This is a genomic window from Microvirga sp., assembly GCF_014699075.1.
In the GTDB taxonomy this organism is placed as follows: domain Bacteria; phylum Pseudomonadota; class Alphaproteobacteria; order Rhizobiales; family Beijerinckiaceae; genus Microvirga.
This window is the reverse complement of the sequence record NZ_JACXAB010000001.1, coordinates 560,179-615,383: the sequence shown is the minus strand read 5'-3', so window position 1 is coordinate 615,383 and position 55,205 is coordinate 560,179. Positions and strand designations below refer to the sequence as shown.

Below are 55,205 nucleotides of genomic sequence, written 5' to 3'. Positions count from 1 at the left end.
GCGAGTGCCGCCGGTGACCAATGCAACGCGCGCCATGCTGTTTCCTTCCCAGGATCGTTCTGCGGATCTCTCAAGGATCCATTCATTGTGGGGCGGCCGATTCAGGCCGCCCCACAACATAGCTTACGATATGTGGCAGAACGTGGAAGGGTGAAGCTCCGTAATTTCCCTAACGGAGCTTCAAAGAGGTTCTCAGCGCTCAAGGCACATGGCAACGCCCATGCCGCCGCCGATGCACAGGGTGGCAAGGCCCTTCTTCGCGTTGCGACGGCCCATCTCGTGCAGCAGGGTCACGAGCACGCGGGCGCCCGACGCGCCGATGGGATGGCCGATGGCGATGGCGCCGCCGTTCACGTTCACGATGGACGGATCCCAGCCCATGTCCTTGTTGACCGCGAGCGCCTGCGCGGCGAAGGCCTCGTTGGCCTCGACGAGATCGAGGTCCTGCACCTTCCAGCCGGCCTTCTCCAGCGCCTTGCGCGAGGACGGAATCGGGCCCGTGCCCATGATGGCCGGATCGACGCCGGCAGTGGCCCAGGAGGCGATGCGGGCGAGCGGAGTCAGACCGCGCTTCTGGGCTTCGGCTTCCGTCATCAGCACCAGGGCGGCGGCGCCGTCATTGATGCCCGAGGCGTTGCCGGCCGTGACCGTGCCGTCCTTCGAGAAAGCGGGCCTCAGCTTGCCGAGGGCATCGACCGTGGTGCCGGCGCGGATGTACTCGTCCTGGTCCACCACGGTGTCGCCCTTGCGGGATGCAATCGTGACGGGCGTGATCTCGTCCTTGAAGCGGCCTTCCTTCTGGGCCGCCTCGGCCTTGTTCTGGGAGGCGGTCGCGAACTGGTCCTGCTCCTCGCGGGTGAGCTGCCAGCGCTGGGCCACGTTCTCGGCCGTGTTGCCCATGTGGTAGCCGTTGAAGGCATCCATCAGGCCATCCTTGAGCATGGTGTCCACGAGCTTGAAGTCGCCCATTTTGGTGCCGGAGCGCATATAGGCCGCGTGGGGGGCGAGCGACATGGATTCCTGGCCGCCGGCCACGATGATGCTCGCGTCGCCGTTGGCGATCTGCTGCATGCCGATGGCAACCGTACGAAGGCCCGAGCCGCAGAGCTGGTTCAGCGCCCAGGCAGTCTTCTCCTGCGGCACGCCGGCGGCCATGGCGGCCTGACGGGCCGGGTTCTGGCCCTGAGCCGCGGTGAGGATCTGGCCGAGGATCACCTCGTCCACGTCCGAGCCGTCGACCTTGGCGCGCTCCAGGGCCGCCTTGATGGCGATGGCGCCGAGATCATGGGCCGGGGTGTTGGCGAAGGCCCCGTTGAACGAGCCGACGGGGGTGCGCGCCGCTCCGACGATGACGATGCTCTCTTGGGCCATGCCTCTCTCCTGTGCTGATCCGTGTGGTGCTGGACTGTATGTAGTGCTTGCTCGATGAAAGCCCCAGAGGGTGGGATGTCAAGGATAGGATCGTTCGGCCCAGTCTCAAGAAGCCTTAGACTTTTGGCGCTTTGCACCTCTGTTATAAGGCCTATAATCAGGTTAGGCCGACATCCCAAAGGGTGCCGGGCCCGGTGGATTTCCCAGGAGCGTATCGGGACAACATGGCGACGGACAAACAACCGACGGTCATCAAGAAATATGCCAACCGCCGCCTCTATCACACGGGCACCTCAACCTACGTGACGCTGGAAGACCTGGCCGGCATGGTGCGCAAGGGCGAGGACTTCGTGGTCTATGACGCGAAGTCCGGCGAGGAGATCACCCGCTCGGTCCTGGCCCAGATCATCTTCGAGCAGGAGAACAAGGAAGGGCCGAACCTTCTGCCCGTCACCGTGCTGCGCCAGCTGATCCGCTTCTACGGCGACAGCATGCAGGCCCTGGTGCCGAGCTATCTCGAATTCTCCATGAACAACCTGTCCCAGGAGCAGCAGAAGCTTCGGGAGCAGATGGCCCAGGCCTTCGGTCCTTCGGCCTTCCAGGCCATGGAAGAGCAGGTGCGCAAGAACATGGGCTTCTTTACCGAGGCCATGCGCATGTTCTCGCCTTTCCCGAACGGGGCCCCGGGTGTGCCGGAGACAAAGCCCGCTCCCAAGGGAGAGGGGCCCGACGACCTCAACACCTTGAAGCAGCAGATGGCCGACATGCAGGCCAAGCTCGACAAGCTGGCGAGCAAGTAATCCAAGGCTCTTATCCAAGAGGGACGCATCGGATTGATCCCAAAAGTGCAGATCCACTTTTGGGTCCGATGCTCTAGCCCCGCGCATTCTTCAGCATCTGCTGCAACGGGGACGGCTGCACGACGGCCTCGGGCTCACCGAACAACCCGCCCTGCAGGTAATCCACGCCCCAGGCGGCGAGGAGCCGGGCGGTTGCCTCGTCGTCGACCCATTCGGCCGCGGTGGCGATGCCCATATGCTGGGCCCGGTCGACGAGGGTGCGGACATGGAGCCGGTCGTCCGTCGAGCGCTTGAGCGGCTGGATGAACACCCCGTCGATCTTGAGCAGATCGATCGGCAGCACCCGCAGATGGGCCGGCGGCACATGGCCGGCCCCATAGCTCGTGAGCGCGATGCCGACGCCGAGCGCCTTCATGGCATGGAGCCGGCCAAGATTGCGCCGGCACTCCACGAGGGCGATCTCGGGAATTTCGAGAACAAGCCGCGCCTCGATGCCGGGACGGGCGCCGAGATGGGCCGCGAGCATCGGCAGCCATTCGGCATCCTGGAGGGTCCTGGATGAAACCGGCAGCGCCAGGCGCTGATCCGGATTCCGGGCCAGGTGATCGGCAGCCAATTCCAGCATGCGCCCGTCGACGAGCAGGGGAACGTTCGCCTCCTGCAATGCAGGTGCAGGGCCAAGGGGAGTGATGCGGCCATCGGCGCCGGCCACGGAGGCGAAGGCGTGAGCCAGCGTCAGTGCACGGCTCTGCGCATCCACCATGGGCTGGCAGGCCAGGGTCAGACTGCGGTCGTTGAGAGCAGCAACCCAGTCGAACGGCGCCTGCTCGGCGACCCGTGTGGGCTTGGCGGAGCGGGACCTGTAAAGAGCCGAGACTTCGTTCCGCTCCGTGGCGGTCCCCAGGGCCTGCTCGGCGAATCGCAGCAGCTTGGTGGCCTTGAAGGTGTGGTCCGGTGCGCAGGCCGCGCCCAGTCGCAGCGAGGATTCGGCCGGGTGCTCCTGCAGGAGCCCGTGCAGGCGCCGCATGGCGCCTGCGGCGTCCGCGGCCGGGCAGCAGGTGAGAGCCACCACGAACCGGTTCGGTCCGAGCGGCGCGAAGAGGTCGTGGCGGCGCATCATCGGACGAAGCCGGCGCGCGACCTCCGCCAACTCGTCCGCTTCATCTCCGTCGAACGCGCCGACGATGAGGGTGCAGGTCTGGGAGACGCGGACGGCCTCGTTGATGGCGTCCTGGATGCCGCAGAGAAGCGCCGAGCGCTCCTTCAGCACGGCCGGCAGGAGGTCCCTAGCGCCGGAGGCGGGATCGACGCGCAGCTGACCCCGCGCAAAAGCGGGACGGCCTTGCAAATCCGGCTGCCATCGGCCGGCATCCTCGATCATCACGACCCGGTCGGCCTCAAGCCTTAGGGCATAGCGGGTCTCGTAGGCAGGGCAGGCGGGCTCCGACGCGGCGACGGCATCCTGGCGGGAGAGGCCGCAGCCCGGCTCGATCAGCTGGGCAAAGGCGTGGCCGGTCTTCGGCAGGTCCCTGGCTGAGAGCCCGAGGGCTTCGGCAGCGCCGGGTCCCCAGGTCAGGGCATCCGTGATCATGTCCCAGGCATAGAGAATGCCGGCGCCGGACGGGCGGGAGGCCGCAGCCTGGTTCTTGCGCGGCAGCCGGGAAGCTCCCTTGAACAATCCCATCGGGCCTTGCCGCTTCGCCGCCATCACTCTCACCCTTAGGAATACGCAACAGATCCAGGATGGCGACGCATGGGTCGCAGGCTGGGCCGGTCCTGGAGAACAAGGGTGCAGGATCGGCCTTCAGGCTTAATGAAGGGTAAAAAGCGTTGGAAAATCAGGAAGCTTGGGGATTGCGGGCATAAAAAAACCGGCGCTCATAGCGCCGGTTTTTGATACTCGCATGCCGCGTGAAGATTACGCGTCAGCCTTCACCTTCAGGACCTGACGGCCACGGTACATGCCGGTCTTCAGGTCAACGTGGTGAGGACGGCGCAGCTCGCCGGAATCCTTGTCCTCGATGTAGGTCGGGGCCTTCAAGGCATCGGCGGAGCGACGCATGCCACGCCGCGAGGGCGACGTTTTTCTCTTAGGAACGGCCATTTCTCGTCTCCGGTAAAAAAGCGGAGCGCCCGCTCAACCGGGGAACGCTCACATCTCAAACTTGATGAGGTTGCGCCTCATACAAGGTCTCGGGGCAAATATCTAGCCCCCCGGCGCATTCGGGGTGTTTTTCCATTGCCGCAGGGGCTTCACGGCTTCAGGCAGTCGCTGAAGGGGGCGGCCCTCACCATCCGCACCTGGAGCTGCCCGGCGAGCGCCCGATGCCCCGGCCTCGGGTTGGCCGGGTTTCGAACCAGGGGATTGGGCAGGGCCCTGGCCAGCAGGGCCGCCTCACGGGCGTTCAGGTTCCTGGCCGACTTGCGAAAGTATTTTTGCGCGGCGGCTTCGGCCCCGAACACCCCGTCCCCCCATTCGGCGATGTTGAGATAGACCTCCATCATCCGGCGCTTGGACCAGATCAGGTTGAGATAGAGTGCGACTGGGATTTCGAGGCCTTTACGGATGTAGGAGCGGCTCGGCCACAGGAAGAGGTTCTTGGCCACCTGCATGGGAATGGTGGAGGCGCCGCGGGCCGGCCCTTCGCCGTCAGCCGCCTCCACCACGTCCCGGAGGGCATCCCAGTCAACGCCGTTATGCTCGCAGAAGCGGCTGTCCTCGGCGGTCAGGACCGCCAGCGGAAGGCTCGGCGCGATCTCGTCGAGGCTGACGAAGGTCCGCTCCACGGGCTGCAGGGTGAGCCAGCGGCCGAGCATGAGGGTCGAGACCGGTGGCGCGGCCCAGTACAAAAGGCCTAGCCAAAAGACCGCGCCGACCCATAAGAGAACGAGACCGAAGCCGATCGTGACGAAGCGGCGGAGGACGCGCCCGGCCGTCATCGGTTTCCTGGGCCGTCCCGACCGCAGAATCCACCTCGGCGTCGATTGTTCACCCACGTTCCCCTCGGGCGGAGCGGCGGCCCCACCCGAATCCAGGCTCATCATGATGCCATTCACCCCTGCTTTTACGACGCGGCTCTCTGAGGCCGCCAGAACCGTCGAAGCCTGTCTTGAAGACTTGCTATCAGACAAAGCCGCTCCCGGCGAGATTGCACGGCCGCCCCGGCTGATGGCCGCCATGCGTCATGCCGCCCTAGGCGGCGGCAAGCGCCTGCGCCCCTTCCTCACCATCGAGGCGGCTCGCCTCCTTGGGGTGGAAGGGCAAGGACCGCTACGGGCCGGCTGCGCGGTCGAGCTCCTGCACTGCTACTCGCTGGTGCATGACGACCTGCCGTCCATGGACGACGACGACCTGCGCCGGGGCCGCCCCACGGTGCACAAGGCCTATGACGAGGCCACCGCCGTCCTCGTGGGTGACGCCCTCCAGACTCTGGCCTTCGAGGTTCTGGCCGATCCGGCAACCGCCTCCGATTCAGCGATCCGCTCCGACCTCGTGCTCGGCCTTGCCCGTGCCTCGGGTCTCGGCGGCATGGTGGGCGGCCAGCTCCTCGACCTCTCGGCCGAGGGCCGCTATGGGCCGGCGGAACTCGCCGAAGACGACGTGCGCCTGCTCCAGATGATGAAGACCGGCGCCATCCTCACCTTCGCGGTGGAGGCGGGGGCGATCCTCGGCAAGGCCGATGGTTCGGCGCGCCAGAGCCTCGTGGATTATGGCCGGGCGCTGGGTGCCGCCTTCCAGGTTGCCGACGACATCCTCGACCGGGAGGCTTCCGCCGAAGCGCTCGGCAAGCGCACCGGCAAGGACCAGGAGAAGGGCAAGGCAACCCTCGTCGATCTGCTCGGGATGGACGGCGCCCGCCGCGAGTGCCGCCAACTCGTAGTGAAGGCGCATGCCTGTCTCGAAAGTTTTGGAGCGAGAGCGGACACGCTGCGCGAGGCGGTGCGGTTCGTGGTCGAGCGGCAGGTCTGACCTGCCTCAGATCCAAGATGCAATCGTCTCCAGCGGCTTCTTGATGCCGCCGTAAACCGGAACCCGGCAATCCTCTGCCGGGTAGCCCACCACCAGAAGAATGTACGGCTTCTCGGTTTCCGGCCTGCCGCAGATCTCGTTGAGAAATCCCATGGGGCTCGGCGTGTGCGTCAGGGTCACGAGACCCGCCTCATGCAGGGCTGCGATCAGGAAGCCCGTTGCGATGCCCACCGATTCCGGCACGTAGTAGTTCTTGACCCGGCGCCTATCGGGTCCCTCGCTCGACCGCTGCCCGAAGATGGTGATCAGCACGGGGGCCGTTTCCAGAAACCCCTTGTGCGCGTCCGTTCCCAGGGGCGCAAGCGCATCGAGCCATTCCTGCGGGGCGCGGCCGCTGTAGAAGTCGCGTTCCTCAACCTCCGCTTCCTCCCGGATGCGCCGCTTCGATTCCGGGCTGGTGATCACGGTGAAGTGCCAGGGCTGGAGATTGGCGCCGGATGGCGCCGTGCCGGCTGCCAAGAGCGCATACTCGATCACCTCCCGCGGCACGGGCTTGCTGGAGAAATCCCGCACGGTGCGACGCCGGCGAATGGTTTCATAAAAGGCGCGGGCGCGATCGACCATCGCCTCGGGTGGGTATGAGCGGTAGGTGCTCAGAGGTTCGAGAACCAGCTTCGTCATGCGATGCTCCGATGGATCGACAGGATTGTGTTAGATCGCCGGCAGACATCATCCTGCGAGGGACGCAGTTGCATCAACACCCGCATTCGTCGGCACCCAGAACTGGAGCTTCACGTGTCCAGGCCGCCCATTGTGCGGGATTGTTCCGGAAGGCACCCCGCCATTGGCGAGGATCACCTTGCGCGATGCCTCGTTGTCCTCGTCGCAGGTGATCAGGACCCGCGAAAACCCTTCCTCACGGCAGACCGGCAGGATCATGCGCAGGGCCTGGGTGGCGTAGCCGCGCCGCTGCTTCCACGGCACGATGGTGTAGCCGATATGGCCATAGGCGGTGGGCGGCAGCTCCTCCGTGCCGCGCTGGAAGCGAAAGCCGATGCGGCCGCAGAATGCGCCGTCGCTGATCCAGAAATCGTGCGCGGGCAGGCGGGCAACCTCCCGCCCGTCGGCCAGCCGGATCATCGGGCTGTTGTAGAGGTCGTGCAGGAAACGTTCGGGGTCGCGACGCAACTGCCGGAGCTGCTCGCGGCTCACATCCTGGTCGGTGTTGGGCGACCAGCCGCGGGCGAGGGCGTCTTCGTAAGCGGGCAGCCAGGCGAGGCTCGGGCGCAGGAGAGTGATGTCGGTCATGGCGGCCCGAAGGTGACATTGCGCCGCCAAGAGGGCAACAGGCTTACGTATCGTGCGAAAAAGTGGCCCGGTTTTTGGCCCACACGATGCGCAAGTTTTGGATCCATCCGATGCCTATACCGTCACCTGCGTGCCGACCTCCACCACGCGGCCCGTGGGGATCTGGAAGAAGTCCGTGGCGTCGCTTGCCGATTTCGCGAGGCTGATGAACAGCTTGTCCTGCCAGAGCGGCATGCCCGACTGGCTCGCGGGCCGGATCGAGCGCCGCGACAGGAAGAACGACGTCGCCATGATGTCGAACTTGAAGCCCTGCTTGCGCAGGATCGCCAACCCGCGCGGGATGTTGGGCGTCTCCATGTAGCCGTAGCTCAGGCGGATGCGCCAGAACGAATCGCCCACATGCTCGATGGAGACACGGTCCTCGTCCTCGACGCGCGGGATATCCGCGCTGTTGACCGTGAGAATCACGTTCTTCTCGTGCAGCACCTTGTTGTGCTTGAGGTTGTGCAGCAGGGCTGCCGGTGCGGTGTCCGGGTCGCTCGTCAGGAATACGGCGGTGCCCTTCACCCGGTGCGGCGGGCTCTTCTCCAGCATCTGAACCAGCTCGACGAAAGGCACGTCGATCTTGCGGGTCTTCTCGAACAGGATGCGGGTTCCCTTCACCCAGGTGAACATGACCACGAAGAAGGTGCCGGCGATCAGCAGAGGCACGTAACCGCCGTCCAGAAGCTTCACGAGGTTCGAGGATAGGAAGGTGAGGTCGATGAGCAGAAGGGGAATCATCACCAGCCCGGTCTTCACCGGACCCCAGCCCCAGCTGCGGCTCATCACGATGCAGGCGAGCAGGGTGGTCACCACCATGGTGCCGAACACCGCGATGCCGTAGGCGCTGGCGAGGCTGCTCGACGTTCCGAACAGGATCACGAGCGTCACGACGGCAGCGAGCAGCAACCAGTTCACCCGCGGCAGATAGATCTGTCCCTGATGGGTCTCCGACGTGAACCGCACTTCGAGGCGCGGCAGGATGCCGAGCTGAATGGCCTGCCGGGTCAGCGAGAAGGCGCCGGTGATCACGGCTTGGCTCGCCACGATGGTGGCGAGCGTTGCCAGGATGACGACCGGCAGAAGCAGCCAGGAGGGCGCCAGCAGGAAGAACGGATTTGCGATCGTCTCCGGGTTCGACAGGACGAGGGCGCCCTGGCCGAGATAGTTCAGGGCGAGGGCCGGAAAGACCACCGTCCCCCAGGCCATGCGAATGGGCTTGCGGCCAAAATGGCCCAGATCCGCATAGAGCGCCTCCGCTCCGGTCACCGCAAGACAGACGCTTCCGAGAATGGCAAAGGCGGTTCCCGGGTGGGTGACCAGGAAGGACACGCCGTAATACGGGTTGAAGGCGAGCAGGACCTCCCAATCGTCCGCGATGTGGAGAAGGCCAAGACCGGCCATGGTCACGAACCACAGAAGCGTCAGGGGCCCGAAGAAGGCCGCCACCTTCCCGGTGCCGCGGCTCTGGACGGCAAACAGGCCGATGAGAATCACCAGCGCGCCGGGCAGAACATAGCTCTCGAAGGAAGGAGCGACGAGCTTCAGGCCTTCTAGGGCGGAGAGCACGGAGATCGCCGGCGTGATGGCGGCGTCGCCGTAGAACAGGGCCGCTCCGGCCATGCCCATCACGAGCACGGGCAGGCTTCGGCGCCCAAGCGCCAGCTGCGTCAGGGCCACCAGGGTCAGGGAGCCGCCTTCGCCTTTGTTGTCGGCCCGCAGCAGCAGAATGACGTATTTGACCGTGACCGTGAGGATCAGAGCCCAGAGCAGCAGGGACAGGATGCTGATCACCAGTTCACGGGTCAGGTCCACCGGGACGCCATGGTGCCCTCCGGTGGCTGCTGCCACCGTCTCGCGCATGGCATAGAGAGGGCTGGTGCCGATATCCCCATAGACGACGCCGATGGCGCCAAGGGTCAGGGTCCAGAAGCTCGCCTTGTGGTGGCTTTCCGGAAGGGTCGCCTCAGGAACTGCGGAATCCGCGTGTCCGGGGGCGACAGCGTGCTGTTCTGCCATGGGTGTTTTTCTTTGCGGATGTGCCCGCGGACGGCCCTTGTTCAAGTCACTTTGCAATCGACGAAGGGCGCCCCTTCTCCAGCATCGGCCCCAAAAGTGGAAGGCACTTTTGGGACTCACCCGATGCTTTTTCCGGTAAGCGCATCGTTCGGAGCGGACCCGGAGGGCCACGTAAGTGAAAACCGGATCCACTTTTCCGCACGATGCGCTCATGAGCGCGGCGGCCGTCATTGCCGGCGCGGCAGGCTTCTAGCACATCGCGCCTGAGCTTAAAACGGAATTTCTCTCAAGGTTCCATGGTCCAGCTTAGTGCCTCATTCGGCGGCATCGCGCCCGGGCTGACCATAGTTCCTGTCGATGTAGTCGATGACGATCTTCTGGAAGTCCTGGGCGAGGGTCGGCCCGCGCAGGGTCATGGCCTTCTTCCCGTCGATGAAGACCGGGGCTGCCGGCTGCTCGCCGGTGCCGGGAAGCGAGATGCCGATATTGGCGTGCTTCGATTCGCCCGGCCCGTTCACGATGCAGCCCATCACGGCCACGTTCAGGTTCTCGACGCCCGGATGGGTGCGGCGCCATTCCGGCATGGAGGTGGAGATCCAGGTCTGGATATCGCGCGCCAGCTCCTGGAACACCGACGAGGTGGTGCGCCCGCAGCCGGGGCAGGCCGCCACCAGGGGCACGAAGGTGCGGAACCCCATGGTCTGGAGCAGCTCCTGGGCGGTCTTGACCTCGAGCGTCCGGTCGCCGCCGGGCTCCGGGGTCAGGGAAAAGCGGATCGTGTCGCCGATGCCCTGCTGGAGCAGGATGCCGATGGCGGCCGACGAGGCCACGATGCCCTTCGACCCCATGCCGGCCTCGGTGAGGCCGAGATGGATGGCGTAGTCGGAGCGGCGGGCAAGGTCCTGGTAGACCGCAATCAGGTCCTGCACGGCCGAAACCTTGGCCGACAGGATGATCCGGTTGCGCCCAAGGCCGATCTCCTCCGCGCGGGCGGCCGAAAGCAGGGCCGACTGGATCATGGCCTCGCGGGTGACCCAGCGCATGTCGCGCGGGTGGGCCGAGGCCGCGTTCTCGTTCATCAGATGGGTGAGCAGCTCCTGATCGAGGGAGCCCCAGTTCGCGCCGATGCGCACGGCCTTGTCGTGCCGGATCGCCTGCTCGACGATGGCGCCGAACTGCCGGTCCTTCTTTTCCTTGAAGCCCACATTGCCGGGGTTGATCCGGTACTTGGCGAGCGCCTCGGCGCAGGCCGGGTGATCGGCGAGCAGCTGGTGGCCGATATAGTGGAAGTCGCCCACGAGGGGCACGTCCACGCCGAGGCGGTCGAGCCTCTCGCGGATTTTCGGCACGGCGGCCGCGGCTTCGTCGCGGTCCACCGTGATGCGCACGATCTCCGAGCCGGCCCGGGCCAGCGCCGCCACCTGGGCGACGGTGGCATCCACATCCGCCGTGTCCGTGTTGGTCATCGATTGGACCACGATCGGAGCGCCGCCGCCGACCATGACGGAGCCCACGCGCACCCCCACCGTGCGGTGGCGCGGGGCAGGGCCTGCCGGGCTCACGGATGCGGGATCGGTCTCAGGAGACGAGATGAAGGACATGCTGCAACCCACGACGGCAGCTCCGGGCTGCCGCCGTTTAGCTGATGCCAAAAGCCTTCTGCGTCAAGCGCGGCTTAGAGCATCGGACCCAAAAGTGGATTTGCACTTTTGGGACTAAGCTGATGCTCCTGAAGGGAGAATGCTCTCGTAGAGCGAAAGCTCACGGGTCAGTGAACATCCTGGCAATGGGGGCACCGGCCGGTGATCTCCAGGGCGCGGGCCAGGGGCTGGTAGCCCTGCGCTGTCAGCACTCTGTGGACGGTCTCCGCCACGTTGGGGCAGGTGATCTCGGTGGCTTCGCCGCAGGCCTCGCAGATCAGGAATGCTGCGGTTCCATGGCTGCCCGTGCTGGCGATGTAGGCGTTCCGGCTCGCGAGGCGGTGGGCCAGACCCTGCTCGATCAGAAAGTCGAGGGCGCGATAGACCGTGATCGGGGCCATCCGCCGCCCTTGGGACACGAGGGCATCCGCCAGATCGTAGGCGCCAAGCGGTTTGGCCGCATTGAGGAGCACCTCGAGCACGCGCCGGCGGATCGGCGTCAGCCGGACACCCTTGGCCCGGCACAGAGCCTCAGACTCCGCCAAGGCCTTCGCCGTGCTGGAGGCCGGAGAGGCCGGGAAGCGAGCGTTGTCGCCTGGAAGGCGGTGCTGCAGGGAAGGGGCGTGGACCATCGGGATCCCTCTTCGAGAAAGGCTGAAGGTTGAAAGCGATACGGCGCCACACCTGCAAATCAGGCGCATCCACCTCGTTCATATATGTTATAACACTAACTATTCTGAGAGGTAAACAGCAAAGTTGGTTGTTCGCCCGCTAAAATATAGGGACGAACCATGCGCCGGATCAGGGCTGCCGGAAACGCCAGACGCTCGACTTCTTGATGTCGGAATCCTCGAGCGTGCGTGTCACCGGCACCTCGTAGACGGCCAGGCTCTCAAGCCGGTCCTTCGGCAGGTAGCTGCGCCCCGGATCGCCGATCAGCACCGTCGCTCCCCGGTTGCTCAAGGCGAGCAGCCAGTCGATCACACGAGCGGCGAGATCATGCTCGTAGCAGATATCCCCGGCGAGCACCGTGTCCCATCCCCCGTCCTGCCCGACGATGTCGGCGGCCAACGGGGTGACGGCAATGCCGTTGGCCGCCGCATTCACCCCGATGGCCGCGATGGCGAAGGGGTCGATGTCGCAGGCGGTCACCTCGGCGGCGCCTGCCTTCATGGCCGCGATGGCGACAAGGCCCGACCCGGAGGCGAAATCGAGCACGCGCCGGCCGCGCACCGTCTCGGGGTGATCGAGGATGTAACGCGCCAGCGCCTGACCGCCGGCCCAGGCGAAGGCCCAGAAAGGCGGGGGCAGGCCGATCTCGCCCAGCTCCTCCTCGGTCTTCTGCCACAGCTCCGTCGCTTCATCCGCTACGTGCAGCATGATCTCCGGCGCATGGGGCACCGGGCGGAGCCGGGTTTCGGCGAGGATGAAAGCAGCCGGGTCGGTGATCATGAGGCCAGCATGGAGCGATACAGCTCCTTGACGCTGTCCATCACATCCCGTTCCGTGAAGCCGCCGAGAACCCGGGCGCGGGCAGCCTCGCCCATGCGGGCGACGCGATGCGGCTCCTGGGAGAGGGCCACCAGGGCCTCGGACAAGGAAGCGGCATCGCCGGGCGGCACCAGCAGGCCCTCGATGCCATCGCGCACAAGGGTCCGGCAGCCGGGCACAGCCGTGGTCACGATGGCGCGGCCGCAGGCGGCTGCCTCCAGAAGCGTGCGCGGCAGGCCCTCGCCGCCCCGGGAGGGCAGGCAGGCCGCATGATGCTCCCGCCAGACGCCGGCGATGTCCCGCGTCGCGCCATGCCAGGCGATGCCGGGCTCTGCGCTCCAGGCCTTCAGGGTCGATTCGGGAATCGCCTTCGGGTTCGACGGGTCGGGGGCGCCGTAGAGGGAGAGCTCGATGGGCATGCCCTTTGCCCGCGCCATGCGCACAGCCTCCACGGCCACGTCAATGCCCTTGGACCAGAGCATGCGGGCGACCACTGCGACCTTGAGCGGCGGCTGGGCCGGCAGAGGCTCGGGCTTGAGAGCTTCGGGATCGACGCCGGCGCCTCCGAGGATCGTGACGCGGGCGTCCATTGGGTCGAGGCCAAGGAGCTTCGGATCGTCGGTGTTCTCGAAGACGTACCGGGTCCGGCCTGTCTGGAGGCCGCGCATCAGCAGGCGGATCGCCCGCTGCGACAGGCGCCCGACCGTGTCGGTCCTAGCGCCGATGAACCCAAGACCCGTGAGCGCATAGACCCGTCGCCCGACACCGGCGAGCGTAGCGGCAAAACCGCCGAGCAGGATGCCCTTGAGGGCGATGCAGTGGACGAGATCGGCCTTCTCGGCCTTGAGAATGGCCGCCAGCTGGCCGGAGGCATCGCCCATGGTGATGGGGTTCAGGCTGCGGCGCTCGATGTCGAGCGGCACGACCTTGGCGCCCAGGGTCTCGATCACCTCCCGGTGCGCCCGCACTCGCGTGACCACCGTCACCGCAAGCCCCAGCTCGCGGGCGGCCCTCACCATCGGCAGGAAATGGGAGGCGAAGAACCAGTCCTCGGTCACGACGAAGACGAGCTTGCGGCCTTGGGTTTCAAGGGAGGGGATGGAGGGCAAAGGACGATCCGGGTGAAGCAAGGCGCCCTTGTAACCTCACCATGCGGGAAAAGGGAACTCCCCCCGGCTGCACCCGTTGCCGTCAACTTGCGCAACGGGAGGAACCCTCATGGCCGATTGGCTGCCAACCGTGCTGGCGACCATCGCCGGCATTCTCTCCACATCGAGCTTCGTGCCCCAGGTGCTGAAGGCTTGGCGCGAGCGCGACACGGCCGCCATTTCGAAAACCATGTATCTCGTGACCGTGACGGCCTTCGTCCTGTGGTCTGCCTACGGCTTCATGATCGGTGCTTGGCCGCTGATCGTCTTCAACCTGCTGAGCCTTGTCTTGAGCGGCACCATCCTGTTCCTGAAAATCCGCAACGATCGCAGCGAGACCCGCGCTCCGGCCGCTGCGTCGACCGCGCGCAGGGAACCCGAAGTGGCGCGCCCCGGTTGACGTTCTGCACTTCAGACAAGGCACCCCATGCTGCTGGAACCCAACGCCACCTCCGAGAACATCGTCGACCCGCGGGATGCGGCTGAGACGGCAGGCCTTCTTTATGTCTCGGACGAGGAGCCCGGCATCCGGCGCAAGAAATCCGGCAAGGGCTTCACCTACCAGAAGCCCGATGGATCGAAGGTCGCCGACAAGGCAACGCTCGACCGCATCAAGTCGCTCGCCATTCCACCCGCCTACACCGATGTGTGGATCTGCGCGAAGGCCAATGGACACATCCAGGCGACCGGGCGCGATGCCAAGGGCCGCAAGCAGTACCGCTACCACCCGGCGTTCCGCGAAGTTCGCGAGAGCACGAAATACGAGCACATGCTCGAATTCGCCCGAGGCCTGCCGGCGATCCGCAAGTCCATCGACGAGCACATGAGCCTGCGCGGGCTTCCGCGCGAAAAGGTGCTGGCAACCGTGGTGCACCTGCTCGAAAACACCCTGATCCGCGTCGGCAATGCCGATTACGTGAAGCAGAACAAGAGCTATGGCCTCACGACCCTGCGCGACCCGCATGTGAAGGTCGAAGGCGGCGAACTGCGCTTTCAGTTCAAGGGCAAGAGCGGCAAGACCTGGAAGCTGCAGGTGAAGGACCGGCGCATCGCCAGGATCGTGAAGGCCTGTCAGGACCTGCCGGGGCAGGACCTCTTCCAGTATCTCGACGAGAACGGCGCGCAGCAATCGGTCACCTCCGCCGACGTGAACGCCTATCTCAAGGAGATCACGGGCCGCGAGATCACGGCCAAGGACTTCCGCACCTGGGCCGGAACGGTGCTTGCCGCGCTCGCCCTCAAGGAATTCGAAGAGTTCGACAGCGAGGCCAAGGCCAAGAAGAACATCCGGGCGGCGATCGAGAAGGTTTCGGGGCGGCTCGGCAACACCCCGAGCATCTGCCGCAAATGCTACGTGCACCCGGAAGTCTTCTCCTCCTACATGGACGGCGAGCTTCTTCTCGAGGTCAAGGAGGAGATCGAAACGGAGCTGCGCGAGGACCTGCCGTCCCTCAAGCCCGAGGAGGCCGCCGTTCTCAGCCTGCTGCAGGAACGCCTGTCCCGCGAGGTGAAGAAGCAGGAAGAGGAAAAGTCTGCCAAGAAGCGACGCTCCCCGTCGCGCAAGACGCAGGCAAAAAGCCAGCCTGAAATCCGGCCTTGAAATTCATCGTCATCCCGGACGGCGAAGTCGATCCGGGATCGTCAGACGAGTGTGGCTTCTCTTCACCTCTCCCAGTGGGAGAGGTCGCGCCTTCAGGCGCGGGTGAGGGGTTACAGCCTCATCCGGAGAGGACACTAACCCCTCACCCCAACCCTCTCCCTCAGGGCGAGGGAGACCAGCGCCATATCCTATACGCGATCCCGGATCGGCTTTGCCGTCCGGGATGACCACCTGCGTACCCGCCATCTTCATAGACAATGGCTTGACCCTTGGCATCTCGCATGATCCATCACGCTCCTTCGATTGGCTTGGAGGGATCGCGGGATGAGAGTGTTGGCGGTTGTTGTGTTTGCTTGCGCGATGGCAGGCGGATTGTCCTTCGCCGCAGCTCAGAACACACCGCCGAAGTCCTGGCCCGAGGTGAAGTGCGAGCGCTATGGCAAGGCCTGGACAGAAGCGCTCGTGCGGCGGGGCAGGCAGGGCTTGAGCCCGGAATTCGTCGAGCGTCACGAGGCTTTCCTCGCATCCGGCTGCACCACACGGGCCGATGTCTGTCCCCGGTCCGAGGAGGAACTCAGCATGGCCAACATCATGGTGGTTGCGGCCATGAATGCCGGCACGGCCAGCACCTTCCCGCCGTTTGCCTGCCGCAAGTGACCGGCGGCTGGGGCTCTCAGTCTCTCGAACATTTTCCTCCCTCGTCGCGTTAGGCTTTCGCTCCTTTCGTTCAGCGAGGCCCTCCATGCGCATTCATCACCTCAATTGCGGCTGCATGTGTCCGGTGGGCGGACGGCTCTGGGATGGGGTGAGCCGCGGGCTGACCGCCAATCTGGTCTGCCACTGCCAGCTGATCGAGACGGACCGCAACGGGCTCGTGCTCGTCGACACGGGCATCGGGGCTCGTGACGTGGAGGATCCCTACGAGCGCCTGAGCCCGCTCTTCGTGCACGTCAACCGCATTCAGCTGGAGCACCGCTATACGGCGCTCGAACAGGTGAAGAGCCTCGGCTTCTCCCCGCGGGACGTGCGCCACATCGTGCTGACCCATCTCGACTTCGATCACGCGGGCGGCCTCGAGGACTTCCCGGATGCAACGGTCCATGTGCTGCGCGCAGAGTTGGAGGAGGCCGAGGTGCGGCAGGGCTTCATTCATCGCCGCCGCTACCGTCCCGAGCAATGGGACGGCGTACGCGACTGGCGCTTCTACAACCCGGCCGGCGAAAAATGGTTCGGCTTCGGCTCCGTGCGCGACCTCGACGGCCTGCCGCCTGAAATCCTGATGATTCCCCTACCGGGCCATACGATGGGGCATGCGGGCATCGCCATCGATACGCCCGAGGGATGGCTGCTCAACGCGGGCGATGCTTATTTCCACCGACACGAGATGGACGAGGATCCGTCCTGCACGCCAGGGCTCGCCGCCTATCAGAAGCTCATGGAAGAAAACCGCCCGCTGCGCCTCTACAACCAGGAACGCTTGCGGGACCTTGCAAACGATCCCCGCAGCCAGGTCAGAATCTTCTGCAGCCACGATCCCGTGGAACTCGAGGCTCTGCAACGCCTGAGCACCGGATGGCGTCCGCTCCGCTCGGGCCAAGCGTCGGGCATGCAGGCGCACTAGCTCTCCGGACCCCTGGTCCCGGCCTGCCGCCGCCCTAAAAGCAGGCAGGTACGATGATAAGGGGAAGGCGGATATGGAATTCGATGCCCTGCTGCTCTCGCGCATCCAGTTTGCATTCACGATTGCCTTTCATATCATCTTTCCGGCGTTCACCATCGGCCTTGCCAGCTGGCTCGCGGCGTTGGAGTTCAACTGGCTGCGCACGGGCAACCCGCTCTACCGCAATCTTTTCCGTTTCTGGGTAAAGGTTTTCGCCGTTTCCTTCGGCCTCGGCGTCGTGTCCGGCATCGTCATGAGCTACCAGTTCGGCACGAACTGGTCGCGGTTCTCCGAGTTCACCGGCAACGTGCTCGGGCCCGTCATCGCCTATGAGGTCATCACGGCGTTCTTCCTGGAGGCGGCGTTTCTCGGCATCATGCTCTTCGGCTGGGAGCGCGTCGGCGACCGCCTGCATTTCTTTGCCACCTGCATGGTGGCCTTGGGCACGCTCATTTCCGCGTTCTGGATTCTCTCGGCCAATTCCTGGATGCAGACGCCGGATGGTTTTGCCATCGAGAACGGCAAGGCGGTTCCAGTCGACTGGTTCAAGGTCGTGTTCAATCCGTCGTTCCCCTTGCGCTATGCGCATATGGTGATGGGCTGCTACCTCACGACGGCCTTCGCGGTTGCCGGCATGTCCGCCTGGATGCTGCTGCGCCATCCGCACGACGCGCCGGAGGCGAAGCTCGCCGCCTCGCGGCGCTCGATGTCCATGGCTTTGTGGTTCGCCACCATCTTCGTGCCGGTCCAGATCATCATCGGCGATCTCCACGGCCTCGGCGTACTGAAATATCAGCCGACGAAGTTGGCTGCCATCGAGGGCAACTGGGACCGCATGTCCAACATGCCGCTGCGCCTCTTCGCCATTCCCGATGAGGTGGCGGAGACGAATCATTACGAGATCGCCATTCCGAAGATCGGCAGCTGGGTTCTCACTCATGCATTCGACGGCGAGGTGCCTGGGCTCAAGGAAGTGCCGCCTGAGGACCGCCCGCCGGTCTGGCCCGTGTTCTTCTCGTTCCGCATCATGGTGGCCATCGGCTTTGCGATGTTAGGGATAGGCCTGTGGAGCCTTTACCTGCGCTGGAAAGGCACGCTGTTCACCAACAGAACTTTCCTGACGGCTGCCATGATCATGACACCCTCGGGCTTCGGCGCGGTGCTCTTCGGCTGGTTCACCGCCGAGATCGGCCGTCAGCCCTGGGTGGTCTACGGGCACATGCGCACGGCGGATGCGGTGTCGCCGGTCTCGGCTGGCGCGGTGACCGCATCGCTCCTGACCTTCGTCGTCGTCTATGCCTTCGTGTTCGGCTTCGGCTCCTATTACCTCGCCAAGCTCCTGCGGCGCGGCCCCGATCCGATCGAGGACATCCGCGGCGACGATCTCGGCAAGAAGCCGAAACGTCCGTTCTCCGTGCCGGACGAGGGCATCGAGGGACGGCCCGGCCACAAAGCCCTGCCTGCGCGATAGGAGACGGCACCATGTTCGGTTTTGGCACGGAATACGAAGGGCTGGCCTTCTGGCTGCCGCTGATCTGGTCGGGCCTCATCGCGGTGGCGGTGGCCATGTACGTGATCGTGGACGGCTTCGATCTCGGCGTCGGCATCCTGTTCAAGGCTGCGCACAACGAGAACTGGCGCGACCGTATGATGTTCTCGGTCGCTCCCATCTGGGACGGCAACGAGACCTGGCTCATCCTCGGCGGCGGCGGGCTCTTCGCCGTGTTTCATGTGGCCTATGCGGTTCTGATGCCGGCGCTCTACGTGCCGATCATCCTCATGCTGATCGCGTTGATCTTCCGTGGAGTGGCGTTCGAGTTCCGCTTCAAGGCGGAGCGTTCCAAATTCCTGTGGGACAATGCCTTCTTCTTCGGCTCCCTACTCGCGACCTTCTTCCAGGGCATGGTGCTGGGCTCCTTCGTGCAGGGCTTCGCCAATGACGGGCGCCAGTTCACCGGCGGCACCTTGGATTTCCTCACTCCGTTCAGCGTGCTCACCGGCATCAGCCTGATCTTCGGCTACGCGCTTCTGGGTGCGACCTGGTGCGTGATGAAGACCACGGGCGAACTGGAAATCTGGGCGCGGCGCATGGCGGTGCGCTTCCTGTTGCTCACCATCGTGGCCATGGCGGCGGTGTCCCTGTGGGTGCCGTTCCTCGGGCGCGAGATCGAGACGCGCTGGTTCACCTGGCCCAACATCGCCTTCCTTGCGCCGATTCCGCTGGTCACAGCCTATGTGGCCTACCGGCTCTTCCGCGATCTGGAGGAGGGGCGCCATTACCGGCCGTTCTTCCTCACGATCACCCTTTTCCTGCTCGGTTACCTGGGTTTGGGCGTCAGCCTCTTTCCCTACAACGTGCCGCCGAACCTCACGATCTGGGATACGGCCAACACGGTCAATTCCCAGCTCTTCGCCCTGGTGGGCTTTGCCATCGTGCTGCCGATCACCTTCGCCTACACGGCTTATGCCTATTGGGTTTTCCGCGGCAAGGTGGCGGAGGAGATCTCGGGCGGCGGCTACGGGTATCACTGATGCGGGGCGAAGCGCACCGGCCTGGAGAGCGGCGCGGGAAGCGCCTGCTCTGGTTCGTCTTTCTCTACGTGGCGAGCCTCGCGATCTTCGCGGGGCTCGTCTACGGTCTGCGGGGCCTGGTGGCTGATGTTTACCGGTAGGTGCTGATGAAGCCCTTGTCGGTGAGCACGACCCAGCGGGCGCCGCGGCGTTCGATGGCCTCGACCTTGCCGACGCCGGGAAGGATCCCGCCGGGCATGACCTCGTACAGGCGACGGTTGCGGCTCTCGACGAGCGCAGCGCCGTTGTAGACCTCGCGCAGCACCCAGCCGTCCACCGGCTCGCTCTTCGCCGGTTTCGGCGCAGGCGCCTCCTCGCGGGCTGCGGCCTCGGTGACCGGTGCGGCCGCAGGGGCGGCCGGTGCAGGAGCGGCAGCCGGCGCAGCGGGCTTGGTGTTCAGGGACGCCAGAGTGGTCGTGATCTGGTTTTCCATCTTGTCGAGCCGGCCCTCGATCGAGGAGAGCTTCTTGGCGGGCTCCTGGAGGCTGATCGCAAGCCGCTCGACCTTGTCGCTGAGCTTCGCCTGCTCCGACTTCGCGGCGGTGGACGCGGTGTGCTCGATTTCCTTGAAGGCCGCAGCCGTGTTCTTGAGAGACTCGAGGTCGCTGCTCAGGCGCGCAAGAATCTCCTGGCTGCGGGCGGTCTCGGCTTCCAGCTTCTCGATCGCGCCGCGGTTGGCGAGCGTTCCCAGGTATGAGGCCGACCAGCCGGCGCCGACCAGCAGGAGGGCGATAGCCGCCTGGGCGGCGAAGCGGGAAGGAGCAGCCCAGCGCCCGGTGGTCTCTGCGGCCTTCGCTCCAGAAACCGGGAGCGCAGGCTTGGCGCTTTCGCGGGCGCTCTTGACGGCTTCGGCCAGGGCGGCGCTTGCCGGCGAGCCGGTCCGGACGGCGCCGTCGGACGACGCGCCAGTCTCTGCCTTGGCAGGGCTACGATCCTTCAGACGTTTCTTGGTGTCCATAATGCGACCTCATTTTCAGGTCACAGACGATTAACCACGAATGTTTACCAAAGCGTTATGGTTGAGGTTCCTGGTTGCATTGCAACCCCCTCTAAACAAAGAGGGAAAGTAACTTTGCGCACATTGATGAATATCTACTAAGAACTTTTTATTGACATAGTTACATATAATAGGGTTACAACAGGTGGCGTAACGGAAAGCGACACCTTAGGGGCATTTCAATACCCATAAGAGTACTGCCAACACAGGTCGCCAGACCTAACTATGAAGAGATACTCTTGTGGGGCCAAAACCCCGATATGGCAGCCATCGCCAAATGGCCACCGCTGTGCTAGGTAATAACCTTGCGGAGCGGCACTGCAATCAAGCTAGCGCCGGTCACGCGTGCGCTGATGGAAAGAAGACATGAAGCAGGCATCGAGAAATCGGGAAGAAAGCACAGAGGTCCAAGACGCTCTGAAGTCGTGCCTTCCTTCGTTCACGGGGGTTGCCGTCTTTTCGGCGGTGGTCAACCTCCTGGCCCTGACAGGCTCCATTTACATGCTCCAGGTCTATGACCGGGTGCTGTCGAGTCAGAGCATCCCGACCCTGATCGGTCTATCCCTGATTACGCTCGCGGCCTTTGCGCTCTCGGGCGGCCTCGACATGATCCGTAGCCGGATGCTGGCGCGCATCGGCGCCCGCTTCGACGAGCTCCTGTCGCACCGGGTCTTCGACCTCGTGGCCACGATGCCGCTGAAGGGCGCCAAGCAGGCGGAGAGCATGCAGCCGATCCGCGACGTGGACACGATCCGCGGCTTCCTCTCCAGCCTCGGTCCCACGGCCCTGTTCGACATGCCCTTCATGCCGATCTTCCTCATCGGCTGCTTCATGATCCATCCGGGCATCGGCGTCATGTCGGTGGTGGGCGGCGTGATCATCATCGGCCTGACCATCTACACGGACGCCAAGAGCAAGGGTCCCTCCTACGAGGTGACCAAGAGCGGCGCCGAGCGCCACGCGATCGCCGAGACCAGCCGCCGGAACGCCGAGTCCATTCGTGCCAACGGCATGCTGGGCTTCCTGGCCAAGCGCTACGACGAAGTGCATGTGCGCCACGTCAACGATGGCCTGATGGCGAGCGAATCGTCGGCCGGCATCAGCGCCTTCGCCAAGGTGTTCCGTATGGTCCTGCAGTCGGCGGTCCTGGGTCTGGGTGCCTATTACGTCATCAAGGGCGAGATGTCGGGCGGTCTCATGATCGCCGGCTCGATCCTGATGTCCCGCGCTCTGGCGCCCATCGAAATCGCCGTGGCGCACTGGAAGGGCTTCACCGCCTCCCGCCAGGCCTATCGCCGCCTCGCGCACATCATGTCGATTGTGCCAGCCCAGGGCCAGCGCATGCCGCTGCCCGCACCCAAGTCGACCCTGTCGGTGGAGGAAGTCTACGTGGGTGCCCCCGGCGCCTCGCTCCCCATCGTGCAGGCCGCCACCCTCCAGCTCCAGGCCGGCCAGGGTCTCGGCCTCATCGGCCCCAGCGCTTCCGGCAAGTCGACGCTTGCCCGCGCCCTCGTCGGCGTGTGGCCGACCCTGCGCGGCGAGATCCGCCTGGACGGCGCGGCTCTCGACCAGTGGGAGGTCGATCCCCTCGGCCGCAACATCGGCTACCTGCCGCAGGACGTGGAATTGTTCGAAGGCACCATTGCCGAGAACATTGCCCGCTTCCAGCCCGACGCCAAGCCGGACGACGTCATCGCGGCGGCGCAGACGGCGGGCGCCCATGAGCTCATCCTCAACCTGCCCGACGGCTACGATACCCGCATCGGCGAAAGCGGCGCCTCCCTCTCGGGCGGCCAGCGCCAGCGCGTGGCCCTCGCCCGCGCCCTTTACGGCAACCCGTTCCTGGTCGTGCTCGACGAGCCGAACGCCAGTCTCGACGGCGCCGGCGACGAGGCCCTGAACCAGGCCATCCTGGCGGTGAGGAAGCGCGGCGGCATCGTGGTCGTCATCACGCACCGTCCGGCCGCTTTGGGTCAGGTCGATCAGGTCGCCATCATGGAAGAAGGCCGGATCAAGGCCGTGGGCCCGCGCGACGAGGTCCTGCAGTCCGTCATGAAACGCAATGCGGCGCCGGCACCTGCCGTGCGCCCGCAGCAGGCGCCAGCCGCCCAGGCTGCTAACCTGCGAGAGGTTGGTTAAATGTTGGTCATTCAAGCTCCCCAGAAAAAGCCTTCCACCCACCAGCGGATCCTGCGCCAGTCGACCATCGGCGGCATCGCCATGATCGCCCTGTTCGGCGGCACGATCGGCCTGTGGGCGGCGACCTCGACCCTGTCCGGCGCCGTCGTGGCCGGCGGCCAGTTCGTGGTCGATACCAGCGTCAAGAAGATCCAGCATTCCACCGGCGGCATCGTCGGCGAGCTGAAGGTCAAGGAGGGCGACCGTGTCTCCCAGGGCGATCTTCTGGTCCGCCTCGACGAGACGGTGACCCGCGCCAACATGCAGGTCGTGTCGAAGCAGCTCGACGAGTATCTCGGCCGCCAGGCCCGCCTGGAGGCGGAGCGCGACGGCGCGTCCGCAATCGTGATGCCGGTCGAGTTCGCCAACCGGCTCAACGACCCGGCCGTTCGGAAGATCATGTCGTCCGAGCAGACGCTCTTCACGGCACGCCGGGCCTCTCGGGAGGCGCAGAAGGATCAGCTCAAGAAGCGGATCACCCAGTCCCGGGACGAAATCGTGGGCTTGAAGGCCCAGCAGAACGCCAAGTCCCGCGAGGCCGAACTGATCGTCGACGAGCTGAAGGGCGTCCGCGACCTCTACCAGAAGAACCTGGTTCCGATCACGCGCCTCAACGCGCTCGAGCGTGACGCCGCCAGCATCGAAGGCCAGCGCGGCCAGTTGATCGCTGCCGTGGCCCAGGCTGAGAGCCGCATCGCCGAAACCGAGTTCCAGATCATCCAGATCGACGAGCAGATGCTCGCCGAAGCTGTGCAAGAACTGCGCGAGATCCAGGGCAAGGTCGCGGAATACACCGAGCGCCGCGTGGCCGCCGAGGACCAGCTCAAGCGCATCGACATCCGCGCGCCGAGCGACGGTTACGTCCACCAGCTCAATGTTCACACCATCGGGGGCGTGATCTCGCCCGCCGAGCCGGTGATGAACATCGTTCCGGTGAACGACAAGATCGAACTCGAGGCCCGGGTGCTGCCGAACGAGATCGACCAAGTGAAGATCGGCCAGAAGGCCAATGTGCGCGTCCATGCCTCTAATGCCCGCAACACGCCGGAGCTGCACGGCAAGGTCAGCCGGATCTCGGCGGACGTGACCAAGGACCAGCAGACCGGCATGACCTTCTATACGATCCGGGTCGACCTGCCCCAGGACGAGATCAAGAAGCTCGAGAAGGTGCAGCTCATCGCCGGCATGCAGGCGGAAGTCTTCGTCGAGGTGAACGAGCGCACCCCGCTGCAGTACTTCTTCAAGCCCATGCAGGAGCAGATCGCCCGCGCGTTCCGCGAGCACTGATCCCAACGTTTAGAGACGGCTACGATCCGCGATCGGTGCACTCAGCACCGGTCGCGGTTTTCGTTTGAAGACCCTCCGGACGGCTCCTTAGGGCCCGGTCAAGCCTGGAAAGTTCCGCTCAAGAACCCATAACAGGGGCAACGACCGCGTTCCCTGCGGTCGCCCATCGAAGCAATCTCCTGACGGCTTGCCGCGGAGCCTCGCCAAGCCGCTTCGATGAAGGTATTGGTTTCTTGAGGAAAAAGCATCTTGAGGATCATACTGCGCTTTGGCGGCATAGCGATGCTGGTGGCGGCCATCGTCATCCTGGCCGTGCTGCCCTTTGCGACATCCTTTGTTGAGCAATGGTCGCGCCGCGACGTCGAGCTGCGATCCCGCCTTGTGTTCAATTCCGTCCGTGACCAGGTCAGCGGCCTGCTGGCCCGCAGCGATGCCCAGCAGATCGGCAATCTGTTCGAGCGCATTGCCTCCGACGAGCGCGTCCTGGCCATCGGCTATTGCGACGGGCAGGAGCTCCGCTTCCCGACCGCCAACATGCCCAAGTCCTTCTCCTGTGCGGAGGCCTCCCGCTCCGATTCGGAGAGCTTCTCCACCGTCAGGAACCAGGATCACAACGTCCTGGTCAGCTCCTTTCCCCTGAACGCAGGCGGGCGTTCGGGCCACCTCGTGGTGCTGCACGATCTGAGCTATGCCGATCAACGCGGCGGGGAGGCCAGGAACTATCTCTTCCTGGCCCTCGCCGGCGTCGCCTTCGGAGCCGCCGCGCTTGCCGCCATGATCGCCGCCCTCATCATGCGGCGATGGCTCGCCTCCATCCGGCAGGCGCTGGAGAGCGCCCGCGCGGGCAATGCGCAGCCGGCCGCGGAGGAGAACATCATCCCGCTGGGCAGGGAAATCCGCGACGTGCTCCAGGAGCTGGAGGCCTCCCGGCGGACCATCGACGCCGCCCACACGGATTGGAGCCCGGATACCCTGCGGGCGGCGCTCGCCAACGAACTGTCCGGCTCCGAGGTCATCGTGGTGTCGAACCGCGAGCCCTACATCCACAACCGCACCGAGGCAGGCGAGATCTCCCTTCAGATCCCTGCAAGCGGCCTCGTATCCGCCCTGGAGCCGGTGGTGCGCGCCTGCGGGGGCACCTGGGTGGCCCATGGCAGCGGCACCGCGGACCGCGATGTGGTAGACGCCAACGATCGGGTGCCCGTCCCGCCGAATCACCCCTCCTACACCCTGCGCCGGGTCTGGCTGTCGGAGGAGGAGCAGGACGGATATTATTATGGGGCCGCCAACGAGGGCCTCTGGCCGCTCTGCCACATCGCCTTCGTGCGGCCGATCTTCCGTGAAGCCGACTGGCAGCTCTACCGCTCGGTGAACGAAAAGTTCGCCGAGGCCATCGTGGCCGAGGCCAAGCGCGAGGACCCCATCATCCTGGTGCAGGACTACCATTTCGCCCTGCTGCCGCGCATGATCCGGGACCGGCTGCCCCAGGCCACCATCGTGACCTTCTGGCACATCCCCTGGCCCAACGCCGAAACCTTCGGCATCTGCCCATGGCGCGAGGAGATCATCGACGGGCTTCTCGGCTCGTCGATCCTCGGCTTCCACACCCAGGCGCATTGCAACAACTTCCTGGACGCGGTGGATTCCTTCGTGGAAAGCCGCATCGACCGGGAGAAGGACTCGGTGTTCTTCGGCGGCGAGGAAACCCTGATCCGCCCGTATCCGATCTCCATCGAGTGGCCCCCGACCGCCATGGAAGGCCAGAAGCCGGTGGAGGAATGCCGCCGCATCGTGCGCGAGCGCTTAGGGTTGACGCCGGACATGCGCATCGGCGTCGGCATCGAGCGGTTCGATTACACCAAGGGCATCATCGATCGCATGCAGGCCATCGACGCGTTGTTGACCGAGAATCCCGAATGGCACGGCAACTTCGCCTTCGTTCAGGTCGCGGCGCCGACCCGCAGCAAGCTGTCGAACTACCGCCTGCTGCAGGAGGAGGCGGAGGCTCTCGCCCGCGACATCAACGAGCGTCATGGCGGCAACGGATACGAGCCGATCAAGCTCCTGGTCCGCCACCACGAGCCCGACCAAGTGTTCGAGCTCTTCCGCGCGGCGGATCTGTGCATCGTGTCGAGCCTGCACGACGGCATGAATCTGGTCGCCAAGGAGTTCGTCGCCGCCCGCGACGACGAGCAGGGCGTGCTCATCCTCTCGGCTTTCGCCGGAGCCTCGCGCGAGCTGTCGGAGGCGCTGATCGTCAACCCCTACAACGCCCATGCCATGGGGCAGGCCATCAACCGCGCGCTCACCATGCCGCAGCCCGAGCAGCGCGAGCGCATGCGGCTGATGCGCGATCAGGTCAAGGAGCGCAACGTCTATCGCTGGGCCGGGCAGATGCTGCTCGCGGCATCGCGTCTGCGCAAGCAGCAACGGATCAGACGGCTGATCGCCAGGGGGCGCAGGCAGGCGGCCGCCAATGCGTGACCCTTCTGCAGGATTCAAGGCCATGACCAAGACAAACGAGGACTACGCCCTCTTTCTCGATTTCGACGGGACCCTCGTCGACATCGTCGAGCGTCCCGATGCGGTCGCGGTGGATCCGGCCTTGCCGAAGGTGCTCACGGATCTGCAGGACCGGCTCGGCGGCGCGCTCGCCATCATCAGCGGGCGTCCCGTCGCGTTTCTCGATGAGCGCTTCGTGCCCCATGAATTCGACATGGCGGGATTGCATGGGCTCGAGCATCGCATCGCCGGGCGGCTCTCCATGTGCGATCCGGACGAGCATCCCGCCCTGCGGGACATGGCGGCGCGCCTGAAGACGATCGTGGCGGATAAGGAGGGCGTCCTGATCGAGGACAAGGGCTGCTCGGTGGCGATCCATTGGCGGCTGGCCCCGCACGAGAAGGATTTCGCGCTCGCCACCGCGCACGCCGCTGTCGAAGCCTTGGGTGCGGATTATCGTGTTCAACACGGGAAAGCTGTGGCAGAAATCCTGCCCTCGGCGGCAGGGAAGGGCAAGGTGATCGAGCGGTTTCTTCACGAAACTCCCTATAAGGGGCGGCGCCCGATCTTCATCGGCGACGACCTGACCGACGAGAACGGCTTTAAAGCCGTGAACGCCCATGGCGGCCTGTCCGTGCGCATCGGTGGCGGCGAGACCATCGCCAAGGTGCGGCTTGCAACGCCCGCGGACCTGCGCCGTCGCCTGTCCGCATGGGCGTCAGAAGGTTCTCTTCCTTTCAACGAGGATGATAGTTGATATGAGTTCGTTGGATCTTGCCGTCATCGGCAACTGCATGATCTCGGCCCTGGTCGATCGCCGCGCGCAGATCGTCTGGAGCTGCTTTCCCCGTTTCGATGGCGACCCCGTCTTTTCGGCCCTGCTCGATTGCCCGGAAGGACAGGGCGACGCGGACCAGAAGGGCGTCTTCGCCATCGACATGGCCGGCATGGTTGCTTGCGAGCAGAGCTATCTCCAGAACACCGCAGTGCTCGTGTCGCGTATGACGGATTCCTATGGCAACGTCGTCGAGGTCACGGACTTCGCACCGCGCTTCAAGCATTTCGACCGCACCTTCCGCCCTCCCATGCTGATCCGCCGGGTCACGCCCGTCAAAGGGCGCCCGCGCATCCGCGTCCGCCTGCGTCCGCATTTCGAATGGGGCGAGCATCCGCCCGGCCTGACCCGCGGCAGCAATCACCTGCGCTTCGTCGGCCCCGATACATCCCTTCGCCTGACCACCGATGCGTCGATCTCCTATGTTCAGGACGAGCGCTTCTTCGTGGTGGACCGGCCCATGTCGTTCTTCTTCGGCGAGGACGAGCCCCTGCGCTCGGAGGCCGACACCACGGCCCGCGCCTTCCTCGACAGCACGGTCGATTTCTGGCGCGACTGGGTGCGCTCGCTCTCCATCCCGTTCGACTGGCAGGAGGCGGTGATCCGCGCTGCCATCACGCTCAAGCTGTGCAACTTCGAGGAGACGGGCGCCATCGTGGCGGCGCTCACCACCTCGGTGCCGGAGGCGCCCCACACGCAGCGCAACTGGGATTACCGTTACTGCTGGCTGCGCGACGCCTATTTTGTGATCCAGGCCCTCAACCGGCTCGGCACCACGAAGACGATGGAGGAATACCTCACCTACATCACCAACATCGTCGACGACATGGATGCCGATCCGAACCAGAAGGACATGCCGCCGCTCTTCAGCATCACCCGTTCGCCCGATCTCGAGGAGCGGGAAGCGACGGCACTCGCAGGCTATCGCGGCATGGGCCCGGTGCGCGTCGGCAACGCGGCCTACACGCAGATCCAGAACGATGCCTATGGCAGCGTCGTGCTCGCCTCCGTCCACGCCTTCCTCGACAAGCGCCTGATCCGCAGCGGCAACAACGCCCTCTTCGCACATCTGGAAAAGCTGGGTCACAGGGCCATCGAGGTGTTCGATAAACCCGATGCCGGTCCCTGGGAGCTGCGCACCAAGGCCGCCGTTCATACCTTTCCGAGCGTGATGTGCTGGGCGGCCTGCGACCGGCTCATCAAGATCGCCGAGGCCATGGGACGCGAGGACCGGGCCGCCTTCTGGCGCGAAAACGCCGAGCATATGCACTGGGTCATCGATGAGCGTGCCTACAACGCCGATACGGGCACGTTCGTGTCGTCCTTCGGCGGCGCCGACCTCGACGCCACGCTCCTGCTCCTGGCGGAACTCGATTTCGTGAAGGCGGACGATCCGCGCTTCATCGCCACCGTGGAGGCCGTCGGGACGAAGTTGCGACGGGGCGACCTTCTTCTGCGTTATGATGTGGAAGACGATTTCGGGCTCATGCACACGGCTTTCATGATCTGCGGCTTCTGGTACGTGGATGCTCTGAACGCCATCGGGCGCAAGGAGGAGGCGAAGGAATTGTTCGAGCACATCCTGAGCCTGCGCAATTCCTTCGGGCTCTTCTCCGAGGATGCGGATTTCACCACCGGGGAGCTGTGGGGCAACTTCCCGCAGACCTATTCCATGGTCGGTCTCATCAACTCGGCCGTGCGGTTGAGCCGGAGCTGGGAGGAGGCGTTCTGATCGTGAGGATCGGACGTCAAAGGCGAAAAGGACGATAGGATTCGATGTTCGCATTTCCCGTTCTGCTCGGCGATATCGGCGGCACCAATGCCCGCTTCGCCGTTCTGCCTGCCCCCGGCGAGCCCGTTAAACTCCTGCCGCGCGCCCTGACCGCGCAGACCCCTGATCCGGTCGGGGCGATCAGGATCGCGCTTGAGGCTTACGAGGGTGCAGCCCCCCGCTCCGCCATCATCGCAGTGGCGACCAGGGTGGACGCGCCCGCGATCCGGCTGACCAATGCCCATTGGCTCATCGATGCCGAGGCGATCGGCCGGACGCTCAATCTCGAACGGGTGACCCTCGTCAACGACTATACGCCGGTGGCGGCCTCGGTGACGGTGCTCGACGAGGCGAGGGGCGATCTTGCGCCCATCGGCACGTTCCCGAAGGCCAAGTCCGGCGCCCGCGTGGTGCTGGGGCCGGGCACGGGCCTGGGCGCCGGTGCCCTGGTGCCGGTGGAGGACCGCTTCGCCATTCTCGCAACGGAAGCGGGCCACATGGAATTCGGGCCGATCACCGACGAGGAAACCGCCCTCTGGCCGCATCTGGAGCGGGTGGGCGGGCGCGTCTCCGGAGAGGTCGTGCTGTCGGGTCCGGGGCTCTTCCGCATCGCCAGGGCGCTCGCCGCCCATCGCTGCGTGGACTGCCCCTTCACCATGCCCAACGACGTCCTGGCCGCGGCCCGCGAGGGCGACCCTTTGGCCAAGGATGCGCTCGACCTGTTCGCGCGCTTCCTCGGGCGCTTCGCCGGCGATCTTGCGCTCACTTTTGAGTCCTCCGGCGGCGTGTTTATCGCCGGCGGCATCGCGCCCCGGATGATCGACATCCTCCAGGCCGGCAGCTTCCGCGAAGCTTTCGACCGCAAGGCGCCTCATGACGAATGGGCCCGGAAGGTACCCGTCTATGCAATCACCAACCCGGAGCCGGCCCTGCAGGGCTTGGCCGCCATCGTGACGAATCCCGAGCGCTTCGTCTTCCCATCGCAGGGGTGGCAGGCTACCTGAGGGACCGCCTGCTCTCCAATCTGCTGATGGATGATGAAAACAGAACAGATCGCCCTTGCTCCGCTGGCTCCCGGAGCCGACCTCTCCCTGACCGTCCAGCGCTTCGGCCCGGAAGGCGCCCGTCCGCGCATCTATGTCCAGGCCTCGCTCCATGCGGACGAGATACCGGGCATGATCGCCGCGCATCACCTGCGCGAGCGCCTCGTCGCCCTTGAGAACGAGGGCCGGATCAAGGGCGAGATCGTGCTCGTGCCCTCGGCCAATCCCATCGGCTTGGCGCAAAGGGTGCTGGGCGACCATATCGGCCGCTTCAATCTTTCCGACGGCATCAACTTCAACCGCGGCTATCCCGACTTCGTGCCGAAGGTGGCCGAGCGCATCGACGGCAAGCTCACGCAGGATGGCGAAGCCAATCTGCGGCTGATCCGCGAGGCTCTTCGCGCGGAGTGTGAGGCTTGGCAGCCCGCCAACCCGGCCGAGGCGATGAAGAAGGCCCTGCTGGGTCTCGCCCAAGAGGCAGACATCGTGCTCGACATGCACTGCGACTCGGAAGCCGTCGTGCATCTCTACACCCATACCCGCTCGGAAGAGGCGTTCGCACCGCTCTCCGCGCTGATCGGGGCGCACGCCTATCTGCTGGCGGATGTCTCGGGCGACGAGCCCTTCGACGAGGCCTGCAGCCGCCCCTGGGCGGAACTGGCCGACCGCTTCCCGGACCGTCCGATCTCCTTCGGCTGCCATTCGACGACCCTGGAGTTCCGGGGCGAGCGGGACGTGAGCCACGAGACGGGGCAGGCCGATGCGGCGGCGGTTGTCGATTACCTGATCCTGCGTGGCGCCATCGCCGGCGAGACCCCGCAGGTGCCGAAGCCCCTGTGCCAGGCCACGCCGCTGGCCGCCTCCGAGCCGGTGAAGGCGCCGGCCTATGGCATCCTGGTTTTCAAAACGGAGATCGGGGCTCGGGTGAAAGCCGGCGATGTGATTGCCGACGTTGTCGATCCGATAACCGGCGCTGTGGCCCAGGCTAAGACGCCCTGCGACGGCGTCATGTTCGCCCGGATCGCCCAGCGCTTCGTCACCAAAGGCATGCGGCTGGCCAAGGTGGCCGGCACTGAAGCCAGACGCACCGGCAAGCTGCTCAGCGCCTGAAAACAAGAAAGGCCGTCCCGAGGGACGGCCTTTCCATTGTCGGTTCCACGGCCCCGAAGAGCCGCCCTTAAAGGTGCGTTACGCACAAATCTCGGCAGAGGCCAAGATCCAGGTCGCGGCAACCGGGGAACGTAGGGTATGACAATGAGACACTGGATCACCTCCTTTCGTTGTTGACGGGAAAGCCCCATATGGGGTGAGAAGAGCCCAGCGAAAGGGCAGGGCGCTGCGGCGTTCTGTCCCCCACCTTCGTTTCCAGAGAATTTTTGAAAACCATGACCGATCTCCCGGCCCCGGTGGGCCGCCGCCGAACCTTTGCGATCATCTCCCACCCGGACGCGGGCAAGACCACGCTCACCGAGAAGCTGCTGCTGTTCGGAGGCGCGATCCAGCTCGCCGGCGAGGTGAAGGCGAAGAAGAACCGCGTCTCGACCCGGTCCGACTGGATGGGCATCGAGAAGGAGCGCGGCATCTCGGTGGTGACCTCGGTCATGACCTTCGAGTACGGCGACTGCGTCTTCAACCTGCTCGACACGCCGGGCCACGAGGACTTCTCGGAGGACACCTATCGCACGCTCACGGCGGTGGATTCCGCCATCATGGTGATAGACGCGGCCAAGGGCATCGAGGCGCGCACCCGCAAGCTGTTCGAGGTGTGCCGCATGCGCGACATCCCGATCGTCACCTTCATCAACAAGATGGACCGCGAGGCGCGCAGTCCCTTCGACCTCCTTGACGAGATCGAGAAGACGCTGGCGCTTGATACGGCACCTGTCACCTGGCCGATCAGCCAGGGCCGGAGCTTTGCCGGCACCTTCGATCTTCGACGCAACGTCGTGCGCCGCATCGACACCGACGAGGAGCCAACGCCCGTCTCCGGTCCTGACGATCCGAAGCTGATGAGCCTGCTGCCGCCGGAAGAGGCGGATGCCTGGCAGGAGGAGGTGATGCTGGCCCAGGAGGCCTGCAAGCCCTTCGACCTGCAGGCCTTCCGGGAGGGCCATCTCACGCCGGTGTTCTTCGGCTCGGCTCTGCGCAATTTCGGCGTGCGCGACCTCATCGACGCGCTGGCCGCCTACGCACCGCCGCCGCGCGGCCAGGAGGCGGACAAGCGCCTTGTCGAGGCGGGCGAGCCCAAGATGTCGGGGTTCGTGTTCAAGATCCAGGCCAACATGGATCCGAACCACCGCGACCGCATCGCCTTCATGCGCATCTGCTCCGGCAAGCTCCAGCGCGGCATGAAGGCGAAGCTCGTGCGCACGGGCAAGCCCATGAGCTTGAACTCGCCGCAATTCTTCTTCGCGCAGGATCGCGCCATCGCGGACGAGGCCTGGGCCGGCGACGTGGTGGGCATTCCGAACCACGGCACCTTGCGCATCGGCGATACGCTCACCGAGGGCGAGGACCTCGTCTTCCGCGGCGTGCCGAGCTTCGCGCCGGAAATCCTGCGCCGCATCAAGCTGCAGGATGCCATGAAGGCGAAGAAGCTGCGCGAGGCCCTGCAGCAGATGGCCGAGGAAGGCGTCGTGCAGCTCTTCGTGCCGCAGGACGGTTCCGGCGCCATCGTGGGCGTCGTGGGCGCCCTGCAGCTCGACGTGCTGAAGGAGCGCTTGGCCGCCGAGTATGGCCTGCCGATCGACTACGAGCCGACGCGCTTCTCCATCTGCCGTTGGATCACGGCGGACGACCCGCGGGAGCTCGACAAGTTCATCGAGAGCCACCTGTCGTCCATGGCGCGGGATCTCGACGAGGCGCCCGTGTTCATGGCGGCGAACCAGTTCAACCTTCAATACGAGGTCGACCGCTACAAGGCGATCCAGTTCTCGGACGTGAAGGATTATCAGAAGAAGGCGGCTTAAGGCTCAAAGCACCCCGTCATTCCCGGACTGGTTCCGGGGATCCACATCTTGAGGGTTTCCAACTCACAAACCTCATCCTGAGGAGGATTGCGTGAGCAATCCGTCTCGAAGGAGGATCCGGTGTCCCCTGGAAGCTCCTTCGAGACGCCGCTTGCAGCGGCTCCTCAGGATGAGGTGAGTGTTTCCTAAAACGTGGATCGCCGGGACAAGCCCGGTCATGACGTGGAGTGTGTCATCTTCAGGCTAAGCCGCAGGCGAGGGAAGGGGATCCGCGATCAAGCACGGAGCGATGGTTTCCCTTCCCCTGCGATGGCTTCGCCATCTCCAGCCGGGAATCACACCGCCGGATCAGACTTCGAGCTGGTTCAGCGGCAGGTCGATGCGCACCTGCAAGCCCTCAGGGCGCCAGTCATAGGCGATGGCGCCGCCGAGCTGGTCCGTCACGCTCCGGCGCACGAGCTTCGAGCCGAACCCTTCCGTGCTCGGCACGCCCTGGGTCGCCGGTCCGTTTTCCTCCTGCCATGTGAGCGTGAGCGTCACGCCCCGCACCCAGGTGATCCTCAGGCGGCCTTCGGGAGTCGAGAGGGCGCCGTATTTCAACGCGTTGGTGGCAAGCTCGTGCAGCACCAGGGTCAGGATCGTTGCGGCCTTCGGGCCGATCCTCACTGCCGGCCCTTCGAGCGTCATAGGTGAAGGCGCGTCCTGGTTGATATGCGGCGCCAAAATGGCCTCCACGATCTTCTCGACCGTGGTCTCTTCGTCGGTCGGGTCACTGCCCGTAATGGCCGGGCGGATCAACTCATGGGCGCGGGCCAAGGCGTCGATGCGTCCGCGCAAGGCGGCGGCCATCTGCTTCGGCGTCTGTGCGGTTCGCGCCGTCATGGCAATCATGCTGCTGGTCATGGCGAAGAGGTTTTTGACCCGATGATTGAGCTCCTGCACCAGAAGCTGCCGAACCTCTTCGTTTCTGCGGCGCTCCGTGATGTCGATGATCGTTCCGAGAACGCGGGCGGGTTTCAGCTCGCCATTGACGATCTCGTAGAGCATGCGGCCGCGGCTGAGGATCCAGCGGACCTCTCCGTCAGGGCGGACGATTCTGTGCTCGATCTGGATCTGCCCGCCCGACCGGGGGTCGCTTAAGGACCCGACGCTGCTCACCACGTGTTCGCGATCGTCCGGGTGAATGGCCGAGTGCCAGAACTCATAGGTCGCCGGCTCGCTCTTCGGCAGGCCGAAGATGTCCTTCTGCCGGTCGGACCAGAAGGTCTCGCCGGTCTGGGCGTTCCACTCCCACAGGCCCATCTCCGTCGCCTCGACGGCAAGCGCCAGACGCTCGTTGTGAAGCGTAACCTCGCGGGCCTTGAGTTCGGCATCGCCGCGCGCCTTGACGCGCTCCGTGACATGGGCGGCCAGAGTCAGGATGCCGCTGATCTGATCGCCCCCATCGCGCACCGGCAGAAGCTTGATGTCCCAATAGGTGGTTGTGCCCGGCGTGAGCACGAGGGCATGATCCTTCAGTTCCTGCGGCTCACCGGTCTGAAACACCTTCTCGCGCAAGGTCCAAAGTTCAGGGGTGTATCTTTCACCCATGATCTCGGACACGGTCCTGCCGACAAGATCCTCGTCGGGGACAGCCAGGGCGGACCGGAACAGGCGGTTCGCAAAGGCGAATTGCTGATCCGCCCCAAGGGTCACGGCAATGGCCAGCGGCACATTCTCCAGAAGTTCGGATAAAGCCTCCCGGCTGAATCCTTCCTCTCCCCCCTGGAGGCGAAGCTCATCGAGTCCATAGGCCCAGGGTTGAGAGGGACTCACGCAGACATCCTTTGCGAAAGCACACGAATGTGGGGTGCCGATGCTATGACGATATTAGTTTGTAATATTGTTCTAAGCCGTCATCTTGCTTTGTCCAGACACATCTGGAGCATCCAGCGGAGCTTTGGACGGCGCCTTCTCCGGAAACTGCACCTGCACCTGCGCGATATCGGCGATCGTGGGCAAGCTCGCCTCGTTGCCGAGATGCTGGATGGCATGGGACGAGGCCCCGCGGGCGAAGATGAAGTGCTCACGCCAGGGCAGCTCCGGCCGGGCCATGGCGGAATAGACATAGGCGCCGTGGAAAATGTCGCCCGCACCGTTGGTGTCCACCACCTTGTCGCCCGGAACGTCGAGGGCGGGCAGGACACCCTCCTGGCCGGTCTCGTCGTACCAGACGAGGCCGCGCTCGCCCAAGGTCACCCCGCCAATCTTGCAGCCGCGGCTCTTGAGATACTCCAGCATTCCAGCCGGGGTCAGGTCCATCTGCTCGCACAGGCGCTCGGCCACGATGGCGACATCGATGAATTCAAGGAGTTCATGGGTGTTGGAACGCAGGCCGCCGCCGTCGAGCGAGGTAAGAATTCCGGTCTCGCGGCAGGCCTTTGCGTAATGCATGGCGGCATCGGCCTGGTGACCGTCGAGGTGGAGGGCCCGGCAGCCCTGCAGGTTCAGGGGCGGGACGGGGTGCAGGTAATGGTCATCGCGGCAGCGCACGATGGCGCGCTTGCCGCCCCGGGGCATGATGAAGGACAGGGAGGATTCGTGGACCTTCCGGTGATGAACCGAGATGCCGTATTTCGCTGCCATGTCGATGAACATGCGGCCGAGCCAGTCATCGGCAATCGAGGTGAGCAGGTCCGGCGGAAGTCCCAGCTTGGCGCAGGCAAAGGCCGCCGTGACCGCGTTGCCGCCGAACGAGATCGCATAATCCCGCGCCACGGTCTTCTCGTCCCCGGTCGGCAACTCGTCCGCCAGGAAGGTCACGTCGATATAGGTCTGTCCGACAAAGAGAGCATGCATCGTTCGTCATCGTCCCGCTGAATTCGCCGCCCGAGTCTTGGACGAGCGGGAATGAATAGGCAAGCCGTGCGGTCTTGGCCTTTGGGCTTGGCGGTTTCTCAGGGCCTGTTGAGCGTTGCGGCCAGGCGGGCCGCCGTCAGGGCCGCGTCCAGATCGGTCGCGATGAACTCGACGGGAGCGATGAGCTCCTTGCGGAAGGCGCTTGAGACGATCGGATGGAGACGTGCGCTGCCGCCCACCAGGGCCACCGGCCGAGGGCCGAGGCGCTTGATCAGGGCATTGGCAAGGCGAGCCAGTTCCTCGCCGGCTTCCCGCAGAATGTGAAGGGCCGTAGCGTCATCGGCAGAGGCTGCCTCGCCCACGGCGCGGGCCAGCGACCCGATCTTGCCCCGGTCACCGCCATAGACGAAGGAGCGGACGATGTTCCAGTCGGTGCCGCCGAGGGCCCGGGCCAAGCAGGTGCCCAGCGTCGAGGTCCAGCCTGCACCGGGGCTTTCCTCCTCGGTGCGCAGAATGGCTTTCAGCGCCTCGCGGGCAATCCAGAAGCCGGAGCCGCCATCGTCGATGAGGTTGCCGCGCCCGCCGACCCGGATCACCTGCTTGTCCTCGGACAGGTAGTAGCCGATGGAGCCGGTGCCGCTATAGACCAGGATGCCTTCGCCCAGCTCAAAGTAAGCCAGGTAGGCAATCCACATGTCCTCCGCGACGAAGACTTTTTCGGGCTGCAGTTCGAAGGTCTCGGCGAACATCGCCCGCATGGTGGCCTCCGCAGGGGTCTCCCGGGTGAGGCCGGTGATGCCCGCGATGATGCCCAGCGGCTTTCCCGTCTTGAACACCGCCTGCGCCATGTCGAGAACGATCTGCCGGGCGCGCTCTTCCGCAGCGGCGGAAAAGAGGTGGCCGGTCAGGGGCGCGACCGAACCTTCGGCAATGCATCGGCCGCCGGCATCCGCCAGCCGCCATCGCGTGGCGGTTCCACCCGCATCGATGCCCAGCCCCAGCCCCATGCGCCCGCTGCCTTCTTGTGAGTGCCAGCTTTCTAATCGACTTTTTGTTAGGACGTCCTGGGGAGATCCGCCAGAGCCTTGCGCAGATTGCCGTCGTGACGCTCAAGCGCGCCCTGCGCGTCCGCCGGGCTGGCGCCCATGGCGATAAGCACGGCGGTCTTCAGGTCACCGCCGGCCTCCAAGATGGCATCCGTCGCCGTGGCCTCGTCGCAATCGGTGATCTGCATCACCATGATCTCGCTGCGGCGGCGCAGCTTGGCGTTGGTTGCGCGCATGTTGACCATGAGGCCGCGATAGACCCGGTCCATCCTGACCATGATTAGGGTCGAGAGCAGGTTGAGAATGACTTTCTGCGCGGTGCCGGCCTTCATCCGCGTCGAGCCGGCCACCACCTCCTCACCCGTATCGGCCAGGATCGGATGGGAGCAGACCTCGAGCAGCGGCGTGTCCGGATTGTTGGAGATTCCGATGGTCTGGGCGCCCCGCGCGGACGCCTCCTTGAGGGCCGCAATCGTGAAAGGCGTCCGGCCGCTGGCGGCCACGCCGATCACCACATCGTCGGGTCCGATATTGTTGTCGCAAATGCCCGCGATGCCCTCCTCGACCGAGTCTTCGGCATTCTCGACCGCCTGCATGATGGCGCCTTCACCGCCGGCAATCAGATAGACGATGCGGTCGTCGGGCCAGTTGAACGTGGGCGGCAGTTCCGTGCCGTCCTGAACGCCGATGCGGCCCGAGGTTCCGGCGCCGGCATAGACGAGCCGCCCGCCACGGCGCAGGCGCGGCACGGCCTCTTCCGCTGCGGAAGCAATGGCCGGGAGGGCAGGCCTGACGGCTGCGACGGCGGAGAGCTGTCCCTCGAGAAAGGCCGAGAGCACATCGAGGCTCGGCCAAGTGTCGAGGTCCTGGTAGCGGGTACTGAAATGTTCTGTCGCCATTATGCCAACTTTCTTCCAGACCAGTATAGGACCAGTTGAGGCCCGCAACAATCGCCTGGAGAGGCCTGACAGGCGCTGGCCATCAACTTTTCTGTTGGCATCCTTGAAGTCACGACTGCCGGTCGAACAACGCGATCACCTGCTCGCCCGTTGCACGGCGAAGGGGAAGGATCCCGCTGTCCTTGTGCCGGCTCGGATGGACCCGGTTGGTCAGGAGCGACCAGGCAAGACCGCGCTCGAAATCGATCCACAAGCCGGTGCCCGTAAAGCCCGTATGGCCGATCGTGTCCGGCGAGCAGACATCGCCGCCGTGCCAGCCGGGATAGAAGCCTTCCCAGCCCACGGTCCGCTTCTCCGATTCCCGCGTGCGGATCGCCTTGATGGAGTCTGGCGAAAGCCCCGTTCCGTCGAGGAGCGCATGGGCGAAGTCGAGCACGCCGTCGATGGTGCCGAACAGTCCCGCATGGCCCGAGGCGCCGCCCAGGGCATAGGCGTTCTCGTCATGCACTTCGCCGCGGATCAAGCGCCCGCGCCAGGTGTCCTTCTCGGTTGCGGCGCAGAGTTTGGGATCGGGCCGGAACGAGAAGCGTTCAGGCAGCGGCTGATCGATCAGCGCCTGCCCGGTGATGCGCTCGATGGCGATGCCGAGCAGGATGTAATTGATGTCGGAATAGACCGACGGTCCCGGCTGCCAGACGCGTTGCAGGATGAAGGCGCGCAGCGTGCTCGGGTCCTGCCCATAGGTATAGAGCGGCTCCACGGCCGGCAGATGCGTCTGGTGCGCGAGGCATTGGCGGAAGGTGAGTCGCCGCTCGGCCGCGTTCATGTCGTACTGGCGCAGATCCGGGATCACCGACACCAACGGGTCGTCGAGCGCGATCCGGCCCTGCTCGACCAAGTGCAGAATGCGCGTGGTCGTGAAGATCACCTTCGTGAGCGAGGCAAGATCGAACCATGTTCCACGGGAAACATTGTCGTGCTCCGGCTCGATCTGCGCGTAACCTGCCCATTGCACAGCGCGCTCGCCATCTGCTGTGACAAGTCCGAGGATCGCTCCGGGTATGTTGCCGCTCCGAATCGAGGAGGCGGCGGGCGCAAAGGCTTCGTCGATCAGTTTTGTCAGGGCCATAGCCGTCTCACGCGGCGCGGTGCAGTTCGCCGCCGGGCATGGGATGCGGCACGCCGGTCGTGGTTGGCAGACTCAAAGGCAGATTGAGGGTCGACCTCACAGCGAGATAGCCGAAAGCCTGCGCCTCGATGAAATCACCATCCCAGCCCACGGATTCCACAGGATCAACGGCAACGCCGAGTTCCTCATGCAGGCGCCTCATGAAATGAGCGTTGCGCCGCCCGCCGCCGGTCACCAGCCAACGCTGCGGTGCGCGGGGCACATGACGCAAAGCCGCGACGACGGATTGGATCGTGAACTCAGCCAGAGTCGCCGCGCCGTTCTCATCCGAGAGCGCTTCCACGCCTTTGGCGCGGGCGTGGAAATCCTGGCGGTCGAGAGATTTTGGCGCGGGCCGGTCGAAGAACGGGTTCTGCATGAACGCGGAGACGAGTGTCGCGTCGGCTGTGCCGGAGGAAGCGAGCTGCCCATTCTCGTCATAGCTCAGGCCGCGGCGGCGCAGCACGAAATCATCGAGCAGGGCGCTCGCCGGTCCCGTGTCAAAGGCGATCACCACATCGCCGTCGATATAAGTGACGTTTCCGACGCCGCCGAGGTTGAGGATCATGACGGGCTGCGCGAGGTTGCTGGCGAGCGCGCGATGATAAAGCGGAACGAATGGCGCGCCTTCGCCCCCTGACGCGACATCCGCATGGCGGAAGCGATAGACGGTGTCGATGCCAAGCGCCTCGGCAACCTTCGGGCCAAGACCAAGCTGGCGCGTGAAGCGGACCTCCGGCCGGTGATAGACGGTCTGACCGTGAAAGCCGATGAGCTTCACCTCCGCGGAGCTGATCCCGGTCTCCGCCATGAAGCGCCGGATGGCCGCGATATGAGCCTCCGTCACGGCCTGTTCGAGATCCTCCAGCGGCTCGCTCTGCGCCCGCGCCGGTTCGGCAATCAGTGCCTGAAGGGTTTTTCTCAAGTTCTCAGGATAGGAGAAGGTGCGTCCCGGCCCTGGTCTCACGATGGTGTCGCCGTCCGTGTCGACAATGGAGACGTCAATGCCGTCCATTGATGTGCCGCTGATCACCCCGATGGCTTTGACGATGGAACGATCCGACATCTGTTTCTCCGGCTTTGCGTGCTTGGTCGCGACCATAGCACAGCGGGCGAGCCGGTCCAGAGTGGTATGATATTGGACCATGACAGGTTCGCGGCGATGGCCTATAAATTGGCCTGCGGCTTCCAAGGGAGGAAAAAACGTATGGTCAGGTCAGCACTGCGCGGCGCGATCGGCGCAGGTTTCATGGTGGCGGCAATAGCCTCTGCCTCGGCTCAGGTTCTCGAAATCGGCGCGGATGCAGGCCCGACAGGTCTTGACCCGCATCTCATCACCGCATTCCCGAGCTTCATGGTGGTGAACGGCAATGTCTATGAAGGCCTCACGGCCATCGACAAGGATCTGAAGACCGTCCCAAGCCTCGCCGAATCCTGGACTGCTGCGCCGGACGGGAAGACTTATACCTTCAAGCTGCGCTCGGGCGTGAAATTCCACGACGGCTCCGACATGAACGCGGAGGACGTGGTCGCCTCCATCAAGCGCGTGCAGAGCAAGGACATCGCCTCGCCGCTGGCGAGCCGTCTCGCGGCGATTGAGAGCGCCAATGCGGTCGATCCCCAGACCGTCGAGCTGAAGCTCAAGGAGCCGTCCGCCGCGCTCCTGAGTTCGCTTGCCTATATCGCGATCGTGCCGAGCGCCATGGAGGCGAACAAGGACGCCTTGCAGAAGGCGCCGGTCGGCACGGGTCCGTTCAAGTTCCAGGAATGGCAGCCCAACGGCTTCATTCTTCTGACCAAGAACGACGCCTATTGGGAGAAGGGCCTGCCGAAGCTCGCCGGACTCAAGTTCAACATCGTGCCTGAATCGGCCACCCGTCAGGTGGGCCTGAGCAACGGGCAATACGCGCTCCTACCCAACATCGATGCGGCCACGGCCCTGCAGCTCAAGGGCAAGCCGAACGTGAAGCTCGCCGAGACCATGGATCTCGCCTACACGCTCATCGGCATGAACGTGTCGAAGCCGCCCTTCGACAACGCGAAGGTGCGCGAGGCGGTGAATTACGCCATCAACCGCCAGGAGATCGTAGACGCGGCTCTCTTCGGTGCAGGCGTTCCGGGTGGCCCGTTGTCGCCGGCCCTGAAATCCTGGGCGCTCAATGTGAGCCAGTTCGCCTGCTACAAGCCCGACCCGGCGAAGGCTCAGGCGCTCCTGAAGGAAGCGGGCGTCTCAACGCCTGTCGCCGTGACCCTGAAGGTCCTGCCGCGTCAGGATGTGAAGGACATCGCCCAGGTGGTGCAGGAGCAGCTGAACAAGGCTGGCTTCAAGGTCGAGTTGGTCAATCAGGAGCAGGGCCAGTTCATCCAGGATTGGCGCAACAGCAACTTCGACATGTTCGCCTCGATCAATGCCGGCCAGCCGGATCCGGATGAGTATTTCTACCGCACCTTCCGGACGGGCGGATCGACCAACGTGTTCAAGTATTCGGACGCGGAAATCGACGGCCTGCTTGATCAGGCCCGCAGCCAGCAGGATCAGGCGGCGCGCAAGACGGCTTACGACAAGGTGCAGCAGAAGCTCGCCTGTTCCGGCCCAGCCGCACACTTGACCTACGGCACCCTGTTCTCTGCCATGAACAGCAAGCTGCAGGGCTATGACGTGCTGCCGAACCGCTCGCTCATGCTGCTGCGCAACGCCTCCTACTGAGCGGCTTCTCTCACCCGGCGTCGCATCCGTGCGGCGCCGGGATCTTTTCACCAAAGAGCCTAACCTGCATGAATCGCGTTCTGCTCGCACGCTTCATCGATCTGATCTTCGTCCTGTTCGGCGTGTCGATCATCGTGTTCCTGATGATCCGCCTGATCCCGGGCGATGCGGTGGCGATCATGCTGGGTGCGAACACCGAGATCACGCCTGAGCGCATGGCGGAGCTCAACCGCCGTGTCGGCCTCGATCGCCCCATCGTCGAGCAGTACCTGCTCTGGGCAGGGGCGGCGCTCCGCGGTGACTTCGGAACGTCCCTCTGGACGGGACGGCCCGTGGCCGGCGAGATTTTCCTGCACCTGTGGCCGACGCTGGAGCTCACCTTCCTGGCGCTTCTCATCGGCGCCGTGCTGGCGGTGCCCGTCGGCTGCCTGATGGCGCAGACCCGCGGCGGTGCGGCCGATGTGGCGATGCGCGTGACGGCCATCGCCGGCCTGACGATTCCCTCCTTCTGGCTTGGCATCGTGCTGATCCTGCTTCTTGCCTCCTGGGCGCCGGGCTTCGCATCGCTCGGTTATGTGCCATTCTCGGAGGATCCTATCGGCAACCTCCAGCGGATGACGCTGCCGGCCATCGCCTTGGCGTTGCCGATCCTCGCCAATCTCTCGCGTCTCGTGCGCTCAGCGATGCTGGATGCGCTCGGTCAGGATTATGTCCGCACGGCGCGTGCCAAGGGCTTGGCTGAGCGCAAGGTCGTCTACAAGCATGCCCTACGCAATGCTCTGATCCCGTTTCTCACCAGCGTCGGCATCATGACGGGCTATCTGCTCGGCGGCGCCATCGTGGTCGAGCAGGTCTTCGCTATCCCGGGCCTCGGCCGACTCATTCTTGGAGCCATCGCCGAGCGCAACTACCCGCTGATCCAGGCCACCATCCTTGTGGTTACGGCAGGCTTCGTCCTCGTGAACTTCCTCGTCGACCTCCTCTACATCGTCGTCGACCCCCGCGTGAGGGCTTAGAGCCGTGCAGCGTCTGGCCAAGAACAAGCTGTTGACCTTCGCGGTCGCCCTGGTGGCGATCCAGATCATCCTTGCCCTTGGGGCGCCACTGTTCGCGCCCTACGATCCCATGGCGCAGAGCGTGGCGCGGCGCCTGCGGGCGCCGACCGGGCTGAACTGGTTCGGCACCGACCAGCTCGGCCGCGATGTGCTGACCCGCATCCTCTACGGCTACCGCACTTCGCTCATCGCCTGCCTGCTCGCTGTCACCATTGCGCTTTTGGCCGGGGGCACCCTCGGGCTTGTGGCTGCCTATTACCGCGGCTGGCTCGACCGCATCATCATGCGCATCATGGACGTGCTCTTCGCCTTTCCGGTCATGCTGCTCGCCATCGGCATCATCGCGGTGCTGGGGCCGCACACCTACAGCGCGGCCGCCGCCATAGCGGTGGTCTACACGCCGATCTTCGCCCGGCTCCTGCGCGGCCCGGCTCTGGTGCTGTGCGAGAGCGAGTATGTGGCGGGAGCCCGTGCCATCGGCGCGTCTGACGCTCGCATCATCTTCCTGCACATCCTGCCGAACCTCGCCTCCGTGATCCTCGTCCAGACGAGCCTGCTGCTCTCCGCAGCCGTCCTAGTGGAAGCCTCGCTCTCCTTCCTTGGCCTTGGCACCCAGCCGCCCACGCCGTCCCTCGGCCTGATGCTGTCGGAAGGCCGCAACTTCCTCATGCTCTCTCCCTGGAGCGCGATCTTCGCGGGCTTTGCCATCCTGTTCCTGTCTTTCGGCTTCAATCTTCTCGGGGACGCCTTACGCGACACCCTCGATCCGCGCCTGAGAGGGCAGACGTGATCGTACGGCCTGCCGGAGCTGACGACGTTCCGGTCCTGGCGGCGATCGCCGAGCAGTCCTACCGGGCTGCCTTTGCAGGGATACTGGAACCGGATGTGCTTGCGGGCCGCGACGAGGCTTTCTTTGTCGAGCGTTTCACGTCCTCATGGAAGCACATGCTGGTTGCGTGTTCAGGCGAAAGGCCCGTAGGCTTCCTGCTCATGACCGACGGTCATATCGACATGCTGTTCATGGATCCTGTAGCGAGCGGCAGCGGTGGCGGATCACTTCTCCTGGAAGCTGCGGAGCAGCAAGGCGCCAGAAGCCTCGAATGCTTCCGCGACAATCATGGGGCACGCCGCTTCTATGAGCGCCACGGTTGGCAGGTGGAGCGAGAATACGACCGGGACTTTGCTGGAAAGAGCCGCAGCTTCGTTCTTTACGTGAAGGGCTGATTACCAAGCCTTAGGCAGATCAACCCACCGTCCTCATCCTGAGGAGGTCGCGCAGCGGCCGTCTCGAAGGATCGTCCAGTGCCCTCTGGATCCTCCTTCGAGACGCAGCCTCACGGCTGCTCCTCAGGATGAGGTTCGAGATATACTTACCCTCCTAAAGCGAAACCACCCGGCCCGTCCGCACGGCCTCGTCGGCTGCGAGCACGATGCGCAGGGAGCGAACGGCATCGTTCATGTGATCCGTCAGGTCGAGATCCTCCTGGATCGCCCGCAGGAGGTAGCGCTGCTCACGCTCACAGAGTTCGTCATGGTCCGGCTCGTCCGTGGTGCTGATCCGCTCGTCGGCCTTTGCGAAGCTCCCATCATCCTTCAGGGCCGCATGATGAAGCAGGATCTGGTTGGTCTTCGTATGCGCGTTGATGTCGTCGGAGCGGATGTCACCGACCGTCTCGGCCATGACGATGCTGACGCTGCCCTTCGGGCCGATCACGTCCTTCACGAAATAGGCCGTCTCGCTCATCATCGGCCCCCAGCCGGCCTCGTACCAGCCGACGGAGCCGTCGTCGAAGGTCACGTGAAGGTGGCCGTAATTGTACATGCCGGCCGGCATGTCCTCGGTGAGGCGCGTGCCGACACCGTGGACCTGCACGGGTTTCGCCTTCGTGATCTGGCACATGACATCGACATAATGCACGCCGCAATCGACGATGGGCGAGAGGGATTGCAGCAGCCGCTTATGCGCCTCCCAGGCCGATCCGCTCGATTGCTGATTGAGGTTCATGCGGAAGACGTGCGGGGTGCCGAGCGTCCGCGCAATCTCGATGAATTTGATCCAGGACGGATGGTGGCGAAGGATATAGCCGATGACGAGCTTGCGCCCGGTGCGCATGGCCGTATCGACGACGCGCTGTGCATCCTCGACCGTGTCGGCCAGGGGCTTTTCCACGAACACATGGGCACCTGCCTCCATGGCCCTGATGGCATAAGGCGCGTGAGTGTCGGACCAGGTGTTGATGGACACCACGTCCGGCTTGGTTGCTACAAGCGCTTCTTCAAAATCGGTGAAGCGAGGAGCCCCGCGCAGAGCCTCAGGCAAGTCCATGGATTCGATGTTGCGTGTGCAGAGCCCAGCAACCTCGTAGCCCTCGATCCGCGTGTAGGCGAGGGCATGGGACAGACCCATATTGCCGAGGCCGACGACCAGAACCCGCTGCGTGCTCATCAAGGTTTTCCCTTATTCGCTTTGACCGGTGATCCAAGTCTGGCGCACCTGCAGGCTCGCGTCGAGGAGAACCAGATCGGCACGGTAGCCCGGCGCGATGCGGCCGAGCTCATGATCGAGCCGCAGGAAGCCTGCCGGCACGAGAGATGCCATGCGCAGCACGTCCGGCAGGGCGAGCCCTAAGCGCTCCACGCTGTTGCGCACTGCACTCGCCATGTCGAGGTCGGAGCCGGCGAGGGTTCCGTCCTCGGTCGTGAGACGGCCGTCCTTGCGATAAATTGTTCGGCCGTGAAGCTCGAAGCTCGTCAAGTCCGTGCCCGTCACCGACATGGCGTCGGTCACCAGCATCATCCGCTCCGTGCCTTTGGCGGCAATGGCTACACGCAAGGCTGCATCGCTCACGTGGTGTCCATCGACGATGAGGCCGCACCACGTATCCCGGCTGTCGAGGGCCGCACCCACAGGGCCAGGATCGCGCCCGGCCAGCGGCGGCATGGCGTTGAAGAGATGCGTGAAACCGCGCAGGCCGTGTCGGACGGCCTCCACAACGGTGGCGTAGTCGCTCGCCGTATGCCCGGCGCAGATCAGCACACCGGCTGAGGCGAGGCGTGCGATGGACTGCATGCTGTTGCGCTCAGGCGCCAGCGTCACCAGGGTGCGGCCCTCCTTCAGCGAGGTCAGGATCGCGATGTCTTCCTCTTCCATCGGCCGCATGAAGGCAGGGTTATGCACGCCCTTGCGCTCGGGGCTGATGAAGGGGCCTTCGACATGGATGCCGAGAACGCCGGGGACGCGTGCCGCCAGAGCCTGCCGCATGGCCTCGACCGCTTCTGCCATCGCCTCGCGGGTGTCGGTGATGAAGGTCGGCAGGAGGCCTGTGGTGCCATAGGCCCGGTGTGCTTTTGCGATGGCCCTGATACCTTCGACAGAGCGCACGTCGTTGTAGAGAACGCCGCCGCCGCCATTGACCTGAACGTCGATGAAGCCGGGAGCCAAGAGGCCACTCACTGCGTGGCGCTCAATCCCGGAGCCGAGATCCCGCTCATGCGGCACGCCGGCGATGCGGCCGTTCTCGATGACGACGGCGCGGCCGTCGAGCATGTGCGACCCGTCGAAAACGCGGGCGCCGATCAGGGCAACGGCCATCAGACGGTCTCCGTCACCTTGCGCAGTCGCGGCGGGCTGTCGGGATTACGCCCGCGCGCCAGCGCAACGGCATTCACGAGCGGATAGAAGCTCTGGATGAGAGCGATCGGCGCGAGATAGGGATGCACGTCCTCGACGGGCGGCAGCATGACCGAGGCCGGCCCTTCCGCCGCGCCCGCGACCACGACGGGGACGCCCTGTTCGTTCAGCTTCGTCACGAGATCGTTGACGCCGCTCAGGGTCTCATCCTGCTGGCTGAGCACGAGGATCGGGAAGTGATCGCCCGCGAGAGTCCAGGGGCCGTGCATCAGCTCGGCAGCGCTCATGGCTTCCGCATGAACGCCCGAGGTCTCCTTGAGCTTGAGGGCTGCTTCCTGCGCCACGGCGAAGCCGACGCCGCGTCCGACGACGAAGAGGTTGTCGGCATCCGCAAGGAGCGGCAGCGCGGGCGACCAATCGACAGCAGACGCCTTGGCTAGAATGTCCGGCAGCGTATCGAGCGCGTTGAGCAGGTCCTGATCCTGCGACCAGTAAGCAACGAGCTGCAGGCCTGCTGCCAGGGCCGCGATGAATGACTTCGTGGCGGCCACGCTCTTCTCGGGGCCTGCGTGAAGTGGCAGCACCACCTCGCAGGTGGAGGCGAGCGGCGAGGAGGTGTCGTTCACCAGCGCGACCGTCAGTGCGCCGTCATCACGCCCGGCCCGGGCAAGATTGAGAATGTCCGGGCTGCGGCCCGATTGCGATACGGCGAGGAACAGCGCGTTGCGCATGCGCGGACGCGCCTCGTAGACCGACGTGACCGACGGGCCGACGGAGGCGGTCACCAGACCGGAATGGATTTCAAGCAGGTATTTGACGAAGGTTGCCGCATTGTCCGAGCTGCCCCGCGCGCAGGTTACGGCAAAAGGCGGAGGAGAGGCACGCAAACGCCCGCCCAGGTCCCGACAAAGTGGCGCATTGCTCTTGAGCAGGGATGCGACCACCTGCGGAGCCTCCTGCGCTTCGCGCAGCATGGCCGTGACGGTGGAAACAGCGCTGTTCGTTTCAAATGTCATCATTCTGCATCCGTTCGGGCTGGCTGATGGTCAGCTCAGCCACGAAATCATAGGCATCGCCCCGGTAGTAGGACGAGGTGAACTCGACCATTTCACCGGCGGCCGTGAAGGAGCGACGCTCGATATAGAGCGCAGGGCTCTGGGGCGGAACGCCGAGGAGCGAGGCCTGTTCCTCGTTCAGGAGCACCGCATGGAGGCGCTGCAAGGCGCGGGCCGGCATAAAGCCCTTCTCGTGCAGCACAGCATAGAGGGATTGCTGCACCAGGGACGGATCCGGCAGGACGCGTGATGGAAGGACGGCATTCTCGATCGCCATGGGAATGCCGTTCGCCAAGCGCAGGCGGTTCACACGGCTCACCCGATCGCCGGGTGAGAGGCCGAGTGCCATGAGTTCATCCGTCGAGGCCGGCCCGGTGGATTGGCTCAGCATGACGGCCGAGGATTTCAGGCCGCGAGCCGACATATCGTCCGTGAAGCTCGACAGGCGGGACAGGGGCTGCTCCAGGCGCATCTGCTGCGCGATGAAGGTGCCCGAGCCCCAGCGCTGGACGAGCACGCCCTTCTGCACAAGGCCGGTGATGGCCTTGCGCACGGTGACGCGCGAAATGCCGAGCTGTTTGGCAAGATCCCGCTCTCCCGGCAACGCAGCATCCGCTTTGAGCGTGCCCTTGCGCACGGCCTCCTCGATGGATTGCTGCAGCTGAAGATACAGGGGCGTGGGGTTGGCCTCATTGAGGGGGAGAAGCGACAGGGCCTCGCCGGCTTGATCGCTCATGAGGATCTCCCTGTCACGGCCGTGCGCGCTAGCAGGATGGCGCCGTCGACCGCATCAGCCATGGGAACCGCAATGGTCCGCTGGACAGGGGGCGGCAACCAGGGGCGCATGGGCTCGGCGAGGCCGCCGAAGAGGCAGATAGCCGGAGCGCCGAGATCAAGGAGGCGCGTGGCGATCAGGCCCAGGCCGGCGGCCGCATTCGCAACGAGGTCGATGGCGAGCGGGTCCCGCCGCTCAGCATAGTCGAGGACGAGCGGGGCATAGCGCCCGTAATCGCTCGGCCGGGCCTTGCCGACCCAGTCGACCAGGACCTCGAGATCGTTCTTGAACTCGGCGAGCATCGCATCCGAGAGCGCGGTCGATGGCGTCCGGCCGTCATGGGCCCAGATGCAGCGCCGCAGGAGTTCCCGCCCGATGGCGGCCCCGCTGCCCTCGTCGGACACCTCATAGCCCCAGCCTCCGACATAGTGGCATTGGCCGCTCACGCCGCCATAGCCGCAGGAGCCGGTGCCGACGATGAGAATCGCCCCATCGCCTCCGTTGAAAGCGCCGAGCCAGGCGGTGTGGGCATCCGTGTCGATCTCGAAGGATGCAAAGGGATGGGAGCGCGCCAGCAGGCGCTCGACCGCACTGGTCTGGCCCGCGCCTGCGGCCCCCATGCCGGCATGAACCCGGCCGAGATCGCTCTCCTGAAGCCCAGCCTGGGACAGCGCTTCGCGGCATGCCGTCAAAATCGAGTTCCAGACCAGTTCGGGGTCGAGGCGGATATTGGATGGGCCGCCCGTTCCTTCCCCCAGGAGATCGCCTTGTGCATTGCGCAGGCGCGCCCGGCACTTGGTGCCGCCGCCATCAATGCCAAGGAACAGGAGGTCGGTCATGCGCGGATGGATCTCCAGCTCGAACAATCGGACGGCACAATGCCACTTAATGTCCAGTTCGGGAAGGGGTGGCAACCGCATTGCCGGGAGTCTGACAGTCCTGCCCTGTGGATGCAGACTCGCGAGAGCGCGGAGGGAAACCGGTGATTTCCAGAGGATCCAGTCGAGGGGGAGTTGTCTTTGAAATTTGTCGATACCAATATGAGGTCACTTGTCCAACGCATCGACCAGTGAAACAGTCATGGCTGCCTGCTGGGAAGCACAAGAATGCACATAATGGGCACGGGGCAACAAAAGGGAACATGCTCGTAAGGCGCGTCTCAAAGCCGCCTTCGGGTTACGGAGGATGAGAACGATGAAGAATCTCCATTCGAAGGCTTTCCGGCGCCGCGCGGGACAGCTGCTGGCAACGGCATCCGTCGTCGCGGCCGCTCTGGCTTTCGCCAATGCCGCCTCGGCCCAGACTCTGACCATCGAGAGCTGGCGCAACGACGATGCGGATGTGTGGAACACCAAGATCATTCCGGCCTTCAACAAGAAGCACCCGAACATCAAGGTGCAGTTCAAGGCCGATCCGCCGACCGAGTACAATGCTGCGCTCAATGCGCGCCTCGCCGGCGGCACGGCGGGAGACCTCATCACCTGCCGGCCGTTCGACGCCTCCCTCGACCTGTTCAAGAAAGGCAATCTCGCCTCCGTCAACGACGTGAAAGGCATCGAGAACTTCTCCGACGTGGCGAAGAGCGCCTGGTCCACGGACGACGGCAAGACCACCTTCTGCATGCCGATGGCCTCGGTGATTCACGGCTTCGTCTACAACAAGGAAATCTTCGATGAGTTGAAGCTCACGCCGCCGAAGACGGTGGCCGAGTTCCACGCGGTGCTCGACAAGATCAAGACCGACGGCAAGTACACGCCCATCGCCATGGGCACGGCCGACCAGTGGGAAGCCGCCACCATGGGCTTCCAGAACATCGGCGTGAACTACTGGAAGGGTGAGGAGGGCCGCAAGGCGCTTATCGAAGGCAAGCAGAAGTTCACCGACAAGCCCTATGTGGATGCCTTCAAGGAGCTGGCGAGCTGGGCATCCTACATGGGTGATGGCTACAAGTCCCAGAAGTACCCGGATACCCAGAACCTGTTCACCCTCGGTCGCGCAGCCATCTATCCGGCCGGCTCCTGGGACGTTCCGATCTTCCGTAAGCAGGCCGACTTCGAGTTCGACGCCTTTGCGCCGCCCGTGGTGAATGCCGGCGACAAGTGCTACATCAGCGATCACACGGACATCGCCATCGGCATCAATGCCAAGTCAAAGAATGTGGAAGCCGCCAAGACCTTCCTGTCATGGGTGGCATCGCCCGAATTCGCCGAGATCTACGCCAACGAGCTGCCGGGCTTCTTCCCGCTTTCCAAGGCAAAGGTGGACGTGAAGGATCCGGTTGCGGCCAAGTTCGTCGGCTGGCGCGGAACCTGTGAGAGCTCGATCCGCAACTCCTACCAGATCCTGTCGCGCGGCACGCCGAACCTCGAGAACGAGCTCTGGAACGTGAGCGCCCAGGTGGTGAACGGCAGCATGAAGCCCGAAGAGGCGGCCAAGAAGGCTCAGGACGGGCTTGCAAGCTGGTACGAGCCGCACAAGAAGTAATTAAAGCATCGAAGCGGGCCGCCTATTCCGGGCGGCCCGCTCTTATTCTTCTGAGTCTTTAGGACAGCATGACGGATCTCACGGCCTCACACGTGCAGTCGACGGACGTGGTCCCGGCCCGTTCGCGTTTCCCGATCCATATCGTGGTGTTTCTCGCACCCGCGCTGGCGATCTACACGCTGTTCTCAATCTATCCGCTCGTCGACACCATCCGCCTGAGCCTTTACACCGGCGATGAAACAGGCGCCCGCAGCTTCGTTGGGCTGCAAAACTTCTCCACACTCCTGACGGATCCGAACTGGTCGGGGCAGTTCTGGAACGCGTTCACCAACAACCTGATCTTCTTCGCCATCCACATGGTGGTGCAGAACGGCATCGGCTTAGGGCTGGCCATGCTGCTCAGCCTGCCGCGGCTCACCGGCGGCAGCGTCTATCGTACCCTCATCTTCCTGCCGACCATGCTGTCGGTGGTCATCATCGGCTTCATTTGGCAGCTTATGCTCAATCCGCTTTGGGGCATTGCGCCGAGCCTGTTGAAGGCGGTGGGTCTCGGCAGCCTTTTCGGTCCCTGGTTGGGCCAAGAATCGACCGCCTTACTGACAGTTTCGCTTATTTCCGTGTGGCAGTTCGTCGGCATCCCGATGATGCTGATCTATGCGGCACTCCTCAACATTCCCGACGATCTGCTCGATGCCGCGACCGTCGACGGGGCAGGACCCTTCAGCGTGTTCTGGTTCGTGCGCCTGCCGCTCATCCTGCCGACGCTCGGCGTCGTGTCGATCCTCACTTTCGTTGCCAACTTCAACGCCTTCGATCTGATCTACGCGATCAAGGGAGCGCTCGCTGGTCCGAACTTCTCCACCGACATTCTCGGCACCTTCTTCTACCGCACCTTCTTCGGCTTCCAGCTCCAGGTTGGCAGCCCAACCATGGGTGCTGCAGTAGCGACCGCCATGCTGGTCATCATCCTGATCGGCGTACTGATATACCTCTTCGGCGTGCAGCGGCGGCTGCAGCGGCATACGTTCTGAGGAAGCAGGGACATGACCATCAGACCTGGCCGTATCGCTGTCCATATCGCCCTGATCCTCTACACGATTCTGGCGCTCGGGCCGATCTTTCTGATCCTGATCAACGCCTTCAAGACCCGGCGGGCGATCTTCGCCGATCCGCTCGGGCTTCCGAATGGCCAGACATGGACCACAATCGGCTTCGACCGGGTCTTCGCGAATTCCGATTTCGGTCTCTATTTCTTCAACAGCCTGACTGTGACAATCGTGTCCCTGGTGCTGATCGTGCTGATCGGGGCCATGGCCGCTTGGGCGCTGACCGAGTACCGTTTTCGCGGCAATACGATCCTCAGCCTTTATCTCGCCATCGGCATCATGGTGCCGATCCGCCTGGGCAGCGTCAGCATCCTGCGCATGATGGTGGAGCTGAACCTCGTCAACACCCTCACGGCGCTGATCCTCGTCTATGTGGCTCAAGGGTTGCCGCTCGCGATCCTGATCCTCGGCGAGTTCATCCAGCAGATCCCGAAGGACCTGAGGGATGCGGCCCGCTGCGATGGGGTGAGCGAGTATCGGATCTTCTTCAGCATCATCCTGCCGCTGATCAGCCCGGCCATTGCGACGGTGGCGGTGTTCACCATGGTGCCGGTGTGGAACGACCTCTGGTTCCCGCTGATCCTTGCGCCCGGCGACGGCAAGCAGACGATCACGTTGGGCGTACAGCAGTTCATCGGCCAATACGTGACGGACTGGAATGCGGTGCTGGCCTCCCTGACGCTGGCAATCGCGCCCGTTCTCGCTCTCTACCTTCTCTTCTCGCGCTATCTCGTGCGCGGCCTCACCGCCGGCGCCGTGAAGTGACAGCTTCTTCCAGGAATTGACCGCAATGGCTGACGTTTCCCTCCACGGAGTTGCCAAGTCCTTCGGCGCCACCGAGATCCTGCGGGACATCAACCTGTCAGTGGATGATGGCGAGTTCGTCGTCTTCGTCGGCCCATCGGGTTGCGGTAAGTCCACTTTGCTGCGCATCATCGCGGGCCTCGAGTCCGTGAGTGGCGGCGAGATCAGGATTGACAAAAAGCGGGTGAACGAGTTGCCGCCAGCAGATCGCAAGATCGCCATGGTGTTCCAGTCCTATGCGCTCTACCCGCATATGAACGTCTACAAGAACATGGCCTTCGGCTTGAAATTCGCCAAGACCCACAAGGCGGAGGCAGACCGCCGGGTGCGGCAGGCTGCAGAGATCCTGAAACTGACGCCGCTCCTCGATCGCAAGCCGCGCGAATTGTCGGGCGGCCAGAGGCAGCGCGTCGCCATTGGCCGCGCCATCGTGCGCAACCCCAGCGTCTTCCTCTTCGATGAGCCTTTGTCGAATCTCGATGCTGCCCTGCGCGTCAACACGCGTCTCGAGATTGCCAAGCTCCACCGGGATCTCGGCGCCACGATGATCTACGTCACCCACGATCAGGTCGAGGCCATGACACTGGCTTCCAAGATCGTGGTGCTGAATCAGGGCCGGATCGAGCAGGTCGGGGCGCCGCTGGAACTCTACCGCTCTCCCCGAAACCTGTTCGTCGCCGGCTTCATCGGTTCACCGCGCATGAACTTCATCAAAGGACAAGTTCTTCGCGCCGAGGGGAGCAACGTCACCATCGGCTTCGCCGGCACGGAGGCTACCCTGGATGTGAGACCCGGCAGCGTGAACCCCGGAGATCATGTGACGGTGGGCATCAGGCCCGAGCACATGGAAGCGGGAGGAGCGGAATCCACCTCCCTTAGGGGCACCATCGACGCCGTGGAGCAGCTTGGCGAGTCGAGCTATGTCTATATGCGGCTAGCCAGCGGAGACGATGTGATCGTCCGTGCCCCCGGTGAGACCGAGGCGACGCCGGGCGGCACCTATACCGCTCATGTGCCGACCCGCGCGCTTCATATCTTCGATGCAGCGGGCCTGTCGGTTCTGCCTGATCAATCTTGAAGCGCAGCCTCTACGAATTCGATATGGCTGCCGCGATCCTCGGCGCCAGCGTGCTGTTGAGTATCTCGGCGGGCCTGCCTGAAGCAACGACCTTGCCGTCGGCGACAAAGGTCATCTGATCGGCCACGTCCGCAGCATCCTCGGGCGTGTGGATCGTCATGAGGATAGTGACGGGACGCTTGCGCCGCATCTCGTCGACCAGGAGGATCATGTCGCGCCGCAGGGCGGGGTCGAGGCTGCTGAAAGGCTCGTCGAGCAGGATCAGGGGACGGCCCGAAACCAGGGCGCGGGCAAGAGCTACGCGCTGGCGCTGACCGCCCGACATCTCGCCAGGTTTGCGGTTTCCAAAGCCTTCAAGGCCGGCGGACTCCAAAGTGTCCTCAATGATCAGCTTTTCATCGTTGGTCAGGCGAAGTGAAGGCCGTATCCCAAGGCCGACATTCTGCGCGACGTTCAGGTGCGGAAACAGGTTATGATCCTGGAACACGATAGCCACGGGCCGCTTGGCTGGTGCGAGCGGCAACAGGTTCTGACCATCGAAGGTCAATGTGCCGCTCTCCGGTGTCTCGAAGCCGGCAATCATATGGAGCAGGGTGGTCTTGCCGCCGCCAGATGGCCCGATGACAGCGCACAAGTGTCCCGCCTTCACCGTCAGTGAGTAATCAGCCACGAAGTCGGGCCAGGACAGGCGGCAGCTTTCAATGACCAGCATGGGACAGGCGACCTGATATGTGAGCGAGCAGGAAGGCGACGAGAACGATTGCGAGGCCGATGGCCGAGGCCTCGTCCAACCTGTAGGCGCCGAGGCGCTCGTAGAGAAGGTAAGGCAGCGTCACCAACTCCGTACCGCCGAACAACGCGATGATGCCGAAATCGCCGAACGACAGGGCCATGGCGAGGGCAAAACCGGCTGCGAGCGGACGCTTGAGAACGGGCCAGTCCATGATGGTCAGCTTCGCCCAGCCGGTGACGCCGAGGGAGGCTGCTACGCGACCATAGCGCTCCTCCACGGTGAGCAGATGCGGCGCGACGAAGCGGTAGGTGAAGGGCACGGCAGCCAACCCGTTTATGAGCGGCAGGAGGATGAGGCCGGCGGACGAGGGGTCTCCAAAGCGCTGGATCAACAGGAACAGGCCGGCCGTGAGCGCAAAGGGTGGAACGGCCAGGAGCGTGTCGGGCAGGAAATCGTAGAAGGCGGCGATGCGTGGCGAGCGCAGGACGAGACGTGTGCGTCGCGCTGCAGTGGCGAGAGCAAGAGCCAGAATGCAGGCGATCGCGGCTGCTGCTGCAGCGATGATCATGCTGGTGACGAAAGCCTGGAGAAGGTCCGTTTCCAGGATGTCGGGTATATTGCGAA

At 64.4% G+C, this 55,205-nt stretch carries 49 protein-coding genes (1 of these 49 running past the window's edge); 24 read left to right on the top strand and 25 right to left on the bottom strand.

The features are described from left to right. Window positions 1–192: 192 nt before the first annotated feature. Complete coding sequence (locus tag IC232_RS03055) at window positions 193–1,371, bottom strand: acetyl-CoA C-acetyltransferase (RefSeq protein WP_190843406.1); 1,179 nt, start codon at window positions 1,369–1,371, stop codon at window positions 193–195. Between the two features lie 224 nt (window positions 1,372–1,595). Here IC232_RS03055 and phaR point away from each other — a divergent pair, with 224 nt between their 5' ends. Continuing rightward, window positions 1,596–2,171 (top strand): polyhydroxyalkanoate synthesis repressor PhaR, encoded by a 576-nt coding sequence (phaR, locus tag IC232_RS03050; protein ID WP_190843405.1) that lies wholly within the window; start codon window positions 1,596–1,598, stop codon window positions 2,169–2,171. A gap of 73 nt (window positions 2,172–2,244) precedes the next feature. Here the strand turns inward: phaR and IC232_RS03045 are convergent, their stop codons facing one another. The 3 genes from IC232_RS03045 to mtgA all read right to left on the bottom strand — a co-directional run bounded on the left by IC232_RS03045 (window position 2,245) and on the right by mtgA (window position 5,111). Then, window positions 2,245–3,879 carry an EAL domain-containing protein gene (locus tag IC232_RS03045; RefSeq protein ID WP_190843404.1) on the bottom strand — a complete coding sequence of 545 codons (1,635 nt, stop codon included), beginning with the start codon at window positions 3,877–3,879 and terminating at the stop codon, window positions 2,245–2,247. Between the two features lie 210 nt (window positions 3,880–4,089). Beyond that, the gene (rpmF, locus tag IC232_RS03040) at window positions 4,090–4,275 is read right to left on the bottom strand and encodes a 50S ribosomal protein L32 (protein WP_036358586.1); all 186 of its coding nucleotides are present in this window, start codon (window positions 4,273–4,275) and stop codon (window positions 4,090–4,092) included. A gap of 149 nt (window positions 4,276–4,424) precedes the next feature. After that, the gene (mtgA, locus tag IC232_RS03035) at window positions 4,425–5,111 is read right to left on the bottom strand and encodes a monofunctional biosynthetic peptidoglycan transglycosylase (protein WP_190843403.1); all 687 of its coding nucleotides are present in this window, start codon (window positions 5,109–5,111) and stop codon (window positions 4,425–4,427) included. 103 nt (window positions 5,112–5,214) lie between these two features. Between mtgA and IC232_RS03030 the strand changes: the two genes are divergently transcribed. Then, a complete protein-coding gene (locus tag IC232_RS03030) occupies window positions 5,215–6,141 on the top strand; it encodes a polyprenyl synthetase family protein (protein WP_190843402.1) in 927 nt (308 codons plus the stop codon). A 6-nt stretch (window positions 6,142–6,147) separates the two neighbouring features. On the opposite strand, the gene IC232_RS03025 is transcribed toward IC232_RS03030, so the two are convergent. The 7 genes from IC232_RS03025 to IC232_RS02995 all read right to left on the bottom strand — a co-directional run bounded on the left by IC232_RS03025 (window position 6,148) and on the right by IC232_RS02995 (window position 13,750). Next, entirely contained in the window at window positions 6,148–6,822 is a 675-nt protein-coding gene (locus IC232_RS03025; protein ID WP_190843401.1) for a nitroreductase family protein, read from the bottom strand. A gap of 48 nt (window positions 6,823–6,870) precedes the next feature. Beyond that, a complete protein-coding gene (locus IC232_RS03020) occupies window positions 6,871–7,449 on the bottom strand; it encodes a GNAT family N-acetyltransferase (protein WP_190843400.1) in 579 nt (192 codons plus the stop codon). A 114-nt stretch (window positions 7,450–7,563) separates the two neighbouring features. Next, window positions 7,564–9,510 (bottom strand): potassium transporter Kup, encoded by a 1,947-nt coding sequence (locus IC232_RS03015; RefSeq protein ID WP_190843399.1) that lies wholly within the window; start codon window positions 9,508–9,510, stop codon window positions 7,564–7,566. A 314-nt stretch (window positions 9,511–9,824) separates the two neighbouring features. Then, entirely contained in the window at window positions 9,825–11,111 is a 1,287-nt protein-coding gene (ispG, locus tag IC232_RS03010; protein WP_190843398.1) for a flavodoxin-dependent (E)-4-hydroxy-3-methylbut-2-enyl-diphosphate synthase, read from the bottom strand. A gap of 167 nt (window positions 11,112–11,278) precedes the next feature. Further along, window positions 11,279–11,782: a Fur family transcriptional regulator gene (locus IC232_RS03005; protein WP_190843397.1), complete on the bottom strand. Its 504-nt coding sequence runs from the start codon at window positions 11,780–11,782 to the stop codon at window positions 11,279–11,281. 169 nt (window positions 11,783–11,951) lie between these two features. After that, on the bottom strand, window positions 11,952–12,602 hold the full coding sequence (locus IC232_RS03000) for a class I SAM-dependent methyltransferase (RefSeq protein ID WP_190843396.1): 651 nt from the start codon (window positions 12,600–12,602) through the stop codon (window positions 11,952–11,954). Further along, window positions 12,599–13,750, bottom strand: coding sequence for a glycosyltransferase family 4 protein (locus IC232_RS02995; protein WP_190843395.1), 1,152 nt, complete (start codon window positions 13,748–13,750; stop codon window positions 12,599–12,601). Before IC232_RS02995 ends, IC232_RS03000 begins: the two co-directional genes overlap by 4 nt. Window positions 13,751–13,859: 109 nt before the next feature. Here IC232_RS02995 and IC232_RS02990 point away from each other — a divergent pair, with 109 nt between their 5' ends. From IC232_RS02990 to cydB, 6 genes are all read left to right on the top strand, one after another. Continuing rightward, entirely contained in the window at window positions 13,860–14,189 is a 330-nt protein-coding gene (locus tag IC232_RS02990) for a SemiSWEET family sugar transporter (RefSeq protein WP_190843394.1), read from the top strand. 27 nt (window positions 14,190–14,216) lie between these two features. Continuing rightward, complete coding sequence (locus IC232_RS02985; RefSeq protein WP_190843393.1) at window positions 14,217–15,389, top strand: DNA topoisomerase IB; 1,173 nt, start codon at window positions 14,217–14,219, stop codon at window positions 15,387–15,389. A 324-nt stretch (window positions 15,390–15,713) separates the two neighbouring features. Beyond that, window positions 15,714–16,046 carry a hypothetical protein gene (locus tag IC232_RS02980; RefSeq protein ID WP_190843392.1) on the top strand — a complete coding sequence of 111 codons (333 nt, stop codon included), beginning with the start codon at window positions 15,714–15,716 and terminating at the stop codon, window positions 16,044–16,046. 85 nt (window positions 16,047–16,131) lie between these two features. Next, window positions 16,132–17,010, top strand: a complete 879-nt coding sequence (locus tag IC232_RS02975) for an MBL fold metallo-hydrolase (protein ID WP_190843391.1) — start codon at window positions 16,132–16,134, stop codon at window positions 17,008–17,010. Between the two features lie 73 nt (window positions 17,011–17,083). Then, on the top strand, window positions 17,084–18,520 hold the full coding sequence (locus IC232_RS02970) for a cytochrome ubiquinol oxidase subunit I (RefSeq protein ID WP_190843390.1): 1,437 nt from the start codon (window positions 17,084–17,086) through the stop codon (window positions 18,518–18,520). Between the two features lie 11 nt (window positions 18,521–18,531). Next, window positions 18,532–19,581, top strand: a complete 1,050-nt coding sequence (gene cydB, locus IC232_RS02965) for a cytochrome d ubiquinol oxidase subunit II (protein WP_190843389.1) — start codon at window positions 18,532–18,534, stop codon at window positions 19,579–19,581. 130 nt (window positions 19,582–19,711) lie between these two features. Here the strand turns inward: cydB and IC232_RS02960 are convergent, their stop codons facing one another. Continuing rightward, window positions 19,712–20,578 (bottom strand): hypothetical protein, encoded by an 867-nt coding sequence (locus IC232_RS02960; protein WP_190843388.1) that lies wholly within the window; start codon window positions 20,576–20,578, stop codon window positions 19,712–19,714. 405 nt (window positions 20,579–20,983) lie between these two features. Between IC232_RS02960 and IC232_RS02955 the strand changes: the two genes are divergently transcribed. From IC232_RS02955 to IC232_RS02920, 8 genes are all read left to right on the top strand, one after another. Then, on the top strand, window positions 20,984–22,756 hold the full coding sequence (locus IC232_RS02955) for a type I secretion system permease/ATPase (protein WP_190843387.1): 1,773 nt from the start codon (window positions 20,984–20,986) through the stop codon (window positions 22,754–22,756). Further along, on the top strand, window positions 22,757–24,082 hold the full coding sequence (locus IC232_RS02950; protein WP_190843386.1) for an HlyD family type I secretion periplasmic adaptor subunit: 1,326 nt from the start codon (window positions 22,757–22,759) through the stop codon (window positions 24,080–24,082). 282 nt (window positions 24,083–24,364) lie between these two features. Next, the gene (locus tag IC232_RS02945) at window positions 24,365–26,566 is read left to right on the top strand and encodes a trehalose-6-phosphate synthase (RefSeq protein ID WP_246812023.1); all 2,202 of its coding nucleotides are present in this window, start codon (window positions 24,365–24,367) and stop codon (window positions 26,564–26,566) included. A gap of 22 nt (window positions 26,567–26,588) precedes the next feature. Then, window positions 26,589–27,341, top strand: a complete 753-nt coding sequence (gene otsB, locus IC232_RS02940; protein ID WP_190843384.1) for a trehalose-phosphatase — start codon at window positions 26,589–26,591, stop codon at window positions 27,339–27,341. A 1-nt stretch (window position 27,342) separates the two neighbouring features. Further along, entirely contained in the window at window positions 27,343–29,151 is a 1,809-nt protein-coding gene (locus tag IC232_RS02935) for a glycoside hydrolase family 15 protein (protein WP_190843383.1), read from the top strand. 62 nt (window positions 29,152–29,213) lie between these two features. Then, window positions 29,214–30,194 (top strand): glucokinase, encoded by a 981-nt coding sequence (locus tag IC232_RS02930; RefSeq protein ID WP_409564847.1) that lies wholly within the window; start codon window positions 29,214–29,216, stop codon window positions 30,192–30,194. A 33-nt stretch (window positions 30,195–30,227) separates the two neighbouring features. Next, on the top strand, window positions 30,228–31,343 hold the full coding sequence (locus IC232_RS02925) for a succinylglutamate desuccinylase/aspartoacylase family protein (RefSeq protein ID WP_190843381.1): 1,116 nt from the start codon (window positions 30,228–30,230) through the stop codon (window positions 31,341–31,343). Window positions 31,344–31,618: 275 nt separating this feature from the next. Then, window positions 31,619–33,202 (top strand): peptide chain release factor 3, encoded by a 1,584-nt coding sequence (locus tag IC232_RS02920; RefSeq protein ID WP_190843380.1) that lies wholly within the window; start codon window positions 31,619–31,621, stop codon window positions 33,200–33,202. Window positions 33,203–33,550: 348 nt separating this feature from the next. On the opposite strand, the gene IC232_RS02915 is transcribed toward IC232_RS02920, so the two are convergent. From IC232_RS02915 to IC232_RS02890, 6 genes are all read right to left on the bottom strand, one after another. Beyond that, on the bottom strand, window positions 33,551–35,017 hold the full coding sequence (locus IC232_RS02915) for a sensor histidine kinase (protein ID WP_190843379.1): 1,467 nt from the start codon (window positions 35,015–35,017) through the stop codon (window positions 33,551–33,553). 72 nt (window positions 35,018–35,089) lie between these two features. Then, the gene (locus IC232_RS02910; RefSeq protein WP_190843378.1) at window positions 35,090–36,040 is read right to left on the bottom strand and encodes a sugar kinase; all 951 of its coding nucleotides are present in this window, start codon (window positions 36,038–36,040) and stop codon (window positions 35,090–35,092) included. Between the two features lie 98 nt (window positions 36,041–36,138). After that, on the bottom strand, window positions 36,139–37,047 hold the full coding sequence (locus IC232_RS02905) for an N-acetylglucosamine kinase (RefSeq protein WP_190843377.1): 909 nt from the start codon (window positions 37,045–37,047) through the stop codon (window positions 36,139–36,141). 47 nt (window positions 37,048–37,094) lie between these two features. Beyond that, window positions 37,095–37,985, bottom strand: a complete 891-nt coding sequence (locus tag IC232_RS02900; protein WP_190843376.1) for an N-acetylmuramic acid 6-phosphate etherase — start codon at window positions 37,983–37,985, stop codon at window positions 37,095–37,097. Between the two features lie 109 nt (window positions 37,986–38,094). After that, on the bottom strand, window positions 38,095–39,114 hold the full coding sequence (locus IC232_RS02895; RefSeq protein WP_190843375.1) for a serine hydrolase domain-containing protein: 1,020 nt from the start codon (window positions 39,112–39,114) through the stop codon (window positions 38,095–38,097). Window positions 39,115–39,121: 7 nt separating this feature from the next. Beyond that, window positions 39,122–40,219: an anhydro-N-acetylmuramic acid kinase gene (locus tag IC232_RS02890; RefSeq protein ID WP_190843374.1), complete on the bottom strand. Its 1,098-nt coding sequence runs from the start codon at window positions 40,217–40,219 to the stop codon at window positions 39,122–39,124. Between the two features lie 141 nt (window positions 40,220–40,360). On the opposite strand from IC232_RS02890, the gene IC232_RS02885 reads away from it, so the two are divergent. The 4 genes from IC232_RS02885 (at window position 40,361) to IC232_RS32225 (ending at window position 44,139) form a co-directional block, all read left to right on the top strand. Next, entirely contained in the window at window positions 40,361–41,860 is a 1,500-nt protein-coding gene (locus IC232_RS02885) for an ABC transporter substrate-binding protein (RefSeq protein WP_190843373.1), read from the top strand. 68 nt (window positions 41,861–41,928) lie between these two features. Further along, complete coding sequence (locus IC232_RS02880; RefSeq protein WP_190843372.1) at window positions 41,929–42,876, top strand: ABC transporter permease; 948 nt, start codon at window positions 41,929–41,931, stop codon at window positions 42,874–42,876. Window positions 42,877–42,880: 4 nt separating this feature from the next. After that, the gene (locus IC232_RS02875) at window positions 42,881–43,705 is read left to right on the top strand and encodes an ABC transporter permease (protein ID WP_190843371.1); all 825 of its coding nucleotides are present in this window, start codon (window positions 42,881–42,883) and stop codon (window positions 43,703–43,705) included. Continuing rightward, a complete protein-coding gene (locus IC232_RS32225) occupies window positions 43,702–44,139 on the top strand; it encodes a GNAT family N-acetyltransferase (RefSeq protein ID WP_190843370.1) in 438 nt (145 codons plus the stop codon). The genes IC232_RS02875 and IC232_RS32225 overlap by 4 nt, the downstream gene beginning before the upstream one ends. Before the next feature lie 154 nt (window positions 44,140–44,293). Here the strand turns inward: IC232_RS32225 and IC232_RS02865 are convergent, their stop codons facing one another. The 5 genes from IC232_RS02865 to IC232_RS02845 are packed head-to-tail and all read right to left on the bottom strand — an operon-like array spanning window position 44,294 to window position 49,215. Beyond that, window positions 44,294–45,361 (bottom strand): Gfo/Idh/MocA family oxidoreductase, encoded by a 1,068-nt coding sequence (locus IC232_RS02865; protein WP_190843369.1) that lies wholly within the window; start codon window positions 45,359–45,361, stop codon window positions 44,294–44,296. A gap of 12 nt (window positions 45,362–45,373) precedes the next feature. After that, complete coding sequence (gene nagA, locus IC232_RS02860) at window positions 45,374–46,507, bottom strand: N-acetylglucosamine-6-phosphate deacetylase (RefSeq protein ID WP_190843368.1); 1,134 nt, start codon at window positions 46,505–46,507, stop codon at window positions 45,374–45,376. Then, window positions 46,507–47,565, bottom strand: coding sequence for an SIS domain-containing protein (locus tag IC232_RS02855; RefSeq protein WP_190843367.1), 1,059 nt, complete (start codon window positions 47,563–47,565; stop codon window positions 46,507–46,509). Before IC232_RS02855 ends, nagA begins: the two co-directional genes overlap by 1 nt. Then, window positions 47,552–48,337, bottom strand: coding sequence for a GntR family transcriptional regulator (locus tag IC232_RS02850; protein WP_190843366.1), 786 nt, complete (start codon window positions 48,335–48,337; stop codon window positions 47,552–47,554). The genes IC232_RS02855 and IC232_RS02850 overlap by 14 nt, the downstream gene beginning before the upstream one ends. Then, window positions 48,334–49,215, bottom strand: a complete 882-nt coding sequence (locus IC232_RS02845; RefSeq protein WP_190843365.1) for a BadF/BadG/BcrA/BcrD ATPase family protein — start codon at window positions 49,213–49,215, stop codon at window positions 48,334–48,336. Before IC232_RS02845 ends, IC232_RS02850 begins: the two co-directional genes overlap by 4 nt. A gap of 355 nt (window positions 49,216–49,570) precedes the next feature. On the opposite strand from IC232_RS02845, the gene IC232_RS02840 reads away from it, so the two are divergent. The 4 genes from IC232_RS02840 (at window position 49,571) to IC232_RS02825 (ending at window position 53,848) form a co-directional block, all read left to right on the top strand. Then, the gene (locus IC232_RS02840; protein WP_190843364.1) at window positions 49,571–50,860 is read left to right on the top strand and encodes an ABC transporter substrate-binding protein; all 1,290 of its coding nucleotides are present in this window, start codon (window positions 49,571–49,573) and stop codon (window positions 50,858–50,860) included. Window positions 50,861–50,928: 68 nt separating this feature from the next. After that, window positions 50,929–51,891, top strand: a complete 963-nt coding sequence (locus IC232_RS02835) for a carbohydrate ABC transporter permease (RefSeq protein ID WP_190843363.1) — start codon at window positions 50,929–50,931, stop codon at window positions 51,889–51,891. A gap of 12 nt (window positions 51,892–51,903) precedes the next feature. Further along, a complete protein-coding gene (locus IC232_RS02830; RefSeq protein ID WP_190843362.1) occupies window positions 51,904–52,731 on the top strand; it encodes a carbohydrate ABC transporter permease in 828 nt (275 codons plus the stop codon). A gap of 25 nt (window positions 52,732–52,756) precedes the next feature. After that, window positions 52,757–53,848: an ABC transporter ATP-binding protein gene (locus IC232_RS02825; RefSeq protein WP_190843361.1), complete on the top strand. Its 1,092-nt coding sequence runs from the start codon at window positions 52,757–52,759 to the stop codon at window positions 53,846–53,848. 10 nt (window positions 53,849–53,858) lie between these two features. Here IC232_RS02825 and IC232_RS02820 read toward each other — a convergent pair whose 3' ends face one another. After that, window positions 53,859–54,560, bottom strand: coding sequence for an ATP-binding cassette domain-containing protein (locus tag IC232_RS02820; RefSeq protein ID WP_190843360.1), 702 nt, complete (start codon window positions 54,558–54,560; stop codon window positions 53,859–53,861). Beyond that, window positions 54,547–55,205, bottom strand: the end of a protein-coding gene (locus IC232_RS02815) for an ABC transporter permease subunit (protein WP_190843359.1). The gene runs 919 nt beyond the window's last position; the window shows 659 of its 1,578 coding nt (coding positions 920–1,578); its start codon lies beyond the right edge, outside the window; it ends in the stop codon at window positions 54,547–54,549. The genes IC232_RS02820 and IC232_RS02815 overlap by 14 nt, the downstream gene beginning before the upstream one ends.

Excerpts from the sequence above, each read along its gene's own strand:
- IC232_RS02900 (WP_190843376.1), bottom strand. The coding sequence starts at position 37,985 with ATGGCGACAGAACATTTCAGTACCCGCTACCAGGACCTCGACACTTGG.
- IC232_RS03030 (WP_190843402.1), top strand. The coding sequence starts at position 5,215 with ATGATGCCATTCACCCCTGCTTTTACGACGCGGCTCTCTGAGGCCGCC.
- IC232_RS02840 (WP_190843364.1), top strand. The coding sequence starts at position 49,571 with ATGAAGAATCTCCATTCGAAGGCTTTCCGGCGCCGCGCGGGACAGCTG.
- IC232_RS02830 (WP_190843362.1), top strand. The coding sequence starts at position 51,904 with ATGACCATCAGACCTGGCCGTATCGCTGTCCATATCGCCCTGATCCTC.
- IC232_RS02865 (WP_190843369.1), bottom strand. The coding sequence starts at position 45,361 with ATGAGCACGCAGCGGGTTCTGGTCGTCGGCCTCGGCAATATGGGTCTG.
- rpmF (WP_036358586.1), bottom strand. The coding sequence starts at position 4,275 with ATGGCCGTTCCTAAGAGAAAAACGTCGCCCTCGCGGCGTGGCATGCGT.
- IC232_RS02835 (WP_190843363.1), top strand. The coding sequence starts at position 50,929 with ATGACGGATCTCACGGCCTCACACGTGCAGTCGACGGACGTGGTCCCG.
- IC232_RS02845 (WP_190843365.1), bottom strand. The coding sequence starts at position 49,215 with ATGACCGACCTCCTGTTCCTTGGCATTGATGGCGGCGGCACCAAGTGC.
- IC232_RS02880 (WP_190843372.1), top strand. The coding sequence starts at position 41,929 with ATGAATCGCGTTCTGCTCGCACGCTTCATCGATCTGATCTTCGTCCTG.
- IC232_RS02910 (WP_190843378.1), bottom strand. The coding sequence starts at position 36,040 with ATGCATGCTCTCTTTGTCGGACAGACCTATATCGACGTGACCTTCCTG.
- IC232_RS02855 (WP_190843367.1), bottom strand. The coding sequence starts at position 47,565 with ATGATGACATTTGAAACGAACAGCGCTGTTTCCACCGTCACGGCCATG.
- IC232_RS02985 (WP_190843393.1), top strand. The coding sequence starts at position 14,217 with ATGCTGCTGGAACCCAACGCCACCTCCGAGAACATCGTCGACCCGCGG.
- mtgA (WP_190843403.1), bottom strand. The coding sequence starts at position 5,111 with ATGACGGCCGGGCGCGTCCTCCGCCGCTTCGTCACGATCGGCTTCGGT.
- IC232_RS02975 (WP_190843391.1), top strand. The coding sequence starts at position 16,132 with ATGCGCATTCATCACCTCAATTGCGGCTGCATGTGTCCGGTGGGCGGA.
- IC232_RS02950 (WP_190843386.1), top strand. The coding sequence starts at position 22,757 with ATGTTGGTCATTCAAGCTCCCCAGAAAAAGCCTTCCACCCACCAGCGG.
- IC232_RS02890 (WP_190843374.1), bottom strand. The coding sequence starts at position 40,219 with ATGTCGGATCGTTCCATCGTCAAAGCCATCGGGGTGATCAGCGGCACA.
- nagA (WP_190843368.1), bottom strand. The coding sequence starts at position 46,507 with ATGGCCGTTGCCCTGATCGGCGCCCGCGTTTTCGACGGGTCGCACATG.
- otsB (WP_190843384.1), top strand. The coding sequence starts at position 26,589 with ATGACCAAGACAAACGAGGACTACGCCCTCTTTCTCGATTTCGACGGG.
- phaR (WP_190843405.1), top strand. The coding sequence starts at position 1,596 with ATGGCGACGGACAAACAACCGACGGTCATCAAGAAATATGCCAACCGC.
- IC232_RS02960 (WP_190843388.1), bottom strand. The coding sequence starts at position 20,578 with ATGGACACCAAGAAACGTCTGAAGGATCGTAGCCCTGCCAAGGCAGAG.
- IC232_RS02895 (WP_190843375.1), bottom strand. The coding sequence starts at position 39,114 with ATGGCCCTGACAAAACTGATCGACGAAGCCTTTGCGCCCGCCGCCTCC.
- IC232_RS03045 (WP_190843404.1), bottom strand. The coding sequence starts at position 3,879 with ATGGCGGCGAAGCGGCAAGGCCCGATGGGATTGTTCAAGGGAGCTTCC.
- IC232_RS02905 (WP_190843377.1), bottom strand. The coding sequence starts at position 37,047 with ATGGGGCTGGGGCTGGGCATCGATGCGGGTGGAACCGCCACGCGATGG.
- IC232_RS03020 (WP_190843400.1), bottom strand. The coding sequence starts at position 7,449 with ATGACCGACATCACTCTCCTGCGCCCGAGCCTCGCCTGGCTGCCCGCT.
- IC232_RS03025 (WP_190843401.1), bottom strand. The coding sequence starts at position 6,822 with ATGACGAAGCTGGTTCTCGAACCTCTGAGCACCTACCGCTCATACCCA.
- IC232_RS02925 (WP_190843381.1), top strand. The coding sequence starts at position 30,228 with ATGAAAACAGAACAGATCGCCCTTGCTCCGCTGGCTCCCGGAGCCGAC.
- IC232_RS02825 (WP_190843361.1), top strand. The coding sequence starts at position 52,757 with ATGGCTGACGTTTCCCTCCACGGAGTTGCCAAGTCCTTCGGCGCCACC.
- IC232_RS02820 (WP_190843360.1), bottom strand. The coding sequence starts at position 54,560 with ATGCTGGTCATTGAAAGCTGCCGCCTGTCCTGGCCCGACTTCGTGGCT.
- IC232_RS03005 (WP_190843397.1), bottom strand. The coding sequence starts at position 11,782 with ATGGTCCACGCCCCTTCCCTGCAGCACCGCCTTCCAGGCGACAACGCT.
- IC232_RS02935 (WP_190843383.1), top strand. The coding sequence starts at position 27,343 with ATGAGTTCGTTGGATCTTGCCGTCATCGGCAACTGCATGATCTCGGCC.
- IC232_RS02920 (WP_190843380.1), top strand. The coding sequence starts at position 31,619 with ATGACCGATCTCCCGGCCCCGGTGGGCCGCCGCCGAACCTTTGCGATC.
- IC232_RS03055 (WP_190843406.1), bottom strand. The coding sequence starts at position 1,371 with ATGGCCCAAGAGAGCATCGTCATCGTCGGAGCGGCGCGCACCCCCGTC.
- ispG (WP_190843398.1), bottom strand. The coding sequence starts at position 11,111 with ATGTCCTTCATCTCGTCTCCTGAGACCGATCCCGCATCCGTGAGCCCG.
- cydB (WP_190843389.1), top strand. The coding sequence starts at position 18,532 with ATGTTCGGTTTTGGCACGGAATACGAAGGGCTGGCCTTCTGGCTGCCG.
- IC232_RS02980 (WP_190843392.1), top strand. The coding sequence starts at position 15,714 with ATGAGAGTGTTGGCGGTTGTTGTGTTTGCTTGCGCGATGGCAGGCGGA.
- IC232_RS02945 (WP_246812023.1), top strand. The coding sequence starts at position 24,365 with ATGCTGGTGGCGGCCATCGTCATCCTGGCCGTGCTGCCCTTTGCGACA.
- IC232_RS02850 (WP_190843366.1), bottom strand. The coding sequence starts at position 48,337 with ATGAGCGATCAAGCCGGCGAGGCCCTGTCGCTTCTCCCCCTCAATGAG.
- IC232_RS02970 (WP_190843390.1), top strand. The coding sequence starts at position 17,084 with ATGGAATTCGATGCCCTGCTGCTCTCGCGCATCCAGTTTGCATTCACG.
- IC232_RS02990 (WP_190843394.1), top strand. The coding sequence starts at position 13,860 with ATGGCCGATTGGCTGCCAACCGTGCTGGCGACCATCGCCGGCATTCTC.
- IC232_RS03015 (WP_190843399.1), bottom strand. The coding sequence starts at position 9,510 with ATGGCAGAACAGCACGCTGTCGCCCCCGGACACGCGGATTCCGCAGTT.
- IC232_RS02955 (WP_190843387.1), top strand. The coding sequence starts at position 20,984 with ATGAAGCAGGCATCGAGAAATCGGGAAGAAAGCACAGAGGTCCAAGAC.
- IC232_RS03000 (WP_190843396.1), bottom strand. The coding sequence starts at position 12,602 with ATGATCACCGACCCGGCTGCTTTCATCCTCGCCGAAACCCGGCTCCGC.
- IC232_RS02885 (WP_190843373.1), top strand. The coding sequence starts at position 40,361 with ATGGTCAGGTCAGCACTGCGCGGCGCGATCGGCGCAGGTTTCATGGTG.